The organism is Paraburkholderia sp. GAS42 (assembly GCF_050436565.1).
GTDB lineage: Bacteria > Pseudomonadota > Gammaproteobacteria > Burkholderiales > Burkholderiaceae > Paraburkholderia.
Genome location: NZ_JBNDML010000002.1, coordinates 458246 through 515269 on the forward strand (window position 1 = coordinate 458246; position 57024 = coordinate 515269).

The following is a 57024-nucleotide window of genomic DNA, read 5'->3' on the forward strand; positions in this document are numbered from 1 at the left end:
TGCAGCACGGCCGCCTCTTTCTCGCGGGCGACGCCGCGCACATCGTGCCGCCGACCGGCGCAAAGGGCATGAATCTCGCGGTCGCCGATGTACGCGTTCTCTCGAATGCCTTGCGCGCGTATTACGCGGAGGACCGCCACGATCTGCTCGCGAGCTATAGCGAAACCGCGTTGAAGCGTATCTGGCGCGCCGAGCATTTCTCCTGGTGGATGACGCGCATGATGCACCGTCTCGACGATGCCTCGCCGTTCGAGCAGCGGTTGCAGGTCGCTGAGCTGGAGTACGTTACAACGTCGCGCTTCGCAGCGACCGCGATGGCGGAGAACTACGTCGGCGTTGCGCCGGTGTAAATGCAGCGCTGCGTTGCGCCGCAAGTCATCACGCAGCCATCCGGCGCCGCGCGACAGCTGCGGACACGTATTCCATTCGATCTGTCCGGGATTTTGATATTCGCTTGATAGGGGAAACTAAAACCGGGAAAATAGTTTCTATCGACGGCAGGCCCTTTTCACGCTGCGCGGCGATGCAGACAATTTTTCCGCGCCAGCCCATTGCGTGAAGCGCGTCGTTCAAAGGACGCAGGCAGCATGACAACCCGAGCACCCCGTGTCGCGAATCGAACAGAGGACGCGCAGGCGTCGGCCGCACAGCCGCCGCTTGCACCACCGCACGTCGATTTCGACGACGGTCCATCCGGCCGCATTCTTGCGGCCGCGCGCGAAATCCTCCTGCGCGACGGCTATAGCGGACTCACGATGGACGGTCTCACGCTCGCGCTTGGTATGAGCAAGAAAACGCTGTACGTCCATTTTTCTTCGAAGGATGCGATGGTCTCTGCGATTCTCGCCGCGACCGGCGCCACTGTTCTTCGTCGGGTTGGCGAAATCCTTCAGCGCCAGGGCGGATTCGTCGAGAAACTGGATGGCGTGCTGCGTATCGTGGCCGCGCATATCGGTTGCTACAGCGCGGAGATTCTGGCAGATCTTCAACGCTTCGCGCCCCAGCTCTATGACGAAATCGACGCAATCAAGGTGCATAACATTCCGCTGGGCCTGACCCGTGTTCTGAAACTGGGCGTGGAACAGGGCATGGTGCGCGACGATGTCGACACGACGTTTCTGGTCGAGTACTGGCTGGTTGTCGCGAGAGGTCTGCACGATCCGGCCATGCTGGCGCGCACGCAACTTACACCGCAGGACGCATTCAACAAGGCGCTCGACCTGTTTTTCTCCGGGGCGCTGACGTCTTCGGGCCGCGCGCGTGTCCGGGCGCGGCGAGAGTAGTTTCTGCGCGCGGCTTCCTGAGCGTTCGCGGGAGGCGCGCGCCGATATCGCGCGATGTCGCGTCGATATCGGCTCTAACGGCAGAGGCCCTATTTCAGGCCATATTCCAGCTTCGGATACCAGTCGGTGCCGCGGCCGCCGGGCGTCATGTCGAGCACGGTCCATAGCGGCATCGCGTCCGGTGCGCCGCGGGGGTCCTGGCCCGGGTCCGCTGTCTGCAGTCCCATCTCATCGCCCCAGAAATGACGGACGGTGCCGCCAGAGCGGACAAACACATTGAATGTGGCGTTGTCGTCGCCGTCGGGGTCTTCGTCGGCGTAGTCGCGGTTGAAGCTGTTGCCGCCCGACGAATACAGACGCAGATGCCTCCAGCCTCGCTCCTTTTTGAACGCTACCAGGCGTTCGAGCGGCGATCGGGCGATCACAGCAAAGGCCACGCGTTGCAGGATGTCGGCCATCTCGCCGTCCAGTGCAGTGAGCATCGACGTGCACATCGGACACGGCCGCGCCCGCTTCGGGCCGAACATCCAGTTGTAGGTGACGAGCGTGTCATAGTCGCCGAACATCTGCGATAGCGTCGCCGGTCCGTGCTCGCCGTCGAAGCGGTAGTTTTGCGGCACGTCACCGCCGGGTGGAAGGGCGCGGCGCTGTACTGCCACGCGCTCGATGTGGCGTCGCAGTTCGATTTCTTCTTCCAGCAGTGCGTTGCGGGCGCTGCGGTATAGCGCGCTTTCGCCCGGAAACCGCCGGGTCGACTGGGCCAGCTCCGCGGCTGGCTTCAACGGCTGTGCAGATACGTCTACTGAAGTCATGAACGATCTCCTCGCGAGTTAAAGGAAATGGGGGCGCAAGACGGCGCGGTTCTCCGTCTTTTGATGCCACCGCCTTCTCTTCACGACGAGCCAGCCTTCAGGAAATCGACAACACGCTCTATCTATTCTGCTGTCGAGGTCAATCTGCGATCCGTTTGTCGGCCAGCGCGCGCTGGCAGTCGGCGAGCACGTTGCGGACCAGTCGCGCCTGGAAATCGAGGTCGTCGGTACTGAGGATTTCTTCGACGGCGTCCCGCGCCCATTCCGTATCGACGAAAGATGCGTGCTGGCGGGCAATGTCGACAGCGAGTGCGGACAGCTTCGCGATACTGAGCCAGTCGGCAGTGCGCATGTGCCTGTCGAGCCACTTGTGCGCCGCCTCTACCTGGAATGACGGCTCGGGCCACGCCTCGTTGAGATACCAGGCGCCGAGGTTTCCGCAGGTGAGCCAGCAGAGCAACTCGACGCGGTCACGTGGGCTTAACTGGTGACGTACATCACTCATGGCGACGCTCGCGAATCTGACTGAGTTCGGTTCGCGGGTACGCGAACCGTTGCTAAAACAATAACACGGCGTTGTTCGGTTTTCGACACGCTTTTAGTGGCCAAACCGGCGTATATGGCCATTAGCACGGGTCAACAGCAGCGGATTAAATCTTGTCGACTAGCGCTCGCGCAGCGCTTTTGACGCGCCGGGGCGCGCCAACAGGCACATTGCTTCCTTATATCATCAGACGAGATGCTTTTGCTGAATGTATGCGCGCATACGTTCCTGAGCGCAATTCTGAACACTATTGCATCTGCAGGGTCAGCCGGGCTTCAAGACCACCGCCCACACGATTATGCAGTGACAAGGTCGCGTTCATGGCGAGCGCGAGCTGACGCGCAATCGCGAGGCCCAGACCGGTACCGCCAGAATCACGATTGCGTGAAGCTTCGACGCGATAGAAGGGTTGAAATACCGCATCGATTTCTTCAGCCGGTATACCAGGCCCACGATCCAGCACTGCGATGGTGACGTGACCCGTCTGCGAGGTATCGACCACGATTTCGCTTGCGCCCGAAAATTTAAGTGCGTTGTCGACCAGGTTGCCAAGAACGCGATGCAATGCCTGCGGGCGCGCGAGTAGCGGTGTACCGATCTTCCCTTGAAGCGTCACTGCCTGACCTGCATCCGTGTAGTCGGACACCAGACTTTCCAGAAGCGCATCGGGATCGATGCGCAGCGGTGCTTCAACCGCGCCATGCAAGGTGCGCGCGTACGTGACGCCTTCGCGAACCAGTGCTTCCATTTCCCTCAGGTCCTGCTGAAACTTCGGTTGCAGTGCGCTATCGTCCATCAAATCGGCACGCAGACGCATACGGGTGATGGGCGTCTGCAAGTCGTGCGAGATGGCCGCCAGAATCTGGATGCGCTCCGTCATGTAGGTCGATATGCGATCCTGCATTGCGTTGAATGCTTTCGCCGCGTGCGCAACCTCGGTGGGGCCGCTTTCGGCGAGGCGCGTCGTTTTCATGTCAGGGCCGAGCGTGTCAGCCGCCTGCGCGAGGAGCTTGAGCGGACGCGTCGCAAGTCGCACGGCGAACCAGGCGCACACGCCAAGCACAATCAACTGGCCTAGCATCATCAACGGCAGCCAGGGGGACACGGGTATGCCAGGTAACGGCCGGTAGTCGATGGTCAATGGCGAGCCGTCGCTCAAACGCAAATGGACCTGCAGATGTTCCTGAAGGCCGGGTACGGCGTTGATGGTCAACGGATAGCGGTTGTCGAGACCCCCGGTGATGGCGGCGACCGCTGTAGACAGTCGCGTTTCGGGCGATGGTCCCGCGACCCCCGGGCCCAGGATGAAGCCATAGGTTCGACGCGCCAGACGTGGCAACCATTTCGCGCGTTCGTCGGGAGGCAGGTGGTCCAGGAAGGCTACTGAAATGGAGACTTCGCGATTGATGTATCCCGTCATCATGGTGGAGAAGGCATCGTCGCGTTCGCTAAGCGTCAGCGAGAAGGACAGCACCTGCGCCAGCATCAGTCCCAGAAAGAGGATCAGGATCAGCCGCGCAAACAGGGTGCCGGGCCATCCTGGCCATTGAGCCCGCGTCATTACCCCGCCCCTTGAGTCGTCACGGCAACCGACAGCACATATCCCTCGCTGCGCAACGTCTTGATGTAACGCGGCTCGCGCGCGCCGTCGCCGAGGCGCTGACGGAGCCGGCTGACCAGCAGGTCGATGGACCGGTCGAAGGGATCCGGGCGGCGCCCCTGCGTCAGGTTAAGCAGTTGATCGCGCGTAAGCACTCGCTGTGGATGATCGAGAAAAACGCGTAGCAGACGATATTCCCCGCCGCTTAGCGCCACCATCGTGCCGTTCGCATCGAGCAGGTGACGCGCGGTGGTATCCAGCCGCCATTCTCCGAAGTGCAGGAATTGCGCTGACTCGGCGCGTTGCATGTTGGGCGGCAGCATGCGCGCGCGGCGCAACACCGCACGCACGCGCGCAAGCAGCTCACGCGCCGCGAACGGCTTGACGAGGTAATCGTCCGCACCCATTTCGAGGCCAACGATGCGGTCCGCTTCTTCGCTAAGCGCAGTCAGCATCAGGATTGGCACTGAACTCCATTGCCCGGCACGAAGATCGCGGCATAGCAAAAGACCGTCTTCACCTGGCAGCATCAGATCCAGCACGATCAGATCGGGTGTTTCCTGCTCAAGCAACGCGCGCATCTGGCGCCCGTTGGACGCGAGTGACGCCCTCAGACCGTTCTTCGCGAGGTAACTGCCAAGCAGTTCACGGATTTCGCGGTCGTCGTCGACAATCAGGATGTGGTCGGGCTTTTCCATCGTCAGGTTATAGCGTGCGGCGCCTTTCGGGCGGCCGGGAAGTGTGGATCAATGAGCAGCTGAAGGGGGTGCTTAACTCAAACCCTACGCCGCCGGTTAGAAACACGAGCATTGCGATGATACGTTTCATACACCCCCCACCACGGACAGGCTCGCGCCATCACCGACCGAGAACTCCAGCGCATACGGGTCGACGCCCTCGATGCAGCCCAGATTCACTCTCCACAACGCGGGATCCGTGCGGGTCTGATGAAACGTATAGACGCCGCAGTGCCTGCAAAAGTAGTGCTTCGCCACCTTCGTATTGAACTGGTAAAGGCTTAGCGCATCTCTACCACTAGTCACTTTCAGTTCATCCGCTGCGAATGCGGGCGACATCAGCGCGCCTTTGCGTCGACACAGGCTGCAGTTACAGCGTGTGGCGGGTGTCACCGGTGTACGTACTTCGAATTGCACGGTGCCGCAATGGCACGATCCCTTCAGCCATTCACCAGACATGATTCGCTCCTCGAGTATCGGAGCCTGCTTTATAGCCCGAACTCGCGCGACATTTGTGTCGCAATGTATCTGCAGGCGAAGGCGATACACAACATTGCACTTGTCCCGTCTCCGCGACACAAGCCCGATACCTCCGCGCGTTCCAATGCATCAACGCCGGATTCCAGACGAAATTCATATCGCAAGGTCTGGTCTGACGCGTTCGATCCGTCAAGTACGCGATTGCCGTCGAGTTCCGGCTCTGGCGTCGCCTGACGTCATCGGAAACGTTTTCAGGCAAGTCGCCAGAGAAGGAGAGCATCGCATGTTATTCATTGTCGTGGCCTTTCTGGGTGGTGCGCTTACCATCCTGAGCCCCTGTATTTTACCCGTGCTGCCGCTCGTTTTTTCGCGGTCGGATCAACCGTTTGTACGCAGCGGATTGCCGCTTCTGGTGGGTATGGCGCTAACCTTTTCCGCCGTTGCAAGCCTTGCGGCGATAGGTGGCGGCTGGGCTGCACAGGCCAATCAATACGGCCGCTGGATCGCGATCGCGTTGTTTGGTGTGTTCGGTCTGACGTTGCTGCTTCCGACGTTCGCTGAACGACTGATGCATCCACTTGTGACCGCAGGAAGCCGGCTTACCGATTTCGCGCAGGAGAAGGGCGGCAGCCCGCGGATCATATCGTCAGTGTTGACTGGCGTCGCGACGGGGCTGCTCTGGGCGCCCTGTGCCGGTCCGATACTGGGCCTCGTTCTGACAGGTGCAGCGTTGCATGGAGCGAGCGCGGGCACGACGTTTCTGCTCTTGAGTTATGCGGCGGGCGCGGCAACTTCGCTTGCGATCGCGCTGATTATCGGAGGGCGCGTGTTCGCCGCCATGAAACGCTCGCTCGGCGTGGGTGAATGGATCCGCCGCGCAATCGGCGTGGCCATTCTGGGCAGTGTGGCCGCAATCGCGACAGGCATCGATACGAGTGTGCTCACGCGCCTTTCGAACTCCGCCACCGGAGGCTTCGAAGAGAAACTCGTCGAGCGGATTTCATCCCGGTCATCATCGGCAACGAAGGCCGGTGGAGCGGATGGTGTCGCGTACAAGCCTTCGACAACAACCGGGTCTGCGAATACATCGCCTGCGGGCTTCATTACCAGAGTTTCTGTCTCGACCACCGACGCACCGCTGCCTGTCGAAGGGCGCTTGCCCGCGCTTTCGGGCGCGGTTGAATGGATCAATTCGCCGCCGCTGACCGCCGATGAACTGCGAGGAAAAGTCGTGCTCATCGATGTATGGACGTACTCCTGTATCAACTGCTTGCGGACGTTGCCTTATCTGAAAGCGTGGTCGAAGAAGTACCACGACAAGGGGCTGGTCGTAATCGGTGTGCATGCACCGGAGTTCGCATTTGAGCGCGACATCGGTAACGTCAAGCGTGCGACGCGTGATCTTGGCGTTGACTACCCCGTTGCTGTCGACAACAACTATGCAATCTGGCGTGCGTTGGGCAACCAGTACTGGCCAGCGTTCTATATCGCCGATGCCCAGGGCCGCATCCGGCACCATCGTTTCGGCGAAGGTGATTACGGCAGGTCTGAGCAGGTGATCCAGCAGCTGTTAAGCGAATCTGGGCAGACAAAGGTCACTGCCGCGCCCGAAATGGTGACGGGAAGCGGGGCGCAAATGGCGTCGGATAACAAGGACGTGCGCTCTGCGGAGACGTATATCGGTTATGGCCAGTCTGAAGGCTTTGTATCGCCTGAAGGCACGCTGGAAGACAAGGTGCGTACCTACACCGCGCCAGTGCACATGCAGCTCAATAACTGGAGTCTCGCGGGAGACTGGAACGTGGGCACTGAACAGGCGACGCTTACGGGCGCGTCTGGAAAGATCCTGTACAGGTTCCATGCGCGGGATGTGCACCTCGTTTTAGGGACGAGCCAGGGTGCGAAACCGGTGCGGTTCCGCGTGAGCATCGACGGAGCGCCGCCTGGAGTCGCGCATGGCGCCGATATCGCGGCAGACGGCAGCGGCATAGTCAACGGTCAGCGCCTCTATCAGCTGGTGCGGCAGCCAGGCGAGATCCGGGACCGGACGGTCACCATCGAATTCCTCGACCCCGGCGTCAACGCGTACGCATTCACGTTCGGCTAACACCCGTAGGGCGGCTTCGTTTTCAACGTCGCGGCCGACCGTGGAAATGAGATTTGTATCGCAGTGTATAGATAGAACGCGGAGATACACAACATTGCAATTCCCGCGTTTCGCGACACAGGCCCGATACATCCAGACGTTCTAATGCATCAACGCCGGATCCAACCTGTACTGCACTTCGCAGATTTCAGGAAGCCGCCACACGAAATGTTTGATATCCGGGCGTCTGTCTCATCCAACCCGTTTCAGGAGAACACCATGAAAGCCTTAATGATCGCAGTGACCATTGCTGTTTCCGCTACAACCGGTGTTGCTTACGCCGCGGATTATGCGCCGGCCAACGTCGAAAAATCGGTCGTCGTGCATCTGGACCCATCGACGCAGGGCAATAACACACTGTCGCGCACTCGCGCACAGGTAAGGGCAGAACTCGCGCAGGCGCAGAAAAACGGCCAGCTTTCCTACCTCAATAGCACGCTTTATCGAGGAGGGAATTGATTGTCTGCGTTGCGATTAACCTGGTATAGGCGGGACCTGCTGCGGGTCCCGACAACGGCATAATCTCCGGGGCCATGTGTATGACAGCAGCGACGGCCAGCGCAGCCTTTGCATGCACTGGCGCAGCTTTTTAAACAGCAGGGCTCGCTTGCCAGGGCAGCAAGATCGGTAGACGCGGTATCACACGCCCCGTCTAACCCGGCGCGCCGCTCAATACTCGAGCCGCTCGAAAGCCTTCAAACGCGCGCGATCGAGACCCAGCTCGATTGCACCGAGCAGCACGCCGTCCGTACCCGTCGCGGAGATCGCGAATTCGGGCAGCGGAATCAATAGCCACTCAGCGAGATATTCGCGGATCGCCGGTAGCAGCAGCGTGCCGTTGCGGCCAATACCCCCTCCGAGCACGATCAATGCCGGATCGAGGATTGGCACAATCGACGCCAGTCCCCACGCCAGTTGCCGCGCTTCCTCCGCGACGCACTCCAGCGCGCGACGGTCGCCCGCATCGGCGGCGACGAACACATCTTCTGCGCTTGCGGCGTTCAGGCCGAGGCGATGCGCGTGCGCGACGATCGCTTTTGCGGCCGCGCAGGCTTCGAACAGACCGCGATGGCGCGCACCGGGCAATGGCGCATCGACGGTCGATGGCGCGGGCGGCAACACGGCGATCTCGCCCGCGAAGCCATGCGCGCCGCGATGCAGCTTGCCATCGGCGACGATGCCAAGCCCGATCCCCGTACCCACCGACATGAACACGAAGTTATCGACGCCGCGCCCGATGCCGTGTTTCTGTTCGCCGAGCGCCGCGAGATTGATGTCGTTCTCGATCACGATGTCCGTGCCGAGCGCTTCGCGCAGCGACGAAATAAGGTCGGTGCGTTCCCAGCCAGGCAGATTGGCGGCGAGCCGCAAACGGCCTTTCTCCGGATCGAGCACGCCTGGCGAACCAAGCACCGTGGCGAGCACCTCGTCGCGCGCGATGTGATGTTTATCGAGCATCGTCCTCACAATGTCGTCGATCTGCGCGACGAGCCGCGCCACGCGCGCGGGCGTGCGCTTCTCGAGCCGCGCGACGACGCGCCCCGTCAGATCGGCCAGCGCGCCGCGAATCCATTCAGCGCCGACGTCGATCGCCACCACAAAGCCGGCTTCCGCGCGTGGCGCATAAAGGCGCGGCGCGCGCCCCGCGTTGCCCGCCCGCACGCCGCTCTGTTCGACGAGACCAAGCCGTTCGAGATTGTTCAGCGCCGCGGAAATCGTCACCTTCGAGAGGCCGGTGCTTTCGGCCAGTTGCGGGCTGGAGGCGGGCGCGAGATCGAGCAGATGCTGATAGATCGCCCACTCGTTGTCCTGGCGCACGAAGGCGGGGCCGCGTGTGACGGGCGGCGTCGGCCGGAGGTGCTTGCGGGTCGGAGGATTCATGGAGGCTGGATTCAGGTGACGAGCGATGCTAACAACCGGACCTCGCGCAATCAAGCTCGTATGCGTTCGGGGCAACCCGCGTCGGCGATTTATTTTGATCTATTTGCATTCGTAAAGAAACTTTCCTATCATCCGGCAATCGACGCCGTACTCACAGAAAGCGGCGCGTCACGGTAACAACCTTCGATGACAGGCGCGGCGCAAGCCGCATGGAGACAGGGATGAGCGACACACCTTCCGCATGGCCGGAGCGCGTTTCGGCGCCGGCAGATCAGACACAGGCGTCCCGCGAGGACGCACCGCATTTCCACCGCTCAGTGGGTCTTTTCCCGGCAATTGCCGTCAACATGATCCAGATCTGCGGGATCGGGCCGTTCATCACGATTCCCGCGATCGTCGCGGTCATGAACGGGCCGCTTGCAGTGGTGGGGTGGATCGTGGGCGCGCTGCTGGCAATGGCTGATGGCCTCGTCTGGGCCGAACTCGGCGCTGCGATGCCGGGCGCGGGCGGCACGTACCTGTACGTGCGCGAGGCGTTTCAGTATCGTACGGGCAAGCTCATGCCGTTCCTGTTTGTCTGGACGGCGATGCTTTCGATTCCGCTCATCATGAGCACGGGCATCATTGGTTTCGTCGAGTATCTGGGTTTTTTCCTGCCAGACCTGTCACAGTGGCAAAGTCACGCCATCGGCCTCATCGTGGTCGGTCTCGTCGTGCTCGCGCTGTACCGCCGCATCGAATCGATCCGCGCGCTCACTACCGTGCTGTGGATCATCATGATTCTCGCGGTCGGCCTGACGACTGCCGCTGCGTACTCGGATTTCCATCTGAGCCTCGCGTTGTCGCTGCCGCCGGGTTCAGGCGATATCGGCAAGTTCTTCACGGGTCTCGGCGCCGGTCTGATCATCGCGATCTACGACTACGCGGGCTATAACACGACCGCCTATATGGGCGACGAACTGAAGAACCCTGGCCGCGTGATGCCGCGTTCGATCATCGTATCGATCATCGCGATGATGGTGTTCTACCTCGCGATGAATATCGGCGTGATCGGCACGGTGCCGTGGCAGACGGTGGCGCAGTCGAAGTCGGTCGCTTCGCTGGTCGTGTCGCGCAACTGGGGGCATACGGCCGCAGCGGTCGTGACGGTGCTGATCCTGATTGCCGCGTTCGCGTCGGTGTTTGCCGGGTTGCTGGGCGGTTCGCGCGTGCCGTTCTACGCGGCCCGCGACGGCGTGTTTCTCTCCGCGTTCGGCAAGCTGCATCCAAAGCACAATTTCCCGCACGTCGCGCTGCTCGTGATGGGCGTCGTCACCGCAGCGGGCACGTTCTTCGACCTGACGACCGTGATCAACATGCTCGTCGCCGTCGCGGTACTGCTGCAATCCGTGGCGCAGATCGCAGCGTTGACGGTGCTGCGCCGCCGTCAGCCGGAATTGCGCCGGCCGTATCGCCAGTGGCTGTATCCGGTGCCGAGCGTGATCGCACTCGTCGGCTGGCTGTATGTGTACTATGCGACCGATCATCTGTCGCAGATCATGTCGACCGCGTGGATTGCGCTGGGCGTGGTCGCGTTCCTGATCTGGGCGCGCGTCGCACACGTGTGGCCGTTTGGTCCGAAAGAGGCGCATGAGGTTTTTCTGGAGCGCCAGCAACTGGAAGATGCCGCCGCGCGCGGCCAGTGAGCAACAAGGCACGCATGCAGTCATACGAAGAAGGAAGCCCGCCGCGCGGGCAGAGAAGCGGCGACGCGGGCTTTCTGCTCGCGATCGATTTTGGTGGCACCAAGATCGCAATGGCGGCCACGGCGACCGATGGCGAACGGCTCGCTGAACGGGAGATTCCGACGCAGGCAGACGAGGGCGCGGCGCGGGTCATGCAGCGCATGTTCGACGTGGCGCGCGACCTGATTCGCGAAACGGCTGAGCGGCATGGCGGCGCGTTAAGGGCCGTCGCTGCGGTGACGCCAGGCATCATCGAGCCTGGCGGCATCAGGCTCGCGCCCAACAATCCCGGCTGGGAAACGCTTGCACTTGCCGACGTGTTGCGCGACGGCTTTGATATCGACAACGTCGTCATCGAGACCGACGTCAAGGCCGCCGCGCTGGCGGAAGCGCGCTGCGGGTCGCTGTCGGGCGTCGAATGTGGCATCTATCTGAATCTCGGAACAGGTCTCGCGTCGGCAGCGGTGATCGATGGCAAGGTACTGCGGGGCGCGCACGGCGCAGCAGGCGAAATCGGCTATCAACTGCGCGGTACGGCAGATGATGTCCTGTTCGCCGACGGTGGCGCACCGCTCGAGCAGTTCGTCTCGGGGCGCGCGTTGCAGGATCGTGTCGGCGCGTTGCTCGGGCGCGAAGTCAGCGCCGGCAAGGTGTTCGCACTGGCAGAGACGGATGCGCGCGTCGCGGCACTGGTCGACGACGCATTGCACGTGCTCGGCGTGCACGTCGCGAACATGGCGCTGACGCTTGATCCGGCTCGTATCGCGATAGGCGGCGGGATGGCGCGTGTGCCGCGTATCGTGCGGGACCTGGCCACATTACTTCAGCGCGCGCTGCCGTATCCGCCCGAAGTCACAGTCGCCACGTTCGGGCACGATGCCGCGTTACAAGGCGCCATTCTTTATGGCGTCGATGCGTGCAGGATGCGCGGCCGCCCGGTAGCGCGTCTTTCTGCACGTCGGTTGGCGCGAACCACATTTTCCACGCGAGAAAGGAGATGAGTGGACCTATGCGCGCTGCCTGCGGCCGTTGACGAGCCGCCACAGCCCACTCAGCAGCAACGAGCCGACACCGACACCGACACCGAGCAATACGATCGAACTCATATGATCGCGCACCACGGGTACATTACCGAACACATAGCCGGCTGCGACGAGCGAGACGATCCAGATGGCCGCGCCGGACACGACGAACGCGACGAATCGCGCAAACGTCATGCGTGCCACGCCGCCGACGAACGGCGCGAATGTACGCACCACGGCGATAAACGGCGACAGCAGAAATGTAATGCCGCCTCGCGCTTCATAGAATGCGTGGGCTTTTCGCAGCGCGTTCCTGTCGATCCAACGAATGTTCGCGGTGTACACCTTTTCGCCGATCGCGCGGCCAATCGCGTAGTTGACGATGCTGCCGGCAACGGTCGCGGTGAAGAGAACGGGCATCACGATCCATACATTCAAGGCATGCGTCGCGGCGAACGCGCCGCAGATAAAGATCAACGGATCGCCCGGCAGAAAGAACAGCGGCAAAAACCCGATCTCGACGAAAACGATGGCAAACAACATCGCGTACACGGCCGTGCCGTATTGCTCGATCAGCGCGCCCAGATGCTGGTCGAAGTGCAACGCAAGCTGTAACAGATGCATCAGGTCCATGGTGGGGCAAGCAGAACTCAGGTTTCAGAAGTGTAGTCCTGTGCGGGCGAACACGCGCACAGGACTTTCGATGTCGGGCAATGCAGCGGGACCGATGCGATACGAGGCGAAAACAAAAAGGCGTGGGGTGCGCCACCGTTTCATTCCGGTCGCGCACCCCGCGCCTGTCAATGCAACCGCGACTGCCCGTGAAGCGGACAGTTATCCGTTCACTGCTTCGAGCGCCGGATAGTCTGTGTAGCCGGTTTCGCCTTCTGCGTAGAACGTTTCCGGGATCGGCGCGTTCAGCGGTGCGTCGAGCGCAAAACGGCGCGGCAGATCCGGGTTCGCGATGAAGAGTTGGCCCCACGCGACTGCATCGGCTTCGCCTGCATCGAGCACGCGCTGCGCGCTTTCCTTCGTGAACTTTTCGTTCACGATGTACGTGCCGCCGAATGCCTGCTTCAGTTGCGGTCCGAGGCGGTCGTCGCCCAGCGCTTCGCGCGCGGCGATAAACGCGATCTTGCGCTTGCCGAGTTCGCGTGCCACGTAGCCGAACGTTGCCGCCGGATCGGAATCGCCCATCGAGTGCGAATCGCGGCGCGGCGCAAGGTGAACGCCGACACGGCTTGCGCCCCAGACAGCGATACACGCGTCGGTGACTTCGAGCAGCAGACGCGCGCGGTTTTCGATCGGACCACCATAGGCGTCGTTGCGCTGGTTCGTGCTGTCCTGCAGGAACTGGTCGAGCAGATAGCCGTTCGCGCCGTGTATTTCGACGCCGTCGAAACCGGCGGCTTTAGCGTTTTCAGCACCCTTGCGATACGCGTCGACGATGCCCGGGATTTCCGCGAGGTCGAGTGCACGCGGCGTCACGTATTCGCGTTTCGGTCGCACGAGGCTCACATGGCCTTTCGCTGCGATTGCGCTCGGCGCAACGGGCAGGTCGCCGTTCAGAAAGACCGGATCGGAAACGCGCCCCACGTGCCACAGTTGCAGGAAAATCTTTCCGCCTGCCTGATGCACGGCCGCGGTCACGAGCTTCCAGCCCTCGACCTGTTCCTGCGACCAGATGCCCGGCGTCGCGGCGTAGCCAAGGCCCTGCGGCGTGACGGACGTCGCTTCACTCAGGATCAGCCCTGCCGATGCACGCTCAGCGTAGTACTTCGCCATCAGCGCGTTCGGCACGCGGACGTCACCGGCACGGGAACGCGTCAACGGTGCCATGAAAATGCGGTTGCTCAGCGTGAGATCGCCAATCTGGATCGGGTCAAAAAGAGTCGGCATAAGTGTTCACCTTGTCTGGCGGGCCAGCGGCCCGCGGCTATGAAACAGCGTGATAAAAGGAACGCGGCGATGCGAATGCGCTGCGTCAGAGATCTGCGTTCATGTGCTGGATAAACGCCTCAATGACGGCTTCATTGCGTTTGAAGAACACCCACTGACCGATACGTTTCGACGTCACGAGCCCGGCGCGCTGTAAGGCGGCGAGGTGCACGGATACGGTCGACTGTGACAGTCCGCAGCGGCCTTCGAACTTGCCGGCGCACACGCCGTAGTCGAACGGAAGCTCCTGATCCGCAAAGTGCGCGGACGGATTTTTCAGCCAGCCGAGAATCTCGCGGCGCACGGGATTGGCGAGCGCCTTGTGGATCGCATCGACGTCGATTGCTTTCGGTTCAGTGTGGGTTTTCATCAACGGTCACTCCGGCGCTGCATGAAAACATGCCGCGCGAATGCATCGCTACGGAACGAATCATATATCGTGATTGTACGATATTGGCAAAATCCTTGTTCCAGATGGGGTTGATGGCTGTCGGCACACAAAGATGTCTGCACTTTTCGGATGGCGCGAATTTGGACTACATCGATCAGAAATTGCTGGAATACAAGTCCCTCGTGCGAGCTACTGACCGTCCTTTCCACTCTTTTCGAAGCCAACGTTTCGCCGTCGCGCGGGAGATCGTCGGGATGGGCACTGGTAGGGGCCTGAGACTTCGCCTTGAGCAGGCGAGGGGGAACGGTACCGGTACACGCGACGGGATAAATGTCAGTACGGAATTCTGGGGGGCGAATGTCCGGACTCACCAATCGTCGGACGGTAATAGTGAGATTCACGCCACTATGAGTGAGACTGGCGACACGATTAATGAGTCCGCGCCGCCACGCAATTCCATCGCGGATTGCGTTTACCTGGTGCTCGTCGCCTTCTCCGAATCACTCTCCGTCTGGGCTGCCCCGATCGGCGGCACGGCGTCGTTCATCGACGGCAGCGTCTCTTTCGGCGCCGCAGCGGCGTCAACGGGGGTCGGCTGGGCGGAGTCGGCCTTCAGGTAATGCTCGACTAGCGCGAAGAAACGCTGATAGAAAACGCCGGCGGGAATCGTCTCGCTCGCAACCTTCACCATCGAGTCATCGCTCGAGCCGATCGGCAGCGACAGCGATCCGAACACGCTCAGGCCGACGCTCGCCGACGTGTTGCTCTTCTTCAGCGCATAGCGATCCTGCACCGCGTTCACGTACGCGGTGCTGCTGTTGCTTTTGGGGTCGTCGGTTGTGCAGACCACATGGATTTCGATCACCGCGTGCGAATCGCTGGTGGGCTGGAAATTTTTCGAGCCATCGACCGAATCAGACCTCGTCGAACTGGCGATATATCCCTGGCTGAGCAACGCACGGCGGGCGGCTTCGCAAGCGGGCTCCGTCTTCGCGGCGAACTTGTGCGTATAGGGGCTGTCGCCTGCGTCGAACTGTTCTTGCTGGTAAAGCGGCTTCGGCGTCGAGCACGCAGACAGTGCGCTCGCAAGCGCAAGCACGAAAGCCGCGGAGGAAAAGCGGAATTGAGTATGCATAATTGAATAGGGTGGATCGGCTCGAGCGGCGAAGGGGCCTGATACCAGAAGGTCAGGACGCCCAATGCTCTTGCGCGGCATAAGAGGGACACATCATGCGGGCGATCCGAAAGTGAACGAGGCGCGCCTATTATAATTTTCTTTCCCTACAACAACCTTCGACGTTGTCGTGAGCGCAAGTCCTGTCCGGGCGCCTGACAGAAGAGACCGGAATCTGCATGCTGAATGCAGTCGAGCTTAACCAGTGTGTCGTGCGGTTCGGCTCGCCGGAACCGTCCGAAGCAACTGATCAAACGACGAAGGCGGTTATCAGCCCATGACCGGACGTTGGAGAGTACGGCCTGGATCGTCAACAATCATCCGTTGGTCAGCGGCTAGCGGTCCGGAAGACCGCGGCGGATTTTCCGGTCGAACGCTGCCTGTGGAAAGAAACAACGTCAATAAGTCGACATGACGTGAGGTGCTCGCCGGGGGCGTAGCCGCGGCGAGCACCGTTGATCAGGGTGTCCAGCGATAAATGATGACGCTGGCCCCGTTGTAGTTGTCCTTCGTGACCACGTACTCCCCGGTCGACCGACGGTACGATCTAAGGCCGTACATCGAATCCACATCATTGCCGACGTACACGGTGTTGGGGTTGCTGTTGATCAACGTGGTGTCCAGGCTGCCTGTGGTCAGATTGAAGGCATCGATGTTGGGCACGGTGTGTACGTATCCGACGAAGAGATAGTTGCCGGCCGCCGTGATCGACTTGGGATTGGCGCTGGTGAGGTTGATCACCGGATTGGGAACGGTCGTGTTGCCTGCGAGCCAGCCGTGATACACCTCGATCCGCGTTCCGATCGATGTCCAGTCCGTGCTCCCGACAACGCCTTGTGCCAGGATCATCGTGTCGCTTTCCGGCAGGTAGATGATCCGCGTCAATGGCGTGATCGTGGGCGGAATGGGCGTTGCAATTCCTGCTCCCCAACTCGGCCGACCGTTGGCATCGAAGCCGGTCAGCGGATAGTGCCAGATGGCATTCGTCTTGTCCAAACCGGCCCAGACTTCCCCTTTGCTGTCGAGGCAGAATCCGTCCCTGACCGGTGCGGTCGTATTGAACGCCGTACCTGGAAGCGTGGCGTCCGGTATTGCGATGTAGCCATTCGCAGCATTGAAGTGGAAGAAGTAGAAGGTATCGGGATTCTGGCCCGACGCCACGAGGATCCGGTTGGCGCCGACGGTGGCAAGTTGACCGAAGTGCTCATCCCGTGAGTGATCGTTGATGTTGATGCGTGGATCGGATGGATAGTCGATCGGATCGACAGTGTTCGCTACGAAGGTTCCCCCCGCGGTGCCGGTGTAGATATTGGTGCCTCCATAGAAGTACGTGCCGTCAGTACCCGGGTCCGGAGCGGCGACCCCCTCGAAGTTGAGAGACTGGAGCTTCCATTGCAGGTGGCCAAAACTGTCGTAGGAGTGAATATCGGTGCCACCGTCGCGGCCGAGGTCCCAGCTTCCGCCCCACGGGTTGTTGAGCACGTACAGGTTGCCGGCGGCGTCTTTGCCGATGCCGGTGACGCGGGTAAAACGCTTGTCGCCAACCTGGCCTTTGATTCCCGTTGTTGTATCGAGATATCCCCCCTGAATGCCAAATGTACTGACCAGAAATGGAATGCCCAAAATGTTATAGATCTTGATGTTCATGTCGGGACCCTCGTCGCCGATCATGAGACACCCGGTCGACAAATCGAAATACAGCGAGGACGGTCGAGAGGCGACGGACGTCTGGATGGTGTTCACGAGCACGCCGGCCGGATTGAATTCGAGGATCGCGCCCGCACTCTTCTGCGCAACCCAGATGTTTCCTGCGCTGTCCACCGCGAGCGCGCCAGGGCCTGGGACGGCGATATCCTGCCGCCAGACGCCGTCGGTGGTATAGACGCGGACGCGATTTCCAGGAAAGTCGCTCGCATAAAGGAGCGAGCCCGACGTCGCGAGTCCCGTGATTACATCAGCCCGCCGCTCTGTCGTTGTCGTGCTGACCGGAATGAGAAAGTCGCGAGTTCGAGTGGTTCGGTTGTACCGCCCCACCGTGCCGCTGCCGTAAGTGGTATTAAATTGCAGAGCGGCGAAGATCGAAGTTGCATTACCCGTAATGGCGCTGCCCTGAAACTCGCCGTGACCTCCTATGGACCCCAGGCTTTGGCCGTTCTGGTATATCGCGACACCACCTTCGTTTTCGTCCCACATGGAAGCCGTGTAGATGACACCCTCGGGCGCTATCCACATGGAGCGCGCGACGCTACCCACGCGGGTAGCGTTGGTCCCAAATGTGTTCGCCACCCAGTCGGTGGTGTACTGTCCCTGGCACTCCGGCGCAAGCGTAGCGATCAGCAGTGTGGCGAGGAACGTGGCATAGATTCGTTTCATGATCATGAAGCGTGCCCTCCTGAGGCACCTGAATCGGGGAATTGCGGTTTGGCCCATGCTCGCAGCGTTGGCAACCTGATGGACTTTACATGGGGACCGACTGATGGTTCCTGTAGCTGCCATCCTTGTCGTGCTGGCACGCGCGCTATGGGCTGGAAGATTCTTCGATCGGGAAGGGTCGTCTTCGAAGCGTGCCCGGCGCAGGAAACTGTCCTTGTTCACTCGCCGCTCCAGTAGGTGTCGCGTCTGTCCAACTCAACGCTGCGTTCGAGCGGTATATCGGCGAGTTGCGGAAAAGGTTGAGCTGTTCGCGTTTCCAGTACAGGCAAACGCGCTAGACCCCAGCCCGAGCAGCGCTTTCCGCCGGTCCGCGAAGTGGATGAGCGTTCACGTGCCAACTGGCGGTTCGGGGTGGCAAGTGTGGCCCTCGAGCGGGTAATTTCTCGCGAGGCGAAGGTGCGGTAAGGGCCGACTACCGAAGCAGGCATCGATCACCGGCACGCGTCGTCACGACTCCCCAACCTCCTCATGGATCGCGACGCCCCGCATCAAGCGCCGGGCGATGTCCGCCGTCTGCAGCGCCCCGCGTTCGGTCGGTGAATGGGCGGCGAGATAGCGGGCGACCGCAATGAGGACGTGCCGGGCCTCGCCAGTATTACCCCACGCGGTAAACTGCCGGACTCCGGCCTCCAGCATCTGATAGGCATGGAAGCCAGCATCTTCGCGCAGCACAGCAAGCGCAAGCGTGGCGATCAGCGCCTGTGGCGAATGGCCGAGCGTGAGATGTCGCGCCACCAGCCTTGCGGCAAGATCAACCTGTCGCTGCCTGTCGAAGGCATCGAGCAACGCGGCGCGGATCGTCTCAACATCGGCAGGGAGGTCGTCGAGTTGCTCGCTGTCCTCACCTGGGATGCGGGCCGGCGGCACATTCAGATAGCGGGCAAGGTAGAGCGCCATGGCTCCGTGCATTATGGCGCGCACGGCCGTGACGTAACCGTCGATGTCGGCAGTCCCGATCCGCCTGAGCATCTGGTGGACCGCGTTAGCGTAGGTAAAGACGTGGTGCGCCGTATCCCAGTCGGCGTGCTCGTTGGCATTGCCGAAGCGGGCCACCCGCAGCGCCGCTCCGTAAGCGAGCGATTGTCCCAGGTCAGCAGGAGTTGCGCCTGAGCGGATCGCCGCCTTCAGCGCATCAATTATCTTCGCTGGATCGTCTCCGAGCAGCTCTCGGGCGAGCGCCGCGTGGTGCGACCATCCACACAAGGTGCGCGCGGCAGCGAACAGTTCCGGCATCTGGCTGGCTGATTCCTCGCATAGCGCAACAAGATCAACGGGCTGGCGCCAGGCGGTCGATTCCTCCGCGCCACGGGCGGCCACCATCTGGCCGACGATAGCAGGCAGCAAAGCTGGCGCGTGGTCCCAACCGATCAGGTCGAGGCACTCGAGGGCTTTGTTGATGAAGTCGAGCGAATGACCGGTGTCGGCAAACGCCCTTTCGGTCGCGGCCGAGAGCAGGGCATCGGCAAGCACAGCTGGCGAGACACCGGCCGCAATCGCCGTCAGCAGGGTGCGCTCGCCCGCTTCGCGATGGCGCACACTTGTCCAAAGACGCAGCCAGCGCTTGAGTGCGGCCGGCTCCGGCCGGCTTCCAAGCGGCGCACGTTCCCGCCGCGGCGCCTCGCCGGCGCAGTCCGCCGCCACGCGGCGCGCACCATGAAACAGGGCAAGATAGGCTTCTTCCTCTGGCAAGAAGGGGAAGAGATTGGCCAGCGCCGTCAGTATCGTGAGACCGACGCCCCACCCGTCGCGGTTCTGCGCCCCAAACAGCGCCACCTGCCGCACGGTCTCGGCCATCGGCACATTGGCCGCGAGCTGACCATGCACGGCCTTGGCGATGACGAGATCGAGGTCATGTGCGAGGCCGTCCGCAAGCCGCTGACGCCAGTGCGCCGCGGGATCGGGATGACCAAACGTGGTCGTTACCCAAACGTCGCCATTGCGTACCTCGACCGCGCAGATGGGTATATCGTCCGCCCATAGGTCGAAGGTGCAGCCGCTTTCAAGATCGAAGCGGGCGTGGTGCCAATGACAGGTCAAGATGCCGTCCTCGACGCTGCCGCGCTCGAGCGGGAAGCCCATGTGCGGGCAACGATTGTCGAGGGCGAAGACGCGCCCGCGGTCGTAGATGACGAGGATCGGACGATGACCACCTTGCACAATCAGCCGTCCCTCCGCCTTCAGCGCTTCAAGGCTGCCCACGAGCACGAATTCCTTGTTCGGTGCATCCATGCGCACACCTCCTGCACGCGTCCCTTAAGGGACATAGTAGATGCGGGCGATCTCCTGTCAACTCTCGGGTAAAACACGATATGCCGCCGTGGTTTGGCTGAGCGTTCGCATATCGGCTGCGATCAGCGATCGTGTAAAAGTAACGAATGTCTGGCGTTGCTAGCGGTTTGCAGTGAGCGCAGGCGTGAAAACGCCAGCGAGATCACGAGCGGCGTCTGAACCATCCCGTGAGCGATAAGCGGTCGCGCGTCGCGGGCAATACTTCGTGCAGCATGTCGGCGGATAGAAACACCACGAGCCGGCTGCCGACCGGCGAGATGTCCTGTGTGCTCAAGCCCTCTGGATGCAGTCGCAACGCGCCGCCGTGCTCAGGCAGCCAGTCCCTGTTCAGATAGACGATGACGGACACCGTGCGGCTATCGTCGTGGCGAAATCGATCGCGGTGTTGCCGATACGAAGCGCCCGGCGCGTAGAACGCGAAGTGGCTTTCGTATTCATCGAGTCCCAGAAAAAGCCCGCGATTCAACGCGATACGCAGCGTTTCCACAATCGCGAGATACCGGTCGCAGGCTTCGGATTGGCCCGATTCCAGCCACTGAATCCGGTCGCCGCGCACATCGGGCTGGAGCGAACTCGCCGCGCCCTGGCTGACACGCGCCAATGTGAGCATCCCCGTCGCCGCAAGCGCCGCACATTCCAACGCCAGCGCGAGCGTCAAATCCGGTGGAAGAAAATTGTCCTGTTCGGACCAGCCATGGTCATGAACGGCATCCACGATACGTCGATGCCGTTCATCGCCGGACGCGTCAAAATGCGCCGGCGAGTGCGATCGGGTCACTGCTTGTTCCTTTGAACGAAGGTGCTGAGTGGAAATTCGAACGATCGTCCGAGGCGGGGTATCGGCGAGGTGGGCTTTAAGGCAACGCTGAACAAGTACCTGATTTTCTCGGATGGCCACGTGACGACAACGCTTCGCGGGGAGCGAAAAGGACTTGATCAGCGTTACTGCGAAGATATTAACACCGGCTTCTGACGGTTCCTGTGACCGGCCCCCACGTCGTCGCTGCATGGAACGAACGAAACGGGATCAGCGGCAGACATATGGATGCCGCGAGAATTCTTCATCTGCCCCATGACGACCATAAGCGTGACTTCGATGCCGCCCGGCAGGATGTGGTCGCAGCGGATAGGCGGGTCACTGCGTCCCACGGTCGAAGCGGCATGCGGGCGTTTTTGCCCGGCAGCGAGACCCAGAAGGTCCTGACGCACAGTCAGATCCCTGTCCTCGTCGTCCGGCAGTCGACGTTGGACAACCGGTAGTAGTCGGACCAACAGCGTCGACAATCGGTATCAGGAGCGTGCGGATCCAGGGGGCAGTGTCCATTGCATCGCGGCGAGGAGCAGACTCTGCAGCGGTGCCGTCGAGGATGACAAGCCAGCTATGAGGGCATTCACTGCTCCGCGCTGGCACCGGTCAGGGCTCGAACCCGGCTTTCATCGGCGGCGAGCGCGCGCGCATCTCCCGAATAGACGATGCCGCCATCGTCCAGCACGTAAGCATCGTCTGCGATCTCGAGACTCATGCGTGCGTTCTGCTCCACCAGCAGTACCGAAATCCCCTCATCGCGCATCTGCGACACGACTCGAAATACCTCGCGAACGATCAGCGGGGCCAAGCCTTGCGATGGCTCATCGAGAATGAGCAGCCGGGGATTGAGCAGGAGTGCGCGGGCAATCGATAGCATCTCCTGCTCGCCGCCGGAGAGCAGGCGCCCGCGGCTGAACTTGCGCTCGGCCAGGCGTGGAAACAGCTCGTAGATCCGCGCGATCGTCCACGGTCCGCCGCGCTCCAGCGGGACCTTCAGATTTTCCTCAACACTGAGGTTGGCAAAGATTCTTCGCCCCTCGGGCACGTAACCGACGCCGCTCGCGGCGATCTGGAAGGTCGGCCAGTGGGTGCTATCCGCTCCGAAGATCGTCACGCGCCCTTGGCGCGCGGGCGTCAAACCCACGAGGGTACGCAAGGTCGTGGTCTTGCCGGCTCCATTGCGACCGAGCAATGCAGTGATCCGGCCCTCCGCAACCTCCAGACAAACGCCATGCAGGATATGGCTCTTGCCGTAGTAGGTATGCAGCCCTTCGGCGGTGAGTGCGGCGCTCATGCTGTGTTGCCCAGGTAGGCGGCCTGTACGGCCTCGTTGGACGCGATCTCCTCTGGCGAGCCTTCGGCGAGGAGGCTGCCCTGGTCGAGCACCGTGATTCGATCGGCCAGATGGAAGACCACGCGCATGTCATGCTCGATCAGCACGATGGTGAAATTGCCGTCGCTATGCAGGCGGCGCACCAGCTGCGTAATCTCGAGAGTCTCCTGATCGCCCATGCCAGCGGTGGGCTCGTCGAGCAGCAACAGGCGCGGCCGCAGCGCCAGCGCCATCGCGATCTCGGCAACCCGCTGGTCGCCGTGCGGCAGCTCTCCGACCAGCCGGTGCGATTTGTCGCCAAGACCCGTGAGCTCGAGCGTCTCCTCGACGTGACGACGAACCCGCGTCCGCTCGGTGCTGCTGATCCATGGGCGCAGGCGAAAACCCTCCGTTACCTCCGCACTGATGCGCACGTTCTCGAATACAGTCAGTTCGGGAAAAATCTCGGTGATCTGGAACGTGCGGGCGATGCCGGCCGCAACGCGCCGATATGCAGGAAGCGCCGTGATGTCGAGTCCATCGAACACGATCACTCCCAGGCTCGGCGGGAAAAAGCCGCTGATGAGGTTGAAAAAGGTAGTCTTGCCGGCGCCGTTCGGCCCGATGACAGCGCGCAGCTCGCCCTTCTCGACGGTGAGCGATACGTCGCGCACCGCGGCCAGGCTGCCGAAGCGCTTGCTGACGCGCCTGACTTCGAGCACGCTCATGAGTCGCTCCTGCGCTGAATGAAGCCGAGCAGCCCGCGCGGGAAAAACAGCACGATCGCGACGAACAGCATGCCGACGAACGACATCCAGTTGACCGTGATGCTCGAAAGATAATCCTGCAGCACGACGAATACCGCGGCGCCGAGCAGCGGCCCCCACAAGCTGCGCATGCCGCCCATGACCGCCATCATCACGAAATCGCCGGACTGGCTGTAGTGCAGCCCGCGCGGATCGGCAAAGTTGTTCAGGAGAGCGTAGAGTGATCCGGCGAACCCCATGAAGAAGCAGGACAGCGTGAAGGCGATCCAGATATGCCGATCGACGGGAATGCCGAGAAAGCGCGCACGCCGCTCATTTTCGCGGATCGCAATCATGGTGCGCCCGAACGGGGAGCGCAGGATGAAACCCATCACGCCGATCGCCAGCGCAAGGCAAAACAGCACGAAGTAGTAGAACGCGTTGGCGTTCGACAGGATGTCGATCCGGGCGACGCCGAGATCGAGCGGCTGACGCGAAAAGCCGCGCAACCCGTCGTCGCCGCCGGTGACGGAGCTCCATTGGAAGGCGATGTAGTAGAAGACCTGCCCGAAGGCGATGGTGACCATCGCGAAGTAGACGCCGCGTCGCCGTGCGATGAGCGCGCCCAGCAGTGTGCCGGCAATGCCGCCGAGCAGCGTGCCGCACAGCAGCGCGAGCGATGTGCTCGGCGCGAGAAACTTGAGTGCGAGGCCGGCGCCATAGGCGCCGAGTCCGAAATACGCCGCGTGTCCGAAGGACAGCACACCGGTGAAGCCGAGCAGGAAGTTCACCGACATGGCTGCCAATCCGAGCACGAGCACACGCGTGCCGAGCGCGGTATAGCCGCCGAGCAGCGGCATCCAGTAGGGCGCCAGCAAGAGCGCTGCCCAGAGTGCTGCGATGACGAGCAGCCGGGGAGGATGGAGGTATTCGCTCATGTCATCATGCCTTCTTCGCCGAGCAGGCCGCGCGGTCGGATCAGCAGGACTACGGCCATCAGCACGTACATGATGGCCTCGCTCGCCGCGGGGAGGAACACCGCGGTGATGCCCGAGGCGACGCCGATCAGCAAGCCGCCGAGCAGCGTGCCGGTGAGGCTGCCAACCCCGCCGACAATGATGGCGATGAAGCTCGGCATCAGGAGGCCTGTTCCCATCGTCGGCTCCAGCCCAAGCTGGCCCGCGGCGAGCACGCCGCTCAGACCGGCGAGAAAGATGCCGACGGCGAAATTGAGCGCGCGCAGCCTGCCCACATTGATGCCGAGCGCCGCGACGGTCTCGAGGTCAAGCGTGCCGGCCCGGATGCGTATGCCGAGCCGGCTGTAGCGCAACAGCATGAAGAGCAGTGCAACCGCGATGGTCACGGTGCAGACCATGAACAGGCGGTAGCCGGTGATGAAGAAGAGTTCGTTGCTCAAGGGCCGAGCCAGCGCGGGCGGAACGGTCACGGGCTTGCCCTGCGCACCCCAGATGAAGCGGGTACCGTCCTCGATCATGAAGGCGAGGCCGAACGTCAGCAGCAGGCTGTAGAGCGGATCGCGCCCATAGACTCGCCGGATGAGCACCCGCTCAACGGCGAGACCGATGACGGCCGTGCATACCGGCGCGATCAGTAACGCACCCCAGAACCCGACATACGGCGTGATCGTATAGGCAATGTAGCCGCCGATCACGAGAAAGCCGCCATGGGCGAAGTTGATCACGTTGCTCAAGTTGAGAATGAGCGACAGGCCAAGCGCCATCAGCACGTAAAACGCCCCGATGATCAGCCCGTTGGTGACGTTGAAAAGGAGTAGTTGAGTCATCGGCCGCTCATGTCCTGACGCAACCCGTGCACGAGCCGCGTCGGGCAGCCTGGGCCGCTGTGTTGTCACGCACGCGTGTCAGGGTCATGGGAATGGCTTCCGGCACGACCGCGCGGACATCGTCTTCGGGATCAGGCCGGCCACTGCAGCTTGCAGCCGGTCGCAGCCTCGGGCGGCGCAGTCTTGTCACCGGCGACCACGCGCTCGACACGGAACAGATCCTCCGGGTCGCCCGCTGGCTGAGACAGCGCTTCGCCGACGAACGACGAGGTCATCAACTGGTGGTCTCCCTTGCGGTAGTAGCACTTGTTGGGCTGCAGCTTGACGTCGTCCGCGAGTTCGAACCCGCCGAGCGCCTCGGCGAGCTTTTTCGCATCGAGGCTCTTTTCCTTGTTGGCGATCGCGGCGAGCGTATGAACCGACGTGTAGCCGAACCAGTGGCGTGCAGTGGGGACTTTGCCGCCATTCATCTTGCGGATGTCGGCGACGAACTTCTCGACGCCCGGGACACCCGGCTGCTTCCAGTACCACTCGAACATCCAGATGCCGACCCGCGCCTCCGGCGGCATCGCCTCGAGCGATTCGAGCTCCTGCTGAAGCCCGGCAACGTGGATCTGCTTTCCGATGCCGAACTGCGCGATCTGCTTCAGGCAGTTGACCATGTCGGAACCTTGCGGCAGCACCAGCAGAACATCGGGGTTGGCGGCGCGCGCCTTGATCAGGTAGGCCGAGAAATCGGTCGTGCCGAGCGGCGTGAGCTCGTTGCCGGTCATCGTGCCGCCGAGCTTTTCCAGATCCGCCAGCGCGGCCTTCTGCAACGTATGGCCGAAGGCGTAGTCCGGCGTAATGAAATGCCACTTCTTGCCGTACCTGGTGAAGAGGAGGTCGGCGACCGCGTTGGCCTCCATGCTGGTCGTATTGCAGACGCGAAAGACGTTCCATTTGCAATCGCTGCCGGTGATCGTGTCGGTGTGGCCGCCCGAGACGATGTGCAACACCTTCTTCTCGTTGCTGACCTGGGCGATTGCCTGAGCGATGCCGGAATTCACGTCCCCGATAAGAAACGTGACCTGATCACGATCGATCAGCTTGCGCGCCTTCTGCACGCCGGTGCCGACGTCGTTCGCCGAGTCTTCTACCAGCAGCTCGATGGGGCGCCCGAGAATGCCGCCGTTGGCATTGACCTGTTGCACGGCGAGCCTGGCGCCCGTCACTTCATTCTGTGCAACTGCAGCATAAACGCCGGTCAACGGATCGACCATGCCGATGCGCAGCGGTGTCTCGCCACGTGCCTTGATGATGAAGGGCGAGGCGAGCTGCAACGCTGCAGCAGCCGCGGCTCCCTTGAGCAGCGTGCGACGACGAACGGTGCGGATATGACCCGGAGCTTTCATAGGGGTTCTCCCTAAATTTATTCACGTCGAACCGGTCAAACGCCTGAATCCTGGACCGAAGCGCGAGCATCCTCGGTCAGCACAATCTTGATCTTGTTAGATGGGATCCACAAGTCCTCGTTATGCCGCCGGCAGGCTAACGGAGATCAGCTTTCGCGAGATGCCGACGACAGGTCGGAGTCGACACGACGTATCCGGCCGCCGGTGCAGGTGGCGAGCTGTAGGTCTATCCTCCGCTCCCCGTCGAAGTTGGCATCGCTGAATTCCTGTCGTCCTCGAGCAACGGCTGCAGCGCCGGTGCAAGCGACTTCAGCAACTGCACCGACAACGCACTCGTAAAAGCGTAGTGCGCTGCATACGGCTCATGCACATAGGCGGTAAGTGTGCCGAAGAAGCGATCGCCGATCACGAAGACGAAAGTCGCTGTCCGGTTGACCTTGCGCGACTCGATCAGACGTGCGCCGCGGGCGAACACATTGAAGCGCTGGTCGCCCGTTCCCGTCTTTCCATACACGCCGAGCGTCTGTCCGTCGGGGAATGTCATGCCGGTCGCAAGGCGTCTCGCCGTGCCGCCGAGTACCACGTCGCGCAACAAGCCGTGCACCACATCGACAATCTCCGGCGACAACGCCGTGCGCGGCGTCGTCGCTGCCCGCCTGAAACGCGTCTCATAGGGCGTGTCCTTCGCGAACTCGAGTTCGGCAAACGTCTGCGTCGGCAGCATCTTGCCGCCATTCGCAATCGTGCCGACGAGCTGTGCGAGCGCGAAAGGCCGGTCGCCCGACGCACCGATCGCCGCTGCGTACGACGGCGTGAGCGTCGCGAACGGATAGCCCAGCGCGCGCCACGACTTGCCGATCTCGGCGAAGGCCTGCAATTCGACCATGCGTTTGATGCGCCGATCCTGCGTCCCGTGGTAGCGCGTCTTGAAGAGCCACGAATACGCAGTGAAACGCACTGCGCGGCTCGCCTCCTGCAACTGGCTCTCAGTCGCGAGCGGATGGTCCCGCAGATAATTGACTGTCCACAGTTCGAGCGGATGGACGCTCGCGATATAGCCGCGATCGTTCAAACTGAATTTCTCGATGCCATACTTCGTGGAGAGCTTTGCGAGATCGTCGGACGACAGCGTTGCCGCGGGCGTGCGCTTCAGCGCGGCGCGCATCCGCGCGTCGAACCACGCTTGCGGCTCATCAGGCGCAACACTGCGCAATACGGTCGCGACCTTGGGCGGCGACTTGCGCACGTCATGCAGCAGGATCGCGAGCGCTTCATCGGCTGTCTTGCCCTGATACTTCGTGTAGAAACGATGCATATACACGCGGCTTTCCTGATCGGCAAAACGCGTGAGATAAGCATGGCGTGTGGCCGGATCGTCGAGCCATTGCGACGACGGCCCCGCGGTCTGGACCATCTCGTAGTGCACAATGTCGCGCATCAGCCGCACGAAGACCAGATTCACCGAATGCTGGAACGCGCGATGCACGGTGAGGATGCGGCCGTTGTCGCTCGCTTCGAAGTTATTGAACGTCTGTGCGCCGCCGCCCGTGTAGAAGGTCTCGCCGGGACTCGCCGAATACTTGCGCTCGACTGCCGCATCGAGCATCGCGCTCAGCGAGCGGTCCGATGTGTGCGACAGGTAATCGAGCGCCCAGCGCGTCAACATATCCTGTTTGTCGGATTTCACATCGTGTAGTTGCGCCACGCTCATCGACGCATAACGCGCATGCAGCGCGGAGACGATCTGCAGGTACGTGATCAGCGTGCGCAACTTGGCGGTCGATCCGAGGTTCAGGCGCGCGCCCTGGTTGATGTCGAACGGCTGGTTCACGCTGTCGGTCTGGACCCGCACGAGGTTCGCCCCGTCGCGACGCTCGAACAGCGTAAAGCTGTAGGCGATCTTCGACGGATCGTCCTGGGTGCGCAGCATCTCGAAGCCGTACAGGCCGGCCGCCCGTGCGCCCTCGCGTGTGTCGGCGCTCGCGAGCCTTTCGCTGACCGCTTGCTGGACCCTGTTGTCGAGTGTGGCGGTTGCAGTCAGATCGAGCCGGTCGAGGTCGTAGAAGCTCGAGACGCCGAGCGTGGCGAGCAGATGGGCGCGCAGCCCGGTGACGGCCTTGCGCGTCACGAACGACACCGGGGGGCGAACCGCGGGCGCGCGATTCAGTTCGAGCGGCACCGCCAGCGCGGCGTCGCGTAACGACATCGAAATGATTCCGTTGGCCGCCAGGAGGCGCAGATAGCTGTCGGTCAGGTGGTCGAGTTCCATGTTCCCGGAACGCAGGAAACGCGACGGCGCGCGCTGCGCGATCATCAGTGACAACGCTTGCTTGAACGCGAGCGCCTGCGTGTCGAGCGATTCGGCGGAAGCCGGCTCTTTCAGGATGCGGTTGACCTCGTCAAAGTCGCGTCCGTACCATTCCGCCAGACCATCGCCGATGCCGCTGATTTCGCCGACGCCGGGTTTCGCGGCGAGCGGGACCGAGTTGAGGTAACGCACGACGATCTGCCGACGCGCGGTCAGTGTCTGCGGTCCGTCGAGATAGGCGCGCACGGACGCCGAGGCGATTTGCCGCAGCTTCTCCAGCGGCGTCGCGGTGCGGCCGCCCGGCGAGTGGCGGAATTTTTCGATCTGCGTGGCGAGCGTGCTGCCGCCCGGCGTCGGCTGATGCCTGTCGATCGCTCGCATACCCTGATCGAACAGCGCAAGGCTGAATCGGCCCCAGTCGATCGCCGGATTGCGGTTCGGCTGGTCCGGGTCGAGCAGGTAGCGGTCTTCGATGAAGAGCAGCGCGTCGACGACGAGTGGCGGAATCGCGTCGAAGCTGCCGTAGACCCGATCCGGATACCGCGCGCCGAAAAGCAGGGTGCCGCTCGCATCGTAAAGCAGCAGGCCGCCCTGATCCTTTTCGTCGTACGGCAGGAACAGGCCGTCGTCTGCCAGCGACACCATCCTGGCGGAATCGCGCGCCTGAGCGGTGACGGCAAAACCGCGCGCAGTCAGGCGTTGTTCAAAGGTCGGCAGCGAGGCATAGCCGAGGCGCACGTCGTACGGGCCGCTCGCAGGAAACCGGATACTGTTGCTCGCGCCATCGGCGACGGAAAAGGCGATATCGCGCCCCAGTCCGGTCAGGTAGCGCGCCTGCAGCCGGGAGGTGTTGATTTCAATTTGAGCAAGGCGCCCCGCGGTCGCGAGCGCAAGCAGAAAGGAGACCACGCTCAGCCATTTGAGCCATTGCCCGACCGACGCCCTGCCGATCGCGTGGAGGGGGGATCGAATCAGCGGCCGATTCATGGCGGCGTCTCCTTGACAGCTGCCAAACCGCAAAAAATGCACCTGGTAATAGTCTAACGCGGCGCAACGGGGCAGCACCGTCCGGGCTTACCCGGCGTTGTCGATCGTGGCCGCCCTGACTGGCGGATTGCGCTCGCCATATACGTGGTCCAGGCGACGAAGAATGAAGACAGGTCGATCGGCATATTCATTTGCCGCGTGCGAGTTCAAGCGTGCGGGGCATCGGTCGCTGATCGGCCAAAACCGGCCTTTCGTCTCTGGGACCCAGATCGTCGACAATCGTCCACGCCCGACGTGTCAGTCAGTAGCTTCTGGATGCGTTGGCAAAAATGATGCACGATAAAGCTCATCAAACGATGCTATTATAGGTGCTCCAACTTGTGGGGCTGTCCATGCGTACTACCATCGCTCTCGATGACGAATTGATCGCCAAGGCTCAAGCCTATACGGGTCTGGAGGAAAAATCGGCGCTTGTGCGTGAAGCGCTCAAAGCCCTGATCCAACGTGAGGCCGCGAGGCGGCTCGCGAACCTTGGCGGTAGTCAACCCGGTATAAAAGGGGTGCCGCGTCGCCGGCAGGACATCGAATGATTCTGGTCGATACGTCAGTCTGGATCGACCACCTTAACGTTTCCGATCCCGTGCTGGTCAATCTGCTTGCCGAGGAGCGTGTCCTGGCTCATTCATTTGTGATTGGAGAGATATCGCTGGGTAGTCTGCGCAACCGTGACGTTGTGCTCGGTGCCTTGCTCGATCTGCCGCGCGCGTCAATTGCAACGCCGGAAGAGACGTTTTATCTGATCGAACGAGAAAGGTTATTCAATCGTGGAATCGGATATGTCGATACATCGCTGTTGGCATCTGCACGTCTGCATCCCGGCGTCACCATCTGGACTCGCGACAAGCGATTGAAAAAAGTTGCCGACGAGCTCAACCTGGGCGCGATGCTCGGGCACTAACCGAAGCGCAACCTTCGGCGGCCCTTGAGGTAATCGGCCCCTTTTCCTCGTAGAACCGCAGCGTTGATGCGGGAACGCCGGATCGATGCACCACCTCGCCGATATCTAGCTTGATCATCGCTTGACCTGAAGTCGACTTGAACTTGCATGGTTTAGCTTCCGCTCCCCGGGGCAAGCCAAGGACAACGATCATGGATCTCACACACCAGACCGAAAACGCTCAGACGGCACTTTGGAACGGCAGCGCCGGGCGCGCATGGGTAGCCGCGCAGGAGGTACTCGACCAGATGTTTAAGCCCTTCGAGGATCTGCTCGTCGACATGATGGGCGCCGGAGCCGGGCTCAGGGTGCTCGACGTCGGCTGTGGCACGGGCAGCACGACGCTGGCCGCGGCGCGGTGGCTTGGCGCGAAGGGCCATTGCATGGGAGTCGACGTTTCGGCCCCGATGATCGCTGTCGCCCAAGGGCGTGCCGAACGGGAGGACTCGACGGCAAGCTTCACCTGTGCCGACGCGCAGACCCATGCCTTTGAGCCGGCGAGCTTCGACAGGATCATGTCGCGCTTTGGCGTCATGTTCTTCGATGACCCGGTGTTGGCCTTTGCGAACCTGCGGCGCGCTGCAAGGGACGGAGCCGAATTGCGCTGCATCGCCTGGCGCAGTGCCGTGGACAATCCGTTCATGACAACCGCCGAGCGTGCCGCCGCGCCTCTGTTGCCGAACCTGCCCGCCCGCCGGCCCGACGCGCCGGGGCAATTCTCCTTTGCAGACCAGCATCGGGTTTCGTCTATCCTGGAAGAGAGCGGCTGGGCGGAGATCGACATCCGGCCGATCGATATAGACTGCACCTTGCCCGAGAAGGAGCTGGTCGGCTACTTCAGCCGGCTCGGCCCTGTCGGTATGATCCTTCAAGAGACGGACGAGCGGACGCGCACGCAGGTCATTGAATCTGTTCGCACCGCTTTTGATCCCTATGTACACGGAACCGAAGTTCGCTACACCGCTGCCTGCTGGATGGTCAGCGCGCGAGCGCTGTCTACGTCAGCCCCGCAGAAGGAGGTCGTCAATGTCTGAGCAGTGGACTATCCAATGAGCGCTCTTCGATAGGGGCGGGCGCGACGACGGCGGCGGAGGTCCAGTCAGGCGTCCCGGAAGTGTCACCAAAGCCGTGACCAGACGTTCTCTGCAGACGTGACTACCGCCACAGGATGCGCTCCTTGCTAAATGCCTGGATGGCCGTTCTCGAGAAGGACGAAAGTCCCATATGGGGCGGCTGCGGAAGTTGGGCGCCGCCGCCGTGGCGAGCAGTTGCGATGCTTGCAGGAGGCTGAGTTACGCGTCGTCGTGGGTGATCTGTGTCCATTGCCCGAGACGCTCGGCACGCTCAAACGGTTCTTCGAGGCTAGTAGCGGCACGCGTCTTACGCTTTTGTTCGAGGCGATTAGCGGGCCTTGGGAACGGTTGCAGAACGGTGAGTGCGATCTGATCTTCCATCACCTCGACAAACCCTCGCCGACGATCGAGTCGGTTGAACTCTTCGAGGTTCAACTGGTGCCGGTCGCCGCACCACGGTTTCTCAAGCAATTGCCTGTCGAATCGCTGGTGCCTGCAGACTTGAGGCCCTATGTTCAGTGCATCATCCGCGACACAAGCAAGCACTCCTCTGACGCTAATTACTATCTGATCGAGGGCGCGCCAACCTGAACCGTGCCTGACCAGTTGATGAAGCGCGAGTTGATCGTGCCCGGGGTCCCGCAGGACACGGCGCTTGGGGTAGGCGGTCCCCGCCCTCTGGCCATTTCGACCTAGACTTGAATTGATTCGCTCGCCCGGTTCGGCGTCCGGAATCGCCACTGACGCGCGCAAACGCGCCATGCCCGAATGCCATAAGCGCGCGCACCCTGCGCGCGTCCGAACGACGGAGGTCAATGCCATGGCCGAGAACTGGAAGGTTGCCGGTACGTATTTCGAGAGTTGCAACTGCTACGCCCCGTGCAGTTGCGTTTGCCTCAGTCCGCCGTCGGATGGAGACTGCGCGGTGCTGATCGGTTGGCACGTCGATCAGGGCGAGTTCGCCGACGTGACACTGGACGGACTCAACATTGCTCTTTTTGCGTATTCGCCGGGTCACATGCTGCAAAACAAGTGGAAGGTGGCGCTTTATCTCGACGAACGCGGGACACCACAGCAGCAAGAGGCGTTGGGTAAGATCTTCTCCGGTCAAGCCGGGGGGCCGCTTTCCGCGCTGGGCCCGATGATTGGCGAAGTCATGGGCGTCAAACCAGCCGCGATCGACTACCACCTCGACGGGAAGCGTCGCAGCCTTCGCATCCCCAATGTCGCGGACGTCGAAATCGAAGCGTTGTCTGGTCAGGACGGAGGCGACGTCACCATCAGCAATCACCCGTTTACCGCTGTCCCAGGATTCGCGGCGGTGATCGGGAAATCGAAGCGCTTTAGCTTCACCGACCACGGCTTTTCCAGAGAAATCTCAGACCGAAACGGGTTCTATTCGCCGTTCGCCTACCAGGGCTGAGCGACGTTTTCGAAGTGGATTCGTGACGCGACGGCTGCCGGTGCAGGACCGCGTGATTGTACTGTCGGGACTCACGGCCGCCGCGACGCTCGCGTGGGGCTGCCTGCTGTATACGAGGTGGGGCATGGAGCAATTGGGATCCTCGATTGGGCTGTCCGAGTTTTGTGAGTGAACCACCTGGGTACGCGATGCGGACCGATCTAGTGCCGCGTTCAACTTTCGTTGCCGAACATCGGCATCCGCCTCAGGATCCATTCGAGCAGTTCCTGCGCGCCAGCCGCAAGCGGCCGCCCGGATTTAACGAGCAACCGTGCTTTCGTGCCCTGAAACAGAGGGTGCGCGATCGGCACGATACACAGGTCGCCGGCCGCGATCTCGCGACAGGCGGCGAACTCGCCGATCAGCGTCACGAAATGCCCGGCTGAAACGAAGCGCTTCAGCGCGGCCAGCGAATTCGTGGTCAATGTCGGGCTGATTTTGATGTTCTCGGCGAATTCCAGCATCTTGACGACATGGCCGATGCCGAACGTCGCAGGCATCAGCGCGAGCGGCCAGGCGAGCAGATCGTCGACATTCGCCGGGCCGCCGCGTGTCGCCAGCGGATGATCGCGGCGAACGAGCAGCACAACGGGTTGCGCCGAACTCGCGCGATATTCGATACGCGGATGCGGCGGCGGGTTGTACGCGAGCCCAATATGCGCGCGGCTTTCCGCGACTTCATTCAATACATCGTCGACGGGCAGCATCTCCACGCCGACGTCCAGCTTCGGATACTGCGCGCAGAATTGCGCGAGCACGTCGTCGACCAGCGTGTCGACATAGCCTTCGCTGATGGCCAGCTGAATATGCCCTTGCTGAAGGCCTTTCAGCGCATGCAGCTGGTCTTCCAACTTTTCCTGTTGCGATCGATACCCCCGCCAGAACTCCAGCAGATGCATCGCCGCCTCGGTCGGCTTGACGCCGCGCGCCTCACGCTCGAAGAGCGTCGCGCCCAGCTCGTCTTCCAGCAGCTTGATCTGCCGCGTGATCACGGACGGCGACGTGTTGATGTTGTCCGCGGCGCCGCGAATCGTGCCGTGAACCAGCACTTCGTGGAAATAGCGCAGCCGTGCCTGGTTAATTTCGCGCATTGAAAGGCTCCGATTCATTGTGTTGCTCATGGAGCAACGATACGTGAACATAGTTGCTCTTGCTAGCGGGTTTTCTCCGCGGCACGATGCTCATACCCGACGAGCCAGGCGAACACGAGGAAAACGGAGACACACACATGTCAGCGATTCAGACCTTGAGAGCCGAAGATGCCGTTTCGTCTCTCTACAGCAAGCTCAACTGGCGGCTTTTGCCGTTTCTCGTCACTTGCTACATGTTCGCGTATCTCGACCGCGTGAACGTCGGGTTTGCCAAACTCCAGATGCAAAGCGAACTCGGGTTCTCCGATGCCGCTTACGGCGTCGGCGCGGGCATCTTCTTTCTGGGCTACGTGCTGTTCGAGATTCCGAGCAACCTGATGCTGCCGAAAGTCGGCGCACGCAAGACCTTCAGCCGCATTCTCGTGCTGTGGGGTATTACGTCGGCGTGCATGCTGTTCGTGCATAACGTGCCGATGTTCTACGCGATGCGGTTCCTGCTCGGCGTATTCGAAGCCGGCTTCGCGCCCGGCATGATCTATTACCTGTCGCGCTGGTACGGCCCCGCGCGCATGGCGCGCGCGATTGCTGTCGTGTTCGTCGCCGGACCGATTGGCGGCATTGTCGGCGGGCCGTTGTCGGCGTGGCTGATGTCGACGTTCTCGGGTGTCGGCGGATTGTCTGGCTGGCAATGGATGTTCCTTGTCGAAGGATTGCCGTGCATCGTGCTCGGCGTGCTGACGCTGTTCGTGTTGTCGAACCGTCCGTCCGAAGCGAAGTGGCTTTCCGCCGACGAGCAACATCTTCTCGAAAGCGAGGTCGGTGCGCCCACCACGCACGACCATTCGTTCCGCGCCGTGGCGAAGAATCCGCGCATCTATGTTCTCGCGCTCGCTTACTTCTGCATCATCTTCCCGATCTATGCGATCAGCTTCTGGCTGCCGACGTTGCTGAAAGATCAGGGTGTGGCGGACACAACGCGGCTCGGCTGGTACGTCGCGATTCCTTATGTTGCGGCCGCGTTTGGCATGTACTTCGCCGGTCGCCGTTCGGACCGTCTCGGCGAACGGCGCCATCACAGCGCGGTGCCCGCGTTCGTCGGCGCGCTGCTTCTCGCGTCGACCATTTTCACCGACGGCAATCTCTTCCTGACGCTCGCTACGCTGACGCTTGCGACGGCAATGATGTGGATGGCGTACACGGTTTTCTGGGCCATTCCGCCTGAGTACATCAAAGGGCCGGCTGCGGCGGGCGGCATTGCGCTCATCAACACGATCGGATTGTCCGGTGGCTTCTGGGGACCGGCCGTCATCGGCTGGACGAAGGCCGCCACGGGCAACATGCACGCAGGTTTGCTCGTCATGGCAGGCATGGCTGCGATTGCATCGGTCGTGATTATCACGAACAAGCGCGGCATCCATTGACGATTTAACAATGCTGCCATGCAGCGCCAGACGGCTGAGTGTTTCCCCAGACAACGAGTTATAGCTTTGGAAAGGCCACGTCCTTTCCATATCGAACCGAAGGATGAACGGCAATGAAAATTCTGATCGCAGGCTTTCAACACGAGACCAACACGTTCGCGCCGACCAGGGCGTCGTTCCAGAGCTTCATCCAGGGCGAAGGTTTTCCGCCGCTGGCACGCGGCGTCGACGTGCTGAATCTGCGCGACGTGAACGTGCCGATCGGCGGTTTCATCAAGGTCGCGGAGGCGCAAGGGCATGAGCTGATTCCGGTGATCTGGGCGGGCGCGAGCGCGTCGGCGCATGTGACCGTGGACGCATACGAGCGCATTGCCGGCGAGATCACCGACGCTGTCAAAGCGGGTGGTTTCGATGCCATCTATCTGGACCTGCACGGAGCGATGGTCGCTGAGCATGCCGACGACGGCGAAGGCGAGTTGCTTGAGCGCGTGCGTGCGGTGGTCGGCCACAGCATGCCGTTCGTGGTGTCCCTTGATTTGCATGCGAACGTGACCGGGCGCATGTTGAAGCATGCGGACGCGATGGTCGCGTACCGGACGTACCCGCACGTCGACATGGCCGAAACGGGCGAGCGCGCGGCGCATCTGCTCGACAGGCTGGTCGCGGAGAAGCGCAAATTCACACGCGTCGTCCGGCGCATTCCATTTCTGATTCCGGTGAACGGCATGTGCACGCTGGTCGCGCCCGCCCATGACATGTACACCGCGCTGGCATCGCTTGAGCGCGATACGGTCGTGTCGCTGTCGTTTGCGCCGGGTTTTCCGGCTGCGGACTTCCCCGAGTGCGGTCCGGTGATCTGGGGTTACGGATTCGACAATGACGCGCTCACGAAGGCGATCGACACGCTGTACGCCAGGATGCTCGCGGAGGAATCGTCATGGGAAGTGCCGTTCCTTACACCCGACGAAGCCGTTATCGAAGCCATGCAGATCAGCCGGAACGCCAACAAGCCGGTCATCATCGCCGACACGCAGGATAACCCCGGCGTGGGCGGCGACTCGAATACGATGGGCATGGTGCGCGCGCTGCTGCGCAACGGTGCAACTGATGCGGCCGTCGGCGTGATCTGGGATGCGGACGCGGCCGCCGCCGCGCATCGCGCCGGTGTCGGCGCGCGCATCGAGCTTGCGCTGGCGGGCCGTTCGGGCGTGCCCGGCGATGAGCCGCTGAAAGGCACGTTCGAGGTGGAGCATGTGTCCGATGGCCGCTTCCGTTTTGACGGCCCGATGCTGAACGGCATGACGGGCGAACTCGGACCCGTTGCGTGCCTGCGTATCGACGGCGTGCGAATCGCTGTCAGCAGCGTCAAGATGCAGATTTTCGATCGCAATCTCTATCGCGTTGCGGGCATCGAACCCGAGCAGATGAAGATTCTGGTCAATAAAAGCTCCGTCCATTTTCGTGCGGATTTTCAGGCTATCGCAGAGACCATTCTTGTCGCGAAGGCGCCCGGACCGATGGCTGCGGACCCGGCCGATCTGCCGTGGCAGCGTCTTGATCCGCACATCCGGGTACGTCCGAAGGGGCCTTCCTTCGACGAGATTCGCTCAGCCGCCGCATGACGACACACTCGACCACGCGAACTTTGCATGCATACCGGCGCGATCAAAGCCGCGCGCTCATGAATGAAATCAACCCAAGAGGAGAATTCTTATGTCGGATCAGATCAACTCTCGGCGCCGCTTTCTGCGGACCACGGCAGTCGGTATCGGCGCAATGCAATTGAGCCTGACCGGGCTTGTTCGCGCCCAGTCGAATCAACCCGCGCAAGGCGTCGCTGCGACGAATGGCGCGACGTCGAATGCGTCGTTCGGCCAGATCAAACAGATCAACGCGGGCACGCTCAACGTGGGCTATGCGGAAGTCGGGCCGGAGAACGGTCCCGTCGTCATTCTGCTGCATGGCTGGCCTTACGACATCCATAGCTTTGTCGAGGTCGCGCCAATTCTTGCCGCGGCGGGCTATCGGGTCATCGTTCCGTATCTTCGCGGCTACGGCTCGACGCGTTTCCTGTCGAGCAAAACGATGCGCAATGGCCAACAGGCCGTGGTCGCGGTCGACATCATCGCATTGATGGATGCGTTGAAGATCCAGAAGGCGGTGTTTGGCGCTTTCGACTGGGGCGCGCGGACCGCGAACATCATCGCGGCGCTGTGGCCGGAGCGTTGTGCGGGGCAGGTTTCCGTCAGCGGCTATCTGATTGGCAGCCAGCAGGCCAACAAGGCGCCGTTGCCGCCGAAGGCCGAATTCGCGTGGTGGTATCAGTTTTACTTCGCCACGGAGCGCGGACGGCTTGGCTACGAGGCCAACCGGCATGATTTTTCGAAGCTCATCTGGCAGCTTGCGTCGCCGAAATGGAGCTTCGACGATGCAACTTATGACCGGTCCGCAGAGGCCTTCAAGAATCCCGATCATGTTGCAGTCGTGATTCACAACTATCGTTGGCGGCTGGGTCTCGTGAAAGGCGAGTCGCAATACGACGCGTTGGAACAGCGTCTTGCAGCGGCGCCCGTCATCACGGTCCCGACGATCACGATGGAAGGCGATGCGAACGGCGCACCGCATCCTGATCCGGCGGCGTACGCAAGAAAATTCACCGGCAAGTATCAGCACCGGAATATCGAAGGCGGCATTGGTCACAATTTGCCGCAAGAAGCACCGAAAGCCTTTGCCGATGCTGTGATCGACGTAGCGCGCATGTGATCCGCCGCATCGTCCTGGCGCGTCGCCAGTAAAGACAGCGACACCGCCGTCAACAACTGCCCGAAATTCGAGCTATGTCGGGCGAAGCCTTGCCGGGCGTGGGTCGCAAACGTTTATCCAGGGGTGTCCGCAAGAAACGGATTTTCAAATACGCAAAGCACCCGGACCGGACGTTTCGAGTGTCTCTGCGCGACCCATACCCGCCCTTTGATTCGATACGCCTTCGGCGGCTGTTTCCGCGGTGAACCGACCACTGGAATGACGGGTTCTCGCATTTCAAATTCCTGAAGGCCCTCCTTATGCGAGCGATGCGATGCCCGTAGTCTGACGAGACTGCACAACTTCAAACGCGACATCCTCTGGTTGCTCTGCATGATGAACATGCAAGGCATCGATCAGTTCGAACAGTGCCTGGACATCAGGGCTTCTGCTGCTGCGCTCAAAGCCGACCGAAAGATTTTGCAGCAAGGCCAATGCGCTTGCCGTTTGCCCATCCTCGTGCGACAGCCGCGCCATAGCAACGGTAGCGCGTAGTTCCCACATGCGAGCCCCCTGGTGCTGCGATAACTGGATTGCTTCCAGGAAGCACACTCTCGCCTCGTTGAGCGTGTCGCGCCATGTGTCGCTTGCCTGCGCCTCGAGCCTTGCGCGTGCTTGCGCGAGGAGACCAAGCGCCCGCCATACTTCAGGCAGAACGAACAGCTTGCCGTTCCGTCTGCAGAATCTCAATGTATCGGACAACCGCGCCGCAGCGTCGGCGAAGCGGCCGGCCGCGATCAGTTCCTCGGCGCACTGGACGACGAGCGGTGTAATCAGCCGTCTGAAGCCTTGCGCAATCAGCGCATCCAGGGACGCCTCCAGCACCGACAGTCCACGTTCCGTCTCTCCTTTGAGCAGATCACAATAGGCCGCGAGACACTCGCTGTATTTGCGCCAGATCGTGAAACGGTGTCGCGCCGCCTGAGAGCGCATGATGTCCAGATAGCGGCGGCCGCGCTGCAAATCGCCCGAGAGCAATGCGATCGGCACCGCAACCACGCCGAGCACATGCGTGAGCCAAGGCTCCATCGTTTCCGGTGTAATCAGGTCGACACCTTTGTCGACGTACGCCAACGCCTCGTCCGCATTGCCCTGCAACCAGACAATGCGCGCAAGCGTGGCGTAGCAGATGGCGAGAGGATTGACAGCGAAGCTGGTGATCTGCTCCGCTTCGTCCGGGTGAGTAGCCAGATGTTGCATGGCCGCTTCGATCCGCGACTTCGCCTGATCGTGCTGCCCGAAGCAGTGTTGCGCGACTGCGGCAAGCAGGTTCGCCAGCGTCTCCTGCCATGCATGACCACGATCCCGCGCGAACGTCTGAAACCGCAGCGCATGATCAATCGCGTCCTGCACGTTTCCACCGTATAGCGCGGCATTCCAGAGCCCCCAGTACGCACGGGCCTGGAATACGTCGTTACCGGACGAGATGGCCAGACCGAGAACTTCGTTCCAGAGCTGCCTGGAACGCCCGATCGGACCACACAGATTCGGCAGCGTAGCGGCCAACGCCGCTCGCACGCGCATCTCGCTCACGGCATCTATCGACCCGGGCGGCAGTTCGCTCAGCGCGGCTACCGCACGTTCTGCCCACATGCCGCATTCCTCGATCAGGCAGCAACCCAGCAGGACGCCCGTCAACATCGAAGTCAGCTCGACGGCGAGATGCAGATCGCCGCCAGATGAAAACGCCCAATCGGACGCGACACGAGCATGGTCGAGCGTCTGCCGCAGATCAGACGAGTCGTTCGCCCGTTGCCGCGGATATGTACGACCCGCCCCTGCGTCTAAACGCGACGCGAAATAGCGCGCGATACGCGATGCGATTTCCTGTGTTTCGTTTTCGGCCTGAAGCTGCTCGAGTGCATAGGCTCGAGTCGATTCATTCATCTTGTACTCTGCGACGGGACCGTCAAAGCTGACATTCACCATCGACTTTTGCACGAGTTCGCTGATCCCATCGATCGCAGCACCGATAGTCAAGCCTGAATCGCAAGCAACGGCGCACATTGCTTCGAGCGTGAATACGCCTCCGAACATCGCGAGTCGCCGGAACAGCGCCTGAGCACCTGGATCGAGCAGAGCGAAGCTCCAGTCGAACGTTGCACGCAGTGTCTTGTGACGCGGCAACGCGGTACGGTATCCACCCGTCAGGATCGACATCCGGTCGTCGAGGCGCCGATACACACCTTCGATACCGAACGAAAAGACGCGAGCTGCCGCCAGTTCGATTGCCAGCGGTATACCGTCGAGCCGGCGGCATATCTCGCCAGCCATCAATGTTTCCGTCTTGTCGAAACAGGCCTTTCCCAGTAGCGCCTGCAACCGCCCGAGAAAAAGGTGCACAGCAGACTGCGCAAGGACCTCCTGTTCGGTGGCGTCGTGCGCTGGCACGTCGAGAGGTTCGACACGGATCGTCCTTTCCTGTGCGATGCGCAGCGGCTCCCGGCTCGTGACCAGAACGCTCAATGCAGGGTTGACGACCGTCAGCGCTTCGACAATCCGGGCCACGTGAGTAATCGCGTGCTCGGCGTTGTCGAGCACCAGCGTGCAGGGATTGTCCGCGAGCGTCGCCGCGAGCGTGTCGATGGAAGGAAAGTCTCCGTCGAATGACACGTGACAGGTTTGCGCAATGGACGCGAGGATCGCCTGCGTGTCCGTCAGTGCCGCCAGTTCGACGAAACAGACGGGCTTGAGGTGCGCTTCGGCAATCTGGTGCGCGACAGCGATCGACAGCGTCGTCTTTCCAATCCCGCCGGCGCCAGTCAGCGTCAGGACAGGTGCCGAATCGAGCGCGGCGCGAACTTGCGCGATGGCCGCATCGCGCCCGATCAATCCCGTCGGAAACGGCGGTAAGGTACGTCGTGCCTTACCTGGCGCAGGGCTTTCGGACGGCAGCGCTGCGGCCCGACTCTGCATTAGTCGATACCCACGGCCCGGCACTGTGACGATGCAGTCGCGATCCTCACCAAATGCTTTACGCAGCGCCGAAAGGTGTACATGGATGTTGTTCTCCTCGACGACTGTATCCGGCCAGACGGCGTCCATCAGTTCGTCTTTCGTGACGAGCCGTCCGTCGACGGAGGCAAGCAATGCAAGAATATCGAACGCACGTGACCCGACACACAGGGCCTCGTTGTGCCTGCGTACCACGCGTGTGCTCATGTCGATTTCAATGTGACCGAACTTGATCATGGTGCTGTGACCTCAGTGGGTAACGATGTCGAACCAAATGTCGCCGTCGGGGTCATGGTCTCGTGATGCGGCAAGTCCTCGTCACGCACTGCCAATCCGCAAGCATCGCTCACCCCGCACTGCATTCAACGTTGAGGTGAGATTCCTGGATGGATGGAACATATAGCGGACGGAAATACGCTTTCTTGACGAAACGGCATACAGTCGCTGTTCTTCCGTGATGTCGACATGACACTTCCCTTCGTTGCGTGGCCGGCGTGTCGCACAGGTTTGAGCGCATCGGCCATCGGACGACGGCGCGCCGCGCGCCGTTCCGGTTTGCCACTGCCGCGTCATGTGCCCGCGGCGCTGCGCCATTTCCATTTCGATGTATGAGGAGTTCCAACACGAACAAGCCCGGACTGTCTTCGGTTGCACCGATGGTCTCGTTTGTCGGAGCAATCTGAATGATGAGTAACTGGGCGAACCATTTCTTGAATATTCTTGCCCGGCTTGGCACAGATTCGATTCTCTTCGCTTGGTTAGGGGCATCACTTGCGCGACCGTTGCGCCATATTGAATGCGAGCAGCGTCGGCCCGGTAGCAGGCGGGCCAAGGACTCCGTTAGCGAAAAGAAAGGCGGGTGCAAGCCATGCAAAACTGTTCAACAGCCCTTCCGGTACTTATACTTATCGTATTCACGTAAGGCTGGCGTGATGGCAGTGCTCGCCAATGCCAACATCCGTTAGCAAATCGTATGGATGGCACTACTCCCCCGCAAAAATACCTAATACAGGAATCACTCACTCGCGTGACCGTCGCGGCAACTGGTCATGCCGTCAAGCCGTACCCTATGTGCCTCGGATGAGTTTACGCGGCAGAGTCTGCAGCCCGCTCGGGTTCTGCGTGCTCACGCTGCGGTTCGCACAGTACCGCTTAAGCCGCCGGATGATCTATCCGCAATCGGTATCGCGTCGACCAGCGAATATAAAAGACGGATTCCTTTTGTCGCTTCTTCAGGTTCAGGAAATCCTGACGGTAAGATCAGCGCTTCCTGAAACGACCTTCCGCCGTCGCCGATTGGACGTGCGAACCGATCCTCATAAGATCGATTCTTCGTGCATCGCGGGAGAAGTCATAGCGTGCAACAGATCGCTGCGTTCTCAAGTCGAGACAACTGTTTAGCTCGACGCGTGTTCGCATCAAGGCCAGCCGCCATGGCCCTAGCTGGTGCGCAACCGCGTCCGACGTCACCACCCGATGGTCCGCATGTCGACACTTGACCTATCCCGACGCGCAGCACTAGCAGCAGCGCTCCTTGCCCAACTCCCGAAGAGTCAAGGCGCATGGCAACCGGAGCCCGCATGCGCGCGAAATCTCGGGATTCTGATAGACGAGCTGACGACCGGCGACGCCGTCTCGATCGAGTTCGGCGCGCTGCTGCGTGATGCGCTCGCCCGTCCGCATGCGATGACGACGGATGTGGTGCACGGATTGCTGATTGCGATCTGCGCCTACGCCGCGGAACCCGGCAATACGGCTCGCTCGCTCGAGCACCGCACCCGCGGGATGACGGCACGCCAGTACCAGTCATTACTCGAACACGTCGATGCGCACCTGTGCGTATCACTTTCGCTGGCCGATCTTGCCGCGGCATCAACGCTGACCGTCGCGCACCTGTCGCGTGCGCTCAAGCGGGCGACAGGCGAGACACCGAAGCGCTGGCTGCAGCGGCGGCGTGTGGATCACGCAAAGCAGCTACTCGTACGAAACAATGGCTCGCTGAGTGAAATCGCTACCGCTTGCGGATTCTCGAATCAGAGTCATTTGACTCGTGTATTTGTCAAGCTGACCGGCACCACACCGCGTGCCTGGCAAGCGTCAAGACGAATACCCGCACAATCGCGGCAGACAAGAGCGAGCATCGGCGCGACCACACCACGCGGACGTCCGCCAATCCGCACGCCGTTACGTTAAGCGGTCGGACGCGACCGGTCAGGCTGCTCTCACCCATGTCAACCAGCAGCACGACGATGTCCACACCTTACGGCAACGATGCCGCCCGCTATTTCCGACTGCCGAGCACGCCCGTTCTCAGGAGCTCGATGCTCCAGACCCCGGACGTCACGATTACCCGCCTGACATCCACGCCCGGCGCCGTCAACAGCACCGACCCGATCCCGCCAGAAAACGCGTTCGTGCTATGTCTGCAGTTACAGCCGCTGCCGAAGCATGAGTTGTGGCTGGATGGCAGGCCGGAGCGGGTCTCCCCGTATGCCAGCGGTGCCGTGTCGGTGGTCGACCTCGCCGCTCGTCCTTCCGCATTCCTGCCCACCGCGTTCGACTGTCTGCAGTTTTACCTGCCGGAAGCTTCACTGCACCGGATCGCCGCGGCGGAGGATTGCGTCGCGATCCGCGAACTCGCGATTCCTCATGGCATTCAGGATCCATTCGTCGCGATGGTGGGCAAGTTGCTGCTCCCTGCACTCACCGGCAAACCCGTGCCACAGCTGTTCATCGATGGCCTGCTGATCGCGCTGCACGGTCATCTCGCGGCGACTTACGCTGGCGTGCGTATCGTTGACGCGCGCAGGACAGGCGGACTAGCGCCGTGGCAGGAAATGCGCGCAAAGGCGATGATAGATGCGCATCTTGAAGACGGCCTGTCGATCCTCGAACTCGCCGCCGCGTGCGAACTGTCGCCAGCTTATTTCTGCCGCGCGTTTCGTCGCTCGACCGGGCACGCACCGCATCAGTGGCTTATTCGCCGACGCATCGACGTCGCGCGCGACCTGCTCGCACGCAGCTCGTTGTCAATCGCCGAGATCGCGATCTCTTGCGGCTTTGCCGACCAGAGCCATTTTACGCGCGTGTTCTCACACGTGACCGGCATCACGCCACGCGCATGGCGATACGCGCAACAGCCGCAGTGCCGCCATGCTGGATCAGACGGCGCGGCGCCGGCCAAAATGGCACTCTTCGATACCAACAAACATGGGGAGGCGCGATAACTGCGCACTTTCCGCTTTCCAAAGCCGGCTTCAAGTGAGCGTTGTCTATGACAACCGGACGGCCGGTTACGGGGCAAAACCGACGCCGGAATGTCCAACTGTCGACGCATGTGAACGGCGCTTTGTGGCCGAGTCTTGCCTTCTGGCGATCGGCGGCACCTGACTCGATCCGGCTACCATGCCGGGGATCACCGCCATGCGCCGACCCCCGCGTTTGATAGTCAGGTTGAACCAAAAACCCTATCTGATGTCAGGCAAGGCCGTCAGAATCGTCATAGATTTCAAGCTGACACATTCAGCGTCGGCAGGCGTGCGAGCCGTGCAGCGGCCGGACTCACGCGGAAAAGGCAACTAACGGTCTAATGCGCCCAGCGTCTTCAGATTGGGCCGGCGCATTCGCACAAGGAAAGAATGAACCGCCGGTGAGGCAAAGGCGGCTCGTAGGGAGAGGAGGTCGTCCGCTTACCGGTTGCCGTCAAGCAGATCGCCGAGGAGCCCGTCGAAAGCGGCCTGCGCGTCTTCGAGTTCCTGCAGCGCTGCATCGAAGGTCTGCAATGCCATCTGCGACGGCCGGCCATCGCCGGCGGGCGGGAATTGCGATTGCAACGACGCAAACGCCGTCTGTACTTTCTTCGTCGCGTTGAGCACGCGCTCCATCGCACTGCGTTCTTCAGCTCGCGCCTGTTCGTGATCCATGAAAACTCCGTCGTTCATCGGGTAAAAAATATGACATCGCTGGCCACTATGCCACGGTCTTCGCGAGCGACCTCCGCTGCGGCAAGCGCTGGTTGTACGCGGCATCGGCTTAAGGCAGCGGCAGGCCACCATTGGCTTTGACCTCTCGCAGCGACAGCGACGACTCAACCGATGTCACCCCCGGCAGGCTGCGCAACTGATCGCGCATGAAGGTGCCGTAATCGTCGAGGTCGCGCGCGACGACCTGAAGCACATAGTCCGCGCTGCCCGATACGTTATGACACGACAGGATGCGGGGAATCGCAAGGACTTCGCGCTCGAAGCGCGTCGCGACCGCCCGGTCGTGCACAGCGAACCGCACATACACAAACGCGACCACGCCGAGCCCAAGCGCCGAACGCGACAGCATCGCGCGATAGCGCTCGATGTAGCCTTCGTTTTCCAGGCGCTTCAATCTGCGGGCACACGGCGTTTCACTCAGACCGACCAGTTCGGCGAGGCGAGCGTTGGACATGCGTCCATCCGCCTGCAACGCGGCGAGGATGGCGCGATCGACTTTGTCGAGATCGTCGGTCATGGGGGTGGAAAGCGCTATTTTGATGATGAATTCTAGCGTAATAACCCAGTGAGTTATCTCTAGTCCATGCAAATCGCCAGAAATCTCTCCGTTGACGATAGCAAGATAGAGCCTTGGAAAACGCGGGGTTCGCCATGGTCTCAACTCATCTAATGGTCGTTTTTGTCGCGGCACTGGCTGTCGTCTACGCAGTTCCAGGCCCGGACATGGCGCTCGTCATGCAGACAAGCATCGGGCGCGGTGCGCGAAATGGTTTTGCTGCAGCCGGCGGTCTTGCGATGGCGCGAGCGACGCATGTCACGCTGTCTGCGTGCGGCGTCGCTGCACTGTTTCGCAGCGCGCCCTGGCTTTACGAAGTCGTCCGCTATGGCGGCGCGGTATATCTTGCATGGATCGCGGTGCAGATTTTCCGGTCACCGGTTTTCGCGTTGGCGGCGGGCGGGGTCGTCGCACCTGAGCCGCGCCCGTTGCGCGCGGCCTTCGTCAAGGGTTTGTTGACCAACCTGCTGAACCCAAAGGCGTTGTTGTTCTGTTCAGTGTTGTTGCCGCAATTCGTTCGGCCGGAGGCGGGGCCGGTCGCCGTTCAGGTTGCCGAACTGGGCATCGCGCTTCTGATCGTTGGCGCGTGTTTCGATGCGGCCTACGCGATCGGCGCCGCACGGATCGCGAACTGGATGCGGAGCCATCCACTCGCGCAGACCGTCCAGCGGTGGACATTTTCAGCGGCGCTGGTTGGGTTCGCGTTGCGGCTATCGCTCGATTGATCTGCCAATGGCGCAAGGTCCCTGGTTCAGCGATCAGTGTGGCCTGGTCTGCCTGTTCAGCTTCGATTCACGACGCGGTCTGTCGTCGATAATCTTGCGACGGTGTTTGTCTTTCATCGTCTTCCATCCCTTGCATTCGTCGCGGGTACGCAGGCAGCCGATGCACAGGCCAGTTCTGCCGTCGAACCTGCAGATGTCGACGCAGGGAGATTTGGCGGTCATGACATACCGGGGAGATTGAAGAGGTGCGGTGACTTTCGCATGCGGATCGGGCCGCGGGCAAAGTGATTGTGTTAATAAAAGCCATAGACGATTTGCGTGTTATCTACGTCCGTCGACAACTTCCTCCTTCACAACACCCGTTCGCTCATCAATGACGACATTCCTTCTTTATGCGGTGACCGCGATTGCCGAGATCGTCGGTTGCTATCTGCCGTGGCGCTGGCTCAAAGAGGGCGGCTCGCCATGGCTGCTTGTGCCGGGCGCGCTAAGCCTGGCGCTGTTCGCGTGGCTGCTGACGTTGCATGGCACGGCCGCGGGGCGCGTCTATGCCGCATACGGCGGCGTCTATGTCGCGGTCGCGATCCTGTGGCTATGGGCCGTCGATCAGGTGCGGCCAACGTTGTGGGATCTTGTCGGCGTCGCCGTGACGCTGGCCGGCATGAGCCTCATCGCATTCCAGCCCCGGGTGTGATGCGCGGGTCTGGTCTCGCAACGGTGACTGATCTGCAGGTGGCGTCCACGTGAAGTCCGGGTCGCCGCCGTTCTACTGCTGGCACTGCGCCATCGCCGCCTGATGAATTCAGACGACGATGGCAACACACGCGTCACAGGCGGCGACGTTTGCAAAAGCGTCGCCGCGTTGTGTGGTGTCAGGCAGATCGGCTGGATCAGCCGAGCGTGCTGCGGCCGAGGAAATCGAGCTTGCCCAGATCGACGCCGTTATGACGCAGGATGTCGTAAGCGGTCGTCGTATGGAAGAAGAAATTGGGCAGCGCGAAATGCAGCAGATAGCCAAGCCCGACAAACTCAACCGGACCCGTGCGCATCTTTAGTGTGATGGGACGCTCTTCTGATCCGTCGATCTGCTCGGGCTTGAATTCCTTCAAATAATCGATCGTCTTCTGGATACGGGCATCGAGTTCGTCGAATGTCTGTTCGAAGTCCTCGTACTTCGGCGCTTCGACACCCGCGAGGCGAGCGGCGCAGCCTTTCGCCGTGTCGGTCGCGATGCAGACCTGACGCTTCAACGGCAGCATGTCGGGAAAGAGGCGGGCGCCGGTGAGGACGAGCGGGTCGATCTGTTTTTCTGCGGCGTGCGCCTCGGCTTTGCCGAGAAACGTCTGGAGGTTGGTCAGGCCGCGCACGAGCACGGGCACGGATGCTTGATACATTGAAATGGACATGGGAAGGTTCCTCGGATTCTTCGATCGGGCGCATGTACGGCGCGCGAGGCAACGGACGCGCTGGTTAGCGCGCCGCGCAATCATAGCGCGATCACGGTCATCCTACCGACGGCGCTCGCCGTTGCAAACTGGCCGGATGGCCGAGTGTGACGGCCACAGGAACTGTGTTTGAATGGATTTGTCGGACGGTTCAGCGATGTCGTTGAAACACAGGCGCCGTGCGGGTTCCAATGCAGGCCCGCAGGCGTCTCGAAGTCCACTGTGCCAACGCGCGGCGTGATGTCCGTGCACGGAGGAGGATCAATACCATGGCAAAACATCCACTGGCTGGAAGCGATCGGGCGGTACAGGCGGGCTCGAAAGTCGTTGGCAGTTGCAACCCGGCGGAAACCATTGAGGTCGTTGTCATGCTGCGTCGCCAGGGCGAGCAGCAGTTTCAGGCGCTGATGACAAAAATCGAGTCGGGCGACCCGAAAGTGAAACCTGTGTCGCGTGAGGAATTTGCGAAGCAGTTCGGTGCCGCGCCCGATGACGTCGCAAAGCTGAAAGCGTTTGCCGCGGCACATGGCTTGAATATCGTGCGCGAGGATCCCGCGGCGGCGACCGTCGTGCTGACTGGCACGATCGCGCAGTTCCAGAGCGCATTCGATGTCCACCTGCAGCATTTCGAACATCATTCGATGGGCCAGTATCGCGGGCGCACGGGCGTCATCAGCGTGCCTGACGATCTGCAAGGTGTTGTCACGGCGGTGCTCGGGCTCGACAACCGCCCGCAGGCGCGGCCGCACTTTCGCATTCGCCCGCCGTTCGTGCCGGCACAAGCGCATCAGGGCGCCTTCACGCCGTTGCAACTGGCGTCGCTATATGACTTTCCGCCGGGAGACGGCAAGGGCGAGTGCATCGCCATCATCGAACTTGGCGGCGGCTATCAGTCGGCGGATCTGAGCGCCTATTTTTCGGGGCTCGGCGTGGCGACACCGAAGATCGTCTCGGTCGGTGTCGACCAGGGCAGCAACCAGCCGAGCGGCGATCCGAACGGACCCGACGGCGAGGTCACGCTCGATATTGAAATCGCCGGAGCCATCGCACCGGGCGCGACGATCGCCGTTTATTTCACCGCGAACAGCGACGCTGGCTTTATTGATGCTGTGAGCCGCGCAGTGCATGACACGACCCACAAGCCGTCGGTCATATCGATCAGCTGGGGCGGCCCGGAAACGATCTGGACCGCGCAGTCACTGAACGCCTTCAATGGCATTTTGCAGGCCGCCGCGACAATGGGGGTGACGGTTTGCGCGGCGTCGGGCGACAGCGGGTCGTCCGATGGCGTGGGCGATGGCGGCGAGCATGTCGATTTCCCTGCGTCGAGCCCCTACGTGCTTGCGTGCGGCGGCACGCATCTACAGGCTTCCGGCACGTCGATTACACAGGAAGTGGTATGGAATGACGGCGCGGACGGCGGCGCGGGCGGGGGCGGCGTGAGTACCGCATTCCCCGTGCCGGCGTGGCAGAAGGGGCTGTCGGCTACGGCCGCGCATGGCGGCAAAACGGCCCTCGGCGGACGCGGCGTACCCGATGTCGCCGGTGATGCGTCGCCTGCCACGGGCTACGACGTATTGATTGACGGCACGCGGACAGTAGTCGGCGGCACGAGCGCGGTGGCGCCGCTCTGGGCTGGACTGATTGCGCGCATCAACGCAGCAAAAGGGCAGCCCGCCGGCTTCGTGAATCCGAAGCTTTATCAGGCTCACGGTGCCTGCAACGACATCACGCAGGGCAATAACGGCAGCTTTTCCGCCGGCCCGGGCTGGGACGCATGCACTGGCCTCGGCAGCCCTAATGGTCAGAAGGTGGCGGCAGCACTATAGTTCGACCAGCGGGCCGGTGGTCGGTCAGGTCGATAGCATGGCGACCGGTGACCCGCTTGCGTCGATGATGGGCAGCATCTTGCACGACTTAATATGACGTCAACGAATCCGATGGAGCGATCATGACTAACCCCGAGTCAGCTTCCGGCAGTTCGCAGTCGCCGCACAATTCCCACGCCACCCAGTCGCCGATGGCGGCCGCCGCACCGCACCGGGCGGGGGACAAACCGTTCTTCGATCCGGTTGCGTATGGCAACGGCCCCGACGACTCTGTGAACGACAGCACCGAAAATGCAGCGATCACAAAACATACGACCACGATCGGAGGTCGCCAGATCAATTACACGGCGACGGCGGGTCACCTCGTGACCGTCGACTCGAGCAGTTCCTTGCCGAGCGCCAAGATGTTCTACGTGGCGTTCACGCAGGATAACCAGAAGGAAGAAACGCGGCCCGTCACGTTCTTCTACAACGGCGGGCCCGGTTCGTCGTCGGTGTTCGTGCTGCTTGGCTCGTTTGCGCCGCGTCGCATCAAGACGTCGATGCCGGGTTTCACCCCGCCAGCGCCCTATGCGATGGAGGACAATCCCGACAGCCTGCTGGACAGGAGTGACCTCGTTTTCATTAATCCTGTCGGTACCGGTTACTCGGCTGCGATCGCGCCGCACAAGAATCGCGATTTCTGGGGCGTGGATCAGGACGCCGATTCGATCAAGCAGTTCATCAAGCGTTTTCTGACGAAGAACAGCCGCTGGAATTCGCCGAAGTTCCTGTTCGGCGAATCGTACGGCACCGCCCGTAGCTGTGTCCTTGCGTACCGGTTGCATGAGGACGGCGTCGACCTGAACGGCGTTACGCTGCAATCGTCGATTCTCGATTACACGCAGTCGGGCAATCCGGTTGGTGTGTTGCCGACCGCAGCCGCCGATGCCTGGTATCACCGCAAGCTCGGCGTAGCGCCAACGCCGACCGACCTCGGCGCATTCGCCGAAGAAGTCGCGCAGTTTGCGCGTACCGATTACCTGGCCGCGCTACGCAAGTTTCCGACTACGGACAATGCGACAGTCGAAAAGCTCAGCGAATACACCGGGATCGACAAAACCACGCTGCTCGCGTGGAGCCTTGATGTCGCGGCCTACGACAGTCGTGGCAATTCGCTCTTCCTGACCACGCTGCTGAAATCGAAAGGACTTGCGCTCGGAGAGTACGACGGTCGTGTCACCGGCATTGAAACGGGCATCGCGGGCAAGATCGATCCGAACTCGGGCGGCAACGACCCCACGATGACGGCCGTGACGGGCGTGTACACCACGATGTGGAACGTGTATCTGAATGAGCAGTTGAAGTTCACGTCGAATTCGTCCTTCACCGATCTCAACGATCAGGCGTTCGCGAACTGGGACTTCGGTCATATCGATCCAACTGGTGCGCAGAAAGGTCTTGATTCGAAAGGCAATATCGTCCTTTACACGGCAGGCGATCTGGCTGCGGTAATGGCGCTCAACGTCGATCTGAAAGTGCTGTCGGCGAACGGCTTCTATGACTTCGTTACGCCGTTCTACCAGACCATCCTCGATCTGCAGGAGATGCCGCTCGTCAGCAGTCAGGTTCGGCAGAATCTGTCGGCGCGCTTCTACCCGTCAGGGCACATGATTTATCTCGATGGCGGGTCCCGCACGGCGCTGAAGGCCGATCTCGCGCAGATGTATGAATCGGCAGTAGCCAATACCGGAGCAATGACGCGAATCCGGGCGTTGCAGGCGCGCAAGAAAAGTTAGGGGCGCGGGCGGCGCGCAGGTGAACGATGCCCATATAGAAACGGCGAGCTGACACAAGTCAGCCCGCCGCCTCACTTACCACTGCACACGTGCGTAACAGCGGCCACGCACGTGACAGTCTGGCAAGAGCTCGTCACGGCACTGCCGCGTCCGGCCCTTTCTCTCGCGTTCGTCCACCGCTTGACGGCGGACGATGCCGACGCTTTGCGCTTGCTGCGCGCGCCGACCGCCCCGTAAAGCAACCGTACACCCTCGACATTCAGCAGCAACGCTTTGCTTCTGGCAAACTGTTACCGCTATCCCCCCGTTTCGGCCCTGTTTGGGGGGCCATGGAAAAAAACTGTTCTTGCTATTTTTTTTGTCGTTCAATCAGGTACAGTCCATTGATAATGCCTTGCAGCCATATGGGCAAGGCATGTCAGGGCTAACAGAGCGTTCCGCTTTTTGAATGGGTCTGAGAGCCTTGTCGTAGCTGGAATGCCGGTCGCCGTTCACGTCATGGCAAATTGTCGCATCGCATTTGAAGCACGTTCTGACTATCCTGACATCAGGACGAAATGCACAGGGGAGATTTGAAATGATTGTTTTTTATGTCTCAGTAGCTTTACTCGGCGCGGCGATTATCCGTCATGCGGCAGCAAAAACCAGGCGAGCGCGTCTGCAACCGGTACGTGCGCGCACCAGTGAGCGTCGCGTCCGGTAATCATGGAACGCCATGAATCTCACCGTCAGGAATATCCCGGAATCGTGTACTGAGCAGGAAGTGCGTGACTTCCTCAAGAAGGAGTTAGGACACTACGCGTCCAAAATTGCCGTGTACGAGGCGGGAACGCCGGGTGCATACGCAGTCGTTGAACTGGACGCGAATGTGCCTTACGTTGGAGAGGTCATTGCACGTCAGGTACATACGCTCCATCTGAACGGCGTCGCGCTCGAGGCGAGTTCTTCGCTATTTGGCGATGAACCTCCCGCACGGCAGAAGTGAGGTGATCCATCTCGTCCGCGTGATCATTGATTTACATCCAACGCGCTTCGTCACTCCAGTGACGAAGCGCGTTGTGTTTTCAGCTAGTTGTCCATCGGCCAGTCGAATGGCGTGTAGGGCAACGCGCGCTTGTGGCGCGTCGCCTGGTGGAAGCGGAAAACTGTCTCGTACACATCGTCGCTGACCGGTTTGCCTTCCAGAAAGTCGTCGATGTGTTCGTATGTGATGCCATACGCATCTTCGTCGGGGCGCAGTGGGCGTAGCGTTTCCAGATCCGCGGTAGCCGTCTTTGACGCGATGCCCTCGGACGCACCCAGCGCGCGAGCAACTTCACGCACCCGCCGTTTATTCAGCCCCGCGAGCGGCAACACGTCCGCACCGCCATCGCCGAACTTGGTAAAGAAACCCATTACCGATTCAGCGGCGTGATCCGTACCGATCACAACGCCCGTTCGCGCGCTCGCCACCGCGTATTGAGCGATCATCCGCTGCCGCGCCTTGATGTTGCCGTGGACGAAATCCTGCTGCGCGGGATCCGCGAACTGCGTGCCGGCCGCGATGAGCGCGGCGAGCATCGCATCGGCGGCGGGCTTCACGTCGACGGTCAGATTTTCGTCGGCGCGGATGAATGCGAGCGACTGCTGCGCGTCGTCTTCATCATGTTGTGTGCCGTACGGCAGCCGCATCGCGACAAAGCGCGCGTCATGGTTGTCCGCACGCAGGCGTTCGACGGCGAGTTGCGCAAGCCTGCCGGCCGTCGTCGAATCGACACCGCCGCTGATGCCGAGCACGTACGTCTTCAACCCGCTGTCGCGTAGATACCGCGCGAGAAAGCCGACGCGCCATTCGATTTCCTGTACCGCGTCAAAATGCTGTGTAATGTGCATTTCTTCGATTATGCGTCGCTGATACGCGGCGGGATCTTTCAGAGTCATCGATTTTCCTTTGGAACGTTTACCTGTTTTCACGTTGCGGTGATGGTGCGTCGATCGATCCAGTCACAAAACGCTGGTTAAAATCCCCTTCACCACGCTTCCGGTGCAGGCTGGCGCATCGCGATTCCGGTGCGCATTATTTGACCGGGCGTTTCCGCGTCGGCGGATTTCATATTCGACCACGATACTGGATGCGCCTTGTAACATCCTTCAGGCCCATCACGTGCTGGCTCATTGAGATTAATTCAAATGCGGGCTCGCCCGAAGAGACGAGATGAACATCGATGTATGTCCTGATCAGGCTAGCAGAAAGAGCGGAATACCGGGGACTGCAGGAAAGCCGCAACATATTTACAAGTCCGACCATTGCCACGCCTGGATTGTCCGGCTGGCAGTGGCCGGTCTGTGTGGATTGTCTTGCGTTGCCGCGCTCGCCGCTGGCTCGACGCCGGCTGCGAATGTCAGCAATGCCGCGTCGCTGACACCAGCGAACCCGTTGCCGGCCTCGTCGGCGCCGTCATCGGCAACCGCAACTGCAACCGCAACTGCAACCGCGTCGGCACCTGCGTCCGCAGCTTCGGCGCCGTCGCCAGCCCGAGCATCCGTCGCCCCACCGAATGCCGGCGTCGTCGTCGATCCGCGCCGCGCGCTTCTGATGCGCGACGCGTTCGCACGCGAAGTCACACGCCGGCTCAAGGTGCCAGCCGCGGAGCAGGCCGCATACGGCGCCCGCCTGCAGGCGGCGCTCGCGGCCAATGATTCTGGCGGGTTGTCCGGTGAGTATGTGGTGCTGGTCGATCGTAGTGCCAATGTGCAGGCGCTCTTCATCTACTTTCGCGCGGCGCCGGCCGACAAATGGCAAATGATCGGCGCATCGCCTGTCGCGACAGGCCGGCCGGGCGAATTCGATCATTTCATCACGCCGCTTGGCGTCTTCGAACATACGCCCGACAACATGGATTTTCGCGCGGAAGGCACGATGAACCAGAACGGTATCCGTGGTTATGGCAAGCACGACATGCGTATTTTCGATCTGGGCTGGGCCGACGGCGAGCGGGGCTGGGGGAAGGGCGGCGTGTCGCAGATGCGCTTCCAGATGCATGCCACCGATCCCGACCGGCTGGAGCCGCTGCTGGGCATCCGTCACTCGAAGGGTTGCGTGCGCATTCCCGCGTCGCTGAACGTGTTTCTCGATCATCACGGCATTCTCGACGCCGAATACGAAGCGCTCGTTGCGTCCGGCGCGTCGCTCTGGGTGCTTCATTCTGACCGGCAGATGACGCCGTGGGCGGGGCGTTACATTGTTGTAGTTGATTCGCAGCGCAAGGCGCGACCGGCATGGTCACCGGCTCCGGGCTCCACGGCGCACAGGAAATTGCCCGCTGGCGGCGACACCGCCGATTGAGATCACGACACGCGTTCAAGCCGTGCGCCCGCCGACGGTGGCCAGGCGCACCGCCGGCCGATGGGCGAGTTCAACGCCTGTCGCGAGCCGCGATCGACTTCGGCCCGTTGGAGTCGCGGCGCGGGTCCCAGCGCGCGAAGGTCAGGACCGCGAAGACCGCGCGAGCCAGACGCCCGCAAGCGCAAAAACGAAACCGGCGATCTGGACCGGAAGCAGCTTTTCGCCGAAGCCGATATAGCCTTCGAGTGCGGCAAGCGGCGGCGCGAGAAACAGGAGCACCGTCGCGCGCGATACTTCGCCGCGCCGGACCATCCACATCAGCAGCGTGACGCTGACGCCCGATAGCATCACGATGCCCCACGCGAGCGACGCCCACAACTGCGTCGACGGGATCCAGCGGTGCTCGCCGAGTGCAAGCGCCAGCGCCGTGGCCACGACGGCCGCGCCAAAATTCTGCACGGCGCTCGCGCTGCGGATATCGGCTTTCGCCAGGGACGTCTTCTGAAACAGCGTCCCAGCCGTGATCGACACAACCGCAAGAATCGAAATCAGGATGACGAGCGACGGCGGCGCGCTCCCGTGCGGCACGGGAGCGCCTGCGGCTGCGAGCTTCGGTGCAAGCACGAGCGCGACGCCGATCAGGCCGAGCGCCATGCCGGCCCAGCCGCGCCGCGACTGTCGCTCCCCGAAGAGCGGCGCGGCGACGGCCGCGGTCAGCAGCGGCTGAGGCGCGCCGAGCAGCGCCATCACGCCCGCGCTCAGCCCCTGCGCGACGGCCCAATAGCCCGCGCCAAGATAGACGCCCTGCAATAACGCGCCGGCCAGCAGATGCTTGCCGAGATTGCGGCCGGTCGGCCACGTCGCGCGTGTCGCGAGCGCCACAATTGCGAACAGCACCGCGGTTCCGCCGAAGCGCGCGAGAAGAAAGAGATTCGGATCCGCAAACGGCGTGATCGCGCGGGCGACGACAAAACCCGTCGACCACAGCACGACAAAGAGCGCGGCATTGAAGGTAACCCACATCGGAAAATCGACGCCTCGTGTCCGGTAGAAGCCGGCAGTGTGGTCGACTGTAGAAGGCGCGTCTTGTTCGAACCTGCACCCGGCCGCGTGACCGGGGCTACTGGACCAGCAATATCGCGCCAGCACCCAGTACGGCGCCGCATACCGCGCACGCCCACAGCAGCGCGCGCGTGCGCCGGTACTCTCGACCCAACTCATGCGCGAGCTCGGCGCGCTGTTGCTGGGGCGCCAGGTCGTGCTGATGCTGCAGATAGCGCACGGCGAGTTGCGGCAGGCGCGGCACGATATGCGCCAGATGCGGCAATTCTTCCGAAATGCGCTTGATCCAGCCGCGATGCCCGAGGTCGCGTCGCGCGATGTCGCCCAGCGTCCGTCGCGCGATATTCCATGTGTCGACGCCCGGATGCAGCGCGCGCGCCAGCGCTTCCGCCTGCTCGAACGAGCGCTGCGCATTCGCGAGGCGCGCAGACACGGCGCCCTCGAACGGCTGCACCGCGTGCAGCAGATGATGGAACAGCGCGCCGGCCGAGCGCTGTTCAGGCTCGTCGGCGAAATGGGCCTCCGCGCGCGTGCGCAGTTCGGCTTCGAGCACTTCGGTGCGCGTGGTCGACGGCACGTGACCGGCGTTGCGATGCAGGTCGGCGAGGCGTCCGTAGTTCTGTTCGAAGAGCGCGCTCGCGCCGTGCACGAAGAACTGCCTTTCCTGCGACGACAGGCTCGACATGATCGCGAAATCCGCCAGCACC

49 protein-coding genes and 4 pseudogenes (2 of these 53 only partly in view) are annotated in these 57024 nt (G+C 61.6%); 23 read left to right on the forward strand and 30 right to left on the reverse strand.

Translation table 11 applies throughout. From position 1 onward, the window contains the following. Both P3T16_RS04680 and P3T16_RS04685 read left to right on the forward strand, forming a co-directional pair. Positions 1–350 carry the 3' end of a 4-hydroxybenzoate 3-monooxygenase gene (locus tag P3T16_RS04680; RefSeq protein ID WP_429341353.1) on the forward strand. Its footprint begins 823 nt before the window's first position, so only the last 350 of its 1173 coding nucleotides appear in the window; its start codon lies beyond the left edge, outside the window; the stop codon is at positions 348–350. Positions 351–587: 237 nt separating this feature from the next. Continuing rightward, positions 588–1283, forward strand: coding sequence for a TetR/AcrR family transcriptional regulator (locus P3T16_RS04685; RefSeq protein WP_429341354.1), 696 nt, complete (start codon positions 588–590; stop codon positions 1281–1283). An 89-nt stretch (positions 1284–1372) separates the two neighbouring features. On the opposite strand, the gene P3T16_RS04690 is transcribed toward P3T16_RS04685, so the two are convergent. The 5 genes from P3T16_RS04690 to P3T16_RS04710 form a co-directional block, all read right to left on the reverse strand. Beyond that, positions 1373–2095 carry a DUF899 family protein gene (locus P3T16_RS04690; RefSeq protein ID WP_429341355.1) on the reverse strand — a complete coding sequence of 241 codons (723 nt, stop codon included), beginning with the start codon at positions 2093–2095 and terminating at the stop codon, positions 1373–1375. Positions 2096–2234: 139 nt separating this feature from the next. Next, a complete protein-coding gene (locus P3T16_RS04695; RefSeq protein ID WP_429254440.1) occupies positions 2235–2600 on the reverse strand; it encodes a hypothetical protein in 366 nt (121 codons plus the stop codon). Between the two features lie 286 nt (positions 2601–2886). Then, complete coding sequence (locus P3T16_RS04700; protein ID WP_429341356.1) at positions 2887–4200, reverse strand: sensor histidine kinase; 1314 nt, start codon at positions 4198–4200, stop codon at positions 2887–2889. Beyond that, on the reverse strand, positions 4200–4937 hold the full coding sequence (locus P3T16_RS04705) for a response regulator (protein WP_429341357.1): 738 nt from the start codon (positions 4935–4937) through the stop codon (positions 4200–4202). The genes P3T16_RS04700 and P3T16_RS04705 overlap by 1 nt, the downstream gene beginning before the upstream one ends. A gap of 126 nt (positions 4938–5063) precedes the next feature. Further along, positions 5064–5435, reverse strand: a complete 372-nt coding sequence (locus P3T16_RS04710; RefSeq protein ID WP_429341358.1) for a GFA family protein — start codon at positions 5433–5435, stop codon at positions 5064–5066. Between the two features lie 304 nt (positions 5436–5739). Here P3T16_RS04710 and P3T16_RS04715 point away from each other — a divergent pair, with 304 nt between their 5' ends. Next, on the forward strand, positions 5740–7563 hold the full coding sequence (locus P3T16_RS04715; RefSeq protein ID WP_429341359.1) for a cytochrome c biogenesis protein DipZ: 1824 nt from the start codon (positions 5740–5742) through the stop codon (positions 7561–7563). 258 nt (positions 7564–7821) lie between these two features. Further along, complete coding sequence (locus P3T16_RS04720) at positions 7822–8061, forward strand: DUF4148 domain-containing protein (protein ID WP_429341360.1); 240 nt, start codon at positions 7822–7824, stop codon at positions 8059–8061. 210 nt (positions 8062–8271) lie between these two features. Here the strand turns inward: P3T16_RS04720 and P3T16_RS04725 are convergent, their stop codons facing one another. Next, positions 8272–9483: an ROK family protein gene (locus P3T16_RS04725; protein WP_429341361.1), complete on the reverse strand. Its 1212-nt coding sequence runs from the start codon at positions 9481–9483 to the stop codon at positions 8272–8274. Positions 9484–9704: 221 nt separating this feature from the next. Between P3T16_RS04725 and P3T16_RS04730 the strand changes: the two genes are divergently transcribed. Both P3T16_RS04730 and P3T16_RS04735 read left to right on the forward strand, forming a co-directional pair. Further along, a complete protein-coding gene (locus P3T16_RS04730) occupies positions 9705–11168 on the forward strand; it encodes an APC family permease (protein ID WP_429341362.1) in 1464 nt (487 codons plus the stop codon). A gap of 14 nt (positions 11169–11182) precedes the next feature. Next, positions 11183–12208 carry an ROK family protein gene (locus tag P3T16_RS04735; protein ID WP_429341363.1) on the forward strand — a complete coding sequence of 342 codons (1026 nt, stop codon included), beginning with the start codon at positions 11183–11185 and terminating at the stop codon, positions 12206–12208. Positions 12209–12214: 6 nt separating this feature from the next. On the opposite strand, the gene P3T16_RS04740 is transcribed toward P3T16_RS04735, so the two are convergent. The 8 genes and pseudogenes from P3T16_RS04740 to P3T16_RS04775 form a co-directional block, all read right to left on the reverse strand. Then, on the reverse strand, positions 12215–12862 hold the full coding sequence (locus P3T16_RS04740; protein ID WP_429341364.1) for a VTT domain-containing protein: 648 nt from the start codon (positions 12860–12862) through the stop codon (positions 12215–12217). 201 nt (positions 12863–13063) lie between these two features. Then, on the reverse strand, positions 13064–14128 hold the full coding sequence (locus P3T16_RS04745; RefSeq protein WP_429341365.1) for an alkene reductase: 1065 nt from the start codon (positions 14126–14128) through the stop codon (positions 13064–13066). An 85-nt stretch (positions 14129–14213) separates the two neighbouring features. Then, the gene (locus tag P3T16_RS04750; protein ID WP_429254451.1) at positions 14214–14537 is read right to left on the reverse strand and encodes an ArsR/SmtB family transcription factor; all 324 of its coding nucleotides are present in this window, start codon (positions 14535–14537) and stop codon (positions 14214–14216) included. Between the two features lie 550 nt (positions 14538–15087). Continuing rightward, positions 15088–15693 (reverse strand): annotated as a pseudogene (locus tag P3T16_RS04755) (DUF2242 domain-containing protein); the annotation flags it as partial. A 498-nt stretch (positions 15694–16191) separates the two neighbouring features. Beyond that, entirely contained in the window at positions 16192–18111 is a 1920-nt protein-coding gene (locus P3T16_RS04760; protein ID WP_429341366.1) for an SMP-30/gluconolactonase/LRE family protein, read from the reverse strand. Between the two features lie 501 nt (positions 18112–18612). Beyond that, the gene (locus tag P3T16_RS04765) at positions 18613–20394 is read right to left on the reverse strand and encodes a Rieske 2Fe-2S domain-containing protein (RefSeq protein ID WP_429341367.1); all 1782 of its coding nucleotides are present in this window, start codon (positions 20392–20394) and stop codon (positions 18613–18615) included. A gap of 202 nt (positions 20395–20596) precedes the next feature. Then, positions 20597–21463, reverse strand: coding sequence for a 2OG-Fe(II) oxygenase (locus P3T16_RS04770; RefSeq protein WP_429341368.1), 867 nt, complete (start codon positions 21461–21463; stop codon positions 20597–20599). 17 nt (positions 21464–21480) lie between these two features. Next, positions 21481–21579: pseudogene (locus P3T16_RS04775) on the reverse strand (IS6 family transposase); the annotation flags it as partial. Between P3T16_RS04775 and P3T16_RS04780 the strand changes: the two are divergent. Further along, positions 21580–21714, forward strand: a pseudogene (locus tag P3T16_RS04780) (universal stress protein); the annotation flags it as partial. 131 nt (positions 21715–21845) lie between these two features. Here the strand turns inward: P3T16_RS04780 and P3T16_RS04785 are convergent. From P3T16_RS04785 to P3T16_RS04810, 6 genes are all read right to left on the reverse strand, one after another. Then, a complete protein-coding gene (locus P3T16_RS04785) occupies positions 21846–22556 on the reverse strand; it encodes an ABC transporter ATP-binding protein (RefSeq protein WP_429254453.1) in 711 nt (236 codons plus the stop codon). Beyond that, a complete protein-coding gene (locus tag P3T16_RS04790; RefSeq protein ID WP_429341369.1) occupies positions 22553–23302 on the reverse strand; it encodes an ABC transporter ATP-binding protein in 750 nt (249 codons plus the stop codon). The genes P3T16_RS04785 and P3T16_RS04790 overlap by 4 nt, the downstream gene beginning before the upstream one ends. Further along, the gene (locus P3T16_RS04795; protein ID WP_429341370.1) at positions 23299–24258 is read right to left on the reverse strand and encodes a branched-chain amino acid ABC transporter permease; all 960 of its coding nucleotides are present in this window, start codon (positions 24256–24258) and stop codon (positions 23299–23301) included. The genes P3T16_RS04790 and P3T16_RS04795 overlap by 4 nt, the downstream gene beginning before the upstream one ends. Beyond that, entirely contained in the window at positions 24255–25124 is an 870-nt protein-coding gene (locus tag P3T16_RS04800) for a branched-chain amino acid ABC transporter permease (protein WP_429341371.1), read from the reverse strand. The genes P3T16_RS04795 and P3T16_RS04800 overlap by 4 nt, the downstream gene beginning before the upstream one ends. Before the next feature lie 131 nt (positions 25125–25255). Next, on the reverse strand, positions 25256–26518 hold the full coding sequence (locus tag P3T16_RS04805) for an ABC transporter substrate-binding protein (RefSeq protein ID WP_429254456.1): 1263 nt from the start codon (positions 26516–26518) through the stop codon (positions 25256–25258). Between the two features lie 226 nt (positions 26519–26744). Beyond that, entirely contained in the window at positions 26745–29813 is a 3069-nt protein-coding gene (locus tag P3T16_RS04810) for a transglycosylase domain-containing protein (protein ID WP_429341372.1), read from the reverse strand. Between the two features lie 392 nt (positions 29814–30205). Here P3T16_RS04810 and P3T16_RS04815 point away from each other — a divergent pair, with 392 nt between their 5' ends. Both P3T16_RS04815 and P3T16_RS04820 read left to right on the forward strand, forming a co-directional pair. Next, complete coding sequence (locus P3T16_RS04815) at positions 30206–30403, forward strand: type II toxin-antitoxin system VapB family antitoxin (RefSeq protein WP_429254458.1); 198 nt, start codon at positions 30206–30208, stop codon at positions 30401–30403. Continuing rightward, a complete protein-coding gene (locus P3T16_RS04820; RefSeq protein ID WP_429341373.1) occupies positions 30400–30771 on the forward strand; it encodes a type II toxin-antitoxin system VapC family toxin in 372 nt (123 codons plus the stop codon). Before P3T16_RS04815 ends, P3T16_RS04820 begins: the two co-directional genes overlap by 4 nt. 10 nt (positions 30772–30781) lie before the next feature. Here P3T16_RS04820 and P3T16_RS04825 read toward each other — a convergent pair. After that, positions 30782–30889 (reverse strand): annotated as a pseudogene (locus P3T16_RS04825) (MerR family DNA-binding transcriptional regulator); the annotation flags it as partial. A 73-nt stretch (positions 30890–30962) separates the two neighbouring features. Here P3T16_RS04825 and P3T16_RS04830 point away from each other — a divergent pair. The 3 genes from P3T16_RS04830 to P3T16_RS04840 all read left to right on the forward strand — a co-directional run bounded on the left by P3T16_RS04830 (position 30963) and on the right by P3T16_RS04840 (position 33306). Then, positions 30963–31844: a class I SAM-dependent methyltransferase gene (locus P3T16_RS04830; RefSeq protein WP_429341374.1), complete on the forward strand. Its 882-nt coding sequence runs from the start codon at positions 30963–30965 to the stop codon at positions 31842–31844. Positions 31845–32087: 243 nt separating this feature from the next. Then, positions 32088–32474 carry a LysR substrate-binding domain-containing protein gene (locus P3T16_RS04835; protein WP_429341375.1) on the forward strand — a complete coding sequence of 129 codons (387 nt, stop codon included), beginning with the start codon at positions 32088–32090 and terminating at the stop codon, positions 32472–32474. Positions 32475–32703: 229 nt separating this feature from the next. Beyond that, on the forward strand, positions 32704–33306 hold the full coding sequence (locus tag P3T16_RS04840) for a DUF1326 domain-containing protein (protein ID WP_429254463.1): 603 nt from the start codon (positions 32704–32706) through the stop codon (positions 33304–33306). A 212-nt stretch (positions 33307–33518) separates the two neighbouring features. Here P3T16_RS04840 and P3T16_RS04845 read toward each other — a convergent pair whose 3' ends face one another. Continuing rightward, the gene (locus tag P3T16_RS04845) at positions 33519–34436 is read right to left on the reverse strand and encodes a LysR family transcriptional regulator (protein ID WP_429341376.1); all 918 of its coding nucleotides are present in this window, start codon (positions 34434–34436) and stop codon (positions 33519–33521) included. Between the two features lie 137 nt (positions 34437–34573). Here P3T16_RS04845 and P3T16_RS04850 point away from each other — a divergent pair, with 137 nt between their 5' ends. From P3T16_RS04850 to P3T16_RS04860, 3 genes are all read left to right on the forward strand, one after another. Further along, positions 34574–35857, forward strand: coding sequence for an MFS transporter (locus tag P3T16_RS04850; protein ID WP_429341377.1), 1284 nt, complete (start codon positions 34574–34576; stop codon positions 35855–35857). A gap of 113 nt (positions 35858–35970) precedes the next feature. After that, a complete protein-coding gene (locus P3T16_RS04855) occupies positions 35971–37479 on the forward strand; it encodes a M81 family metallopeptidase (RefSeq protein ID WP_429341378.1) in 1509 nt (502 codons plus the stop codon). A gap of 91 nt (positions 37480–37570) precedes the next feature. Further along, positions 37571–38620 (forward strand): alpha/beta fold hydrolase, encoded by a 1050-nt coding sequence (locus P3T16_RS04860; protein WP_429341379.1) that lies wholly within the window; start codon positions 37571–37573, stop codon positions 38618–38620. A gap of 297 nt (positions 38621–38917) precedes the next feature. On the opposite strand, the gene P3T16_RS04865 is transcribed toward P3T16_RS04860, so the two are convergent. Beyond that, on the reverse strand, positions 38918–41851 hold the full coding sequence (locus P3T16_RS04865; RefSeq protein ID WP_429341380.1) for an ATP-binding protein: 2934 nt from the start codon (positions 41849–41851) through the stop codon (positions 38918–38920). 1248 nt (positions 41852–43099) lie between these two features. On the opposite strand from P3T16_RS04865, the gene P3T16_RS04870 reads away from it, so the two are divergent. Beyond that, the gene (locus P3T16_RS04870; RefSeq protein ID WP_429341381.1) at positions 43100–43807 is read left to right on the forward strand and encodes a helix-turn-helix transcriptional regulator; all 708 of its coding nucleotides are present in this window, start codon (positions 43100–43102) and stop codon (positions 43805–43807) included. 56 nt (positions 43808–43863) lie between these two features. Next, positions 43864–44841 (forward strand): helix-turn-helix transcriptional regulator, encoded by a 978-nt coding sequence (locus P3T16_RS04875; protein ID WP_429341382.1) that lies wholly within the window; start codon positions 43864–43866, stop codon positions 44839–44841. A gap of 462 nt (positions 44842–45303) precedes the next feature. Here P3T16_RS04875 and P3T16_RS04880 read toward each other — a convergent pair whose 3' ends face one another. Continuing rightward, complete coding sequence (locus tag P3T16_RS04880; protein WP_429254471.1) at positions 45304–45537, reverse strand: hypothetical protein; 234 nt, start codon at positions 45535–45537, stop codon at positions 45304–45306. A gap of 109 nt (positions 45538–45646) precedes the next feature. Next, a complete protein-coding gene (locus P3T16_RS04885; RefSeq protein WP_429254472.1) occupies positions 45647–46114 on the reverse strand; it encodes an Lrp/AsnC family transcriptional regulator in 468 nt (155 codons plus the stop codon). Between the two features lie 134 nt (positions 46115–46248). On the opposite strand from P3T16_RS04885, the gene P3T16_RS04890 reads away from it, so the two are divergent. Further along, on the forward strand, positions 46249–46878 hold the full coding sequence (locus tag P3T16_RS04890) for a LysE family translocator (protein WP_429341383.1): 630 nt from the start codon (positions 46249–46251) through the stop codon (positions 46876–46878). A gap of 33 nt (positions 46879–46911) precedes the next feature. Here P3T16_RS04890 and P3T16_RS04895 read toward each other — a convergent pair whose 3' ends face one another. Then, complete coding sequence (locus tag P3T16_RS04895; protein WP_429341384.1) at positions 46912–47100, reverse strand: DUF1289 domain-containing protein; 189 nt, start codon at positions 47098–47100, stop codon at positions 46912–46914. 151 nt (positions 47101–47251) lie between these two features. Here P3T16_RS04895 and P3T16_RS04900 point away from each other — a divergent pair, with 151 nt between their 5' ends. After that, the gene (locus P3T16_RS04900; RefSeq protein ID WP_429341385.1) at positions 47252–47572 is read left to right on the forward strand and encodes a YnfA family protein; all 321 of its coding nucleotides are present in this window, start codon (positions 47252–47254) and stop codon (positions 47570–47572) included. A gap of 196 nt (positions 47573–47768) precedes the next feature. Here the strand turns inward: P3T16_RS04900 and P3T16_RS04905 are convergent, their stop codons facing one another. Continuing rightward, positions 47769–48284, reverse strand: a complete 516-nt coding sequence (locus P3T16_RS04905) for a DUF1993 domain-containing protein (protein ID WP_429254476.1) — start codon at positions 48282–48284, stop codon at positions 47769–47771. A 308-nt stretch (positions 48285–48592) separates the two neighbouring features. Here P3T16_RS04905 and P3T16_RS04910 point away from each other — a divergent pair, with 308 nt between their 5' ends. The 3 genes from P3T16_RS04910 to P3T16_RS04920 all read left to right on the forward strand — a co-directional run bounded on the left by P3T16_RS04910 (position 48593) and on the right by P3T16_RS04920 (position 52915). After that, entirely contained in the window at positions 48593–50152 is a 1560-nt protein-coding gene (locus P3T16_RS04910) for a S53 family peptidase (RefSeq protein ID WP_429341386.1), read from the forward strand. Between the two features lie 122 nt (positions 50153–50274). Beyond that, the gene (locus tag P3T16_RS04915; protein WP_429254478.1) at positions 50275–51930 is read left to right on the forward strand and encodes a S10 family peptidase; all 1656 of its coding nucleotides are present in this window, start codon (positions 50275–50277) and stop codon (positions 51928–51930) included. A gap of 715 nt (positions 51931–52645) precedes the next feature. Then, on the forward strand, positions 52646–52915 hold the full coding sequence (locus P3T16_RS04920) for an RNA-binding protein (protein WP_429254479.1): 270 nt from the start codon (positions 52646–52648) through the stop codon (positions 52913–52915). An 83-nt stretch (positions 52916–52998) separates the two neighbouring features. Here P3T16_RS04920 and nadE read toward each other — a convergent pair whose 3' ends face one another. Then, positions 52999–53850, reverse strand: a complete 852-nt coding sequence (gene nadE, locus P3T16_RS04925) for an ammonia-dependent NAD(+) synthetase (RefSeq protein WP_429254480.1) — start codon at positions 53848–53850, stop codon at positions 52999–53001. Positions 53851–54124: 274 nt separating this feature from the next. Between nadE and P3T16_RS04930 the strand changes: the two genes are divergently transcribed. Next, the gene (locus P3T16_RS04930) at positions 54125–55255 is read left to right on the forward strand and encodes a L,D-transpeptidase (protein WP_429341387.1); all 1131 of its coding nucleotides are present in this window, start codon (positions 54125–54127) and stop codon (positions 55253–55255) included. Between the two features lie 141 nt (positions 55256–55396). Here the strand turns inward: P3T16_RS04930 and P3T16_RS04935 are convergent, their stop codons facing one another. Both P3T16_RS04935 and P3T16_RS04940 read right to left on the reverse strand, forming a co-directional pair. Next, positions 55397–56278 carry a DMT family transporter gene (locus P3T16_RS04935; RefSeq protein ID WP_429341388.1) on the reverse strand — a complete coding sequence of 294 codons (882 nt, stop codon included), beginning with the start codon at positions 56276–56278 and terminating at the stop codon, positions 55397–55399. 97 nt (positions 56279–56375) lie between these two features. Further along, positions 56376–57024, reverse strand: the 3' end of a protein-coding gene (locus tag P3T16_RS04940) for an ABC1 kinase family protein (RefSeq protein ID WP_429341389.1). Its footprint extends 908 nt past the window's final position; 649 of the gene's 1557 nt are visible here — the last part of the coding sequence; its start codon lies off the right edge, out of view — the gene reads right to left on this strand; it ends in the stop codon at positions 56376–56378.

Excerpts from the sequence above, each read along its gene's own strand:
- P3T16_RS04915 (WP_429254478.1), top strand. The coding sequence starts at position 50,275 with ATGACTAACCCCGAGTCAGCTTCCGGCAGTTCGCAGTCGCCGCACAAT.
- P3T16_RS04790 (WP_429341369.1), bottom strand. The coding sequence starts at position 23,302 with ATGAGCGTGCTCGAAGTCAGGCGCGTCAGCAAGCGCTTCGGCAGCCTG.
- P3T16_RS04745 (WP_429341365.1), bottom strand. The coding sequence starts at position 14,128 with ATGCCGACTCTTTTTGACCCGATCCAGATTGGCGATCTCACGCTGAGC.
- P3T16_RS04820 (WP_429341373.1), top strand. The coding sequence starts at position 30,400 with ATGATTCTGGTCGATACGTCAGTCTGGATCGACCACCTTAACGTTTCC.
- P3T16_RS04860 (WP_429341379.1), top strand. The coding sequence starts at position 37,571 with ATGTCGGATCAGATCAACTCTCGGCGCCGCTTTCTGCGGACCACGGCA.
- P3T16_RS04770 (WP_429341368.1), bottom strand. The coding sequence starts at position 21,463 with ATGCAGCGACGACGTGGGGGCCGGTCACAGGAACCGTCAGAAGCCGGT.
- P3T16_RS04795 (WP_429341370.1), bottom strand. The coding sequence starts at position 24,258 with ATGAGCGAATACCTCCATCCTCCCCGGCTGCTCGTCATCGCAGCACTC.
- P3T16_RS04920 (WP_429254479.1), top strand. The coding sequence starts at position 52,646 with ATGAATCTCACCGTCAGGAATATCCCGGAATCGTGTACTGAGCAGGAA.
- P3T16_RS04800 (WP_429341371.1), bottom strand. The coding sequence starts at position 25,124 with ATGACTCAACTACTCCTTTTCAACGTCACCAACGGGCTGATCATCGGG.
- P3T16_RS04885 (WP_429254472.1), bottom strand. The coding sequence starts at position 46,114 with ATGACCGACGATCTCGACAAAGTCGATCGCGCCATCCTCGCCGCGTTG.
- P3T16_RS04690 (WP_429341355.1), bottom strand. The coding sequence starts at position 2,095 with ATGACTTCAGTAGACGTATCTGCACAGCCGTTGAAGCCAGCCGCGGAG.
- P3T16_RS04685 (WP_429341354.1), top strand. The coding sequence starts at position 588 with ATGACAACCCGAGCACCCCGTGTCGCGAATCGAACAGAGGACGCGCAG.
- P3T16_RS04735 (WP_429341363.1), top strand. The coding sequence starts at position 11,183 with ATGCAGTCATACGAAGAAGGAAGCCCGCCGCGCGGGCAGAGAAGCGGC.
- P3T16_RS04855 (WP_429341378.1), top strand. The coding sequence starts at position 35,971 with ATGAAAATTCTGATCGCAGGCTTTCAACACGAGACCAACACGTTCGCG.
- P3T16_RS04695 (WP_429254440.1), bottom strand. The coding sequence starts at position 2,600 with ATGAGTGATGTACGTCACCAGTTAAGCCCACGTGACCGCGTCGAGTTG.
- P3T16_RS04905 (WP_429254476.1), bottom strand. The coding sequence starts at position 48,284 with ATGTCCATTTCAATGTATCAAGCATCCGTGCCCGTGCTCGTGCGCGGC.
- P3T16_RS04910 (WP_429341386.1), top strand. The coding sequence starts at position 48,593 with ATGGCAAAACATCCACTGGCTGGAAGCGATCGGGCGGTACAGGCGGGC.
- P3T16_RS04895 (WP_429341384.1), bottom strand. The coding sequence starts at position 47,100 with ATGACCGCCAAATCTCCCTGCGTCGACATCTGCAGGTTCGACGGCAGA.
- P3T16_RS04710 (WP_429341358.1), bottom strand. The coding sequence starts at position 5,435 with ATGTCTGGTGAATGGCTGAAGGGATCGTGCCATTGCGGCACCGTGCAA.
- P3T16_RS04935 (WP_429341388.1), bottom strand. The coding sequence starts at position 56,278 with ATGTGGGTTACCTTCAATGCCGCGCTCTTTGTCGTGCTGTGGTCGACG.
- P3T16_RS04900 (WP_429341385.1), top strand. The coding sequence starts at position 47,252 with ATGACGACATTCCTTCTTTATGCGGTGACCGCGATTGCCGAGATCGTC.
- P3T16_RS04715 (WP_429341359.1), top strand. The coding sequence starts at position 5,740 with ATGTTATTCATTGTCGTGGCCTTTCTGGGTGGTGCGCTTACCATCCTG.
- P3T16_RS04930 (WP_429341387.1), top strand. The coding sequence starts at position 54,125 with ATGAACATCGATGTATGTCCTGATCAGGCTAGCAGAAAGAGCGGAATA.
- P3T16_RS04700 (WP_429341356.1), bottom strand. The coding sequence starts at position 4,200 with ATGACGCGGGCTCAATGGCCAGGATGGCCCGGCACCCTGTTTGCGCGG.
- P3T16_RS04805 (WP_429254456.1), bottom strand. The coding sequence starts at position 26,518 with ATGAAAGCTCCGGGTCATATCCGCACCGTTCGTCGTCGCACGCTGCTC.
- nadE (WP_429254480.1), bottom strand. The coding sequence starts at position 53,850 with ATGACTCTGAAAGATCCCGCCGCGTATCAGCGACGCATAATCGAAGAA.
- P3T16_RS04750 (WP_429254451.1), bottom strand. The coding sequence starts at position 14,537 with ATGAAAACCCACACTGAACCGAAAGCAATCGACGTCGATGCGATCCAC.
- P3T16_RS04725 (WP_429341361.1), bottom strand. The coding sequence starts at position 9,483 with ATGAATCCTCCGACCCGCAAGCACCTCCGGCCGACGCCGCCCGTCACA.
- P3T16_RS04810 (WP_429341372.1), bottom strand. The coding sequence starts at position 29,813 with ATGAATCGGCCGCTGATTCGATCCCCCCTCCACGCGATCGGCAGGGCG.
- P3T16_RS04890 (WP_429341383.1), top strand. The coding sequence starts at position 46,249 with ATGGTCTCAACTCATCTAATGGTCGTTTTTGTCGCGGCACTGGCTGTC.
- P3T16_RS04720 (WP_429341360.1), top strand. The coding sequence starts at position 7,822 with ATGAAAGCCTTAATGATCGCAGTGACCATTGCTGTTTCCGCTACAACC.
- P3T16_RS04730 (WP_429341362.1), top strand. The coding sequence starts at position 9,705 with ATGAGCGACACACCTTCCGCATGGCCGGAGCGCGTTTCGGCGCCGGCA.
- P3T16_RS04740 (WP_429341364.1), bottom strand. The coding sequence starts at position 12,862 with ATGGACCTGATGCATCTGTTACAGCTTGCGTTGCACTTCGACCAGCAT.
- P3T16_RS04765 (WP_429341367.1), bottom strand. The coding sequence starts at position 20,394 with ATGGATGCACCGAACAAGGAATTCGTGCTCGTGGGCAGCCTTGAAGCG.
- P3T16_RS04785 (WP_429254453.1), bottom strand. The coding sequence starts at position 22,556 with ATGAGCGCCGCACTCACCGCCGAAGGGCTGCATACCTACTACGGCAAG.
- P3T16_RS04830 (WP_429341374.1), top strand. The coding sequence starts at position 30,963 with ATGGATCTCACACACCAGACCGAAAACGCTCAGACGGCACTTTGGAAC.
- P3T16_RS04840 (WP_429254463.1), top strand. The coding sequence starts at position 32,704 with ATGGCCGAGAACTGGAAGGTTGCCGGTACGTATTTCGAGAGTTGCAAC.
- P3T16_RS04815 (WP_429254458.1), top strand. The coding sequence starts at position 30,206 with ATGCGTACTACCATCGCTCTCGATGACGAATTGATCGCCAAGGCTCAA.
- P3T16_RS04875 (WP_429341382.1), top strand. The coding sequence starts at position 43,864 with ATGTCCACACCTTACGGCAACGATGCCGCCCGCTATTTCCGACTGCCG.
- P3T16_RS04760 (WP_429341366.1), bottom strand. The coding sequence starts at position 18,111 with ATGATCATGAAACGAATCTATGCCACGTTCCTCGCCACACTGCTGATC.
- P3T16_RS04845 (WP_429341376.1), bottom strand. The coding sequence starts at position 34,436 with ATGCGCGAAATTAACCAGGCACGGCTGCGCTATTTCCACGAAGTGCTG.
- P3T16_RS04880 (WP_429254471.1), bottom strand. The coding sequence starts at position 45,537 with ATGGATCACGAACAGGCGCGAGCTGAAGAACGCAGTGCGATGGAGCGC.
- P3T16_RS04850 (WP_429341377.1), top strand. The coding sequence starts at position 34,574 with ATGTCAGCGATTCAGACCTTGAGAGCCGAAGATGCCGTTTCGTCTCTC.
- P3T16_RS04865 (WP_429341380.1), bottom strand. The coding sequence starts at position 41,851 with ATGATCAAGTTCGGTCACATTGAAATCGACATGAGCACACGCGTGGTA.
- P3T16_RS04870 (WP_429341381.1), top strand. The coding sequence starts at position 43,100 with ATGTCGACACTTGACCTATCCCGACGCGCAGCACTAGCAGCAGCGCTC.
- P3T16_RS04705 (WP_429341357.1), bottom strand. The coding sequence starts at position 4,937 with ATGGAAAAGCCCGACCACATCCTGATTGTCGACGACGACCGCGAAATC.